Source organism: Mesorhizobium sp. M0106 (assembly GCF_040322715.1).
Taxonomy (GTDB): Bacteria; Pseudomonadota; Alphaproteobacteria; order Rhizobiales; family Rhizobiaceae; genus Mesorhizobium.
The window spans coordinates 1-51672 of record NZ_JAMYUA010000042.1 but is presented as its reverse complement, the minus strand read 5'-3'; the positions used below and the strand labels follow the sequence as shown (position 1 = coordinate 51672).

Here is a 51672-nt window from a genome sequence, read left to right as displayed (position 1 = left end):
ATCTGAAATCGTTGCTCACGATGGCCTGAAATCGTTGCTCATGATCCCGTGAAATCCGTGCTCACGATCGTCTGAAATACGCATGGACACCAAGGGCGAGGAAGACGACACCCGCATCCTCAGTGCCGTGAAGAGGATCGCCCCCACGTCGCTTATCCCTGACATAGCCAGGGAGCGCCCCATGGAGGCCCAGGAAGACTCACCGGAACCATACCAGCCGGGTCCATTACCTTTCTGGGAAGCTGCGGAGGAGGCCCTGAGCGAGCGGGAACAGGCCATTGCTGAATACGATCCCATGGAGGCGATGCGAAGGGACCATCTGGGCCTAACCGACGAGACGGGGGGCCTCTTGCCATGACCTCCAGGAACCGACGCATAACGCAGGCGGTGGACGTGAAGCGCCGCGCGAAGGAAGCTCCCCAGGACCCCGGCGAGCACTGCCTTGTCGCTGGTTGCGGGAGGCTGACCGGGCGGGCCAGTCAACGAGGCTTGTCCATCAACTACTGCCGGACCCACAGCGAGGCCCTTCGGGCGCATGGCCACCTCACCGCCAAGAGCTACGACAGGGGCGCACTCTTGCCGTACCGAATTGCGGCCCGGAAGTGGTTGCTCCTCCATGGGGAGAAGAGAGCTGTGAAGGACGCCGTGATCGAGATGGATTGGCTCATCGAGACGGCAGGAAGGGCCGCTTCCGCGAACGTCATGAGGAGCAGCCCCCCGAAGGAGAAGGCCCGCATCGTGCTTGCCCGGATACGTGATGCCAACAAGACCGGCAGGCAGCTCCTTGAGGTCGTGCTGGTCTCCCTCGCCATCGTCCAGGACAAGGGACCTAGGGGAGCCCCCGAGTTCCGCTATGTCCAGACGGCCAAGCTCGCCAAGAGACTGCGGGGAGCCAGCGGGACCCACATCAAGTCCGCCGTATGGGGCGACACGTCACGCTACCCGAAGGCACAGGGGGCCTACCTCAGGATACTAGGGCAGCGTCTGGAGGACACCGTGCGGACCCTCCTGGAGAATGGTGCGGTGGAGGAGGTTCTGGCCCTGGTCAACACCAGGAGCAGAGCTTGAAGCATTTTAGCGAGTCATCTGGTGCAGGGGGAAAGGGCCTGACAGAAGATGAGGACCAGGAGGACCAGGAGGACCCCAACGAGCCAGGCCGGACACCCTCACCATGCCCCGCCATACAGCATGACCCCTGGCTAACACCGCTTCCCGGCTCCCCGCTAGACATCCTCGCCGCCGCCATATGGTCCAAGCTGGAGGCCATCGCCCCGCGCACCTCCACCAGGCGGCCCCGCAAGGACGCCACCGAGCGCCGCAAGGCCATCGTGGGTAATATCCTCGCAAACCTCACGGTCCTGGCCTTCAGCCATCCCCCAGGCCACCGCCTCGCCATCTCCGCAACTAATGACGCCGTGACCCGCTACGACCGCAAGGACATCCCCACTGTCCCGCTCATCAAGGCGGTTGGCGTCATGGCCACCATGGGGCTGGTGACGCGATCCCCTGGGGTCTCCAGAAGGCTACGGACGACCGTGGAGGCATCGGCGGCACTCCGCTCCGCAATGGTCCTGGCAGGGGTGAGCCTGGCGGACGTGGCCAACGCACCTGGCTGCGAGACCATAATCCTCAAAGCGGACATGGGGAGACGGATACCCAAACGCCTCATCTCCTACCAGGACTGCCCCGAGGCCGACCGGCTCCGGGCCGAGATGGACACAATCAACCGGGCACTTAATGGTGCGGACATTAGGCTCGACGGGATGAGGCTGCCGTCAATCACCATGGTCCGCATCTTCCAGCTCCCCAGTCCCGAGACGGCCCAGTCGTTCAACCAATATGGCCGGGCGTACAGAGGACCGTGGCTGGATTTGAAGCGAGAGCGAAGGCGGCACCTGACCATCAATGGCGAGCATCTCTGCGATCTCGACTACCAGGCGGCCTTCCTCTCCATCGCCTACGCCTGGCATGGGGTCGCACTGCCTCACGGAGACCCGTACAGCATCGCCGGCCTAGAGCGGCACCGAGCGGGGGCCAAGCAGGCAATCTCGTCCATGTTCTTCCGGGAGGGCGGCATCAAGCGCATATCGCCAGAGCTGCGAGCGTTGCTGCCCGAGGGCTGGACAGGGGAGCGGCTCACGGATGCAATCATGGCGCACCATCAAGCCATCGGCCCGTTGCTCGGGACCAATTGCGGGCCAGACCTCACGTTCGCAGAGTCCAACATTCTCGTGGCAGTCCTCCTCCGGCTCATCTCGCTGGGCGTGGTGGCGCTAGGCTGCCACGATGGCATTCTATGTGCGGAACGGCACAAGGCCGCTGCCGTGCGGGCGATGCGCGAAGTCTCCGCCGACTTGCTTGGAGTGGCGCTCAATGTGGTCGAAAAGCCCTTGTGATGCGGCAGCGCATTAAGTGCCCGCTAATGGTACTCCGGGGGTGGCCTTAGGTAGAGGAAGGCTGGCCTCTGCCTCATCGTCATCATCGGCCTGGCTTAATGGTTGGACGCATCGCCTTGCTGTAGTGCTCAAAGTGACTGCCTTGAGTACCGGAAAGACTGGCGGTAGCTCCACCCGGTAGAGGAGGGAGGGGAAGCTAATCCCCAATCAGGCCCTCCACCCAGTCACTCCCCAAACGGAACCTCCTCTGCTCCCGCACCATGACCTCCTCATGCAGCCCACCATGACCCCCTCATGCCCTCCGCTCTCGCACCTGAGGTCGTACCTCTCAGGATACCAAGGAGGTCTAGAGGCGCGGCATGAGGCAGCGTCACCCGGAGGATGGAGAGGAAGACAGCAGCCCCAGGGGACAGCCTACCTGAGGGCCACGCAGCCCCGCGCATACGCCCCACAACGCGAGACCACACCCGTCCACCGGTCTTGCATTAGGTAGCTCTCACCGCTCATCCCTGAGGGCCGCATCTCAACCCGGAACGTGGTGGCGATGATGATGGACGCCACGATGATGGCACCCGGCACTAGAAACTTGTCCATGCGTAGTCTCCCCTCAATTGGCACTTTTGGTAGGCAGCGGAAGCAAGGGCGGTATGGAGTTCACCAGCTTGCCCAGGGCAGGGATGATCGCATCGCTCTGGCCATAGCCCTTGGCGGAGCCCTTGATGCTCCTCCCCGTCACGTAATCCTGAGATCGCTCCGAGTCCCAATCCATAATCAGCGCCTCGAACAGATGCCGAAGGCCGTGCACCGGATCGACCTTGCCTAGCCCCTTGGGGAAGACACTGTGCACCCACTCCCTTAGCCGCTGGTCACCGTGCTTGCGCGTGAAGAGCCGCCCGTCTGGCCTCGCCTTCACCCACTCCACAAAGCCCTCAGCAATCAGGGCATCATGCAGGGGGATGCGGCGTGTTCGCTTGCCCTTCTGGACCCGATCCTCCTCTAGCGTTGCGCCCATCTTCCACCGGACTACGCAGAACCAGCAGCCCTCATATTCCCGGATGTCGGCCTTCTCCAGGCCAGCCGCCTCGTTGTGGCGCATCCCGGTATAGACCAGGAGCCACGGCAACCAGCGAAACTCAGGACGCTCCTCCAGCCGCGCCGCCTCCAAGAGCCTCCGGGCCATGTGCTTGGGGTAGGTACGCTCGCTGGGGTCGCCTTGCTCCACTCTGGGCAGCGCCATAGCCACGAGGGGATTGCCATCCGGGAAGATGATGCCGACGCAGGTATCCCTAGCCCTGGCCTCCCGGTTGTGCGCGATGGCCCATCCGATAACGGCTCTGGGTATGCCCGCCTTGATCCTGGCATCCTTCCGGCTGATTTCCTCCTTGTCGGCCATCCCGACCAGGGCATCCCGCCATCTTTCGGCCTCTGCCAGTGTGGTCGTGGTGGCATTGCCGGAAGCCCGCCATGTGGCAAACTGCTTGCAGACCGTGCGGTACTTCCTGAGGGTACTGAGTGCCTTGTCATGGCCTTCCAGCCGCAGCCTTGCCAGCCGCTCCTCCTCGTCAATGATGCCATCGAAGGTGAGCACAGCGCCGCCGCCAGCCCCTGTCAGCGCCTTCCGTTGCGTCTCGATCCGTTCGGCGTCCGTGACCCATTGCGGAACGCTGAGATCGCCCAAGGCCCGCCGCCCGAGGCTCTCCCGCAATTGCTCCTCAGCGCCGATGCCTTCCAGGTTCACCAAGAGGCGAGACCACTCATCCGCCGCCCTTATGCCCGCCGCCTCCAAGTCCGCGCTGGTGGCCTCGCCCCGCCGTTCCTCAGCCATCGTCAAGCCGATCTGTCGAAACTCAGGGAAACACCATGGGTAACCCCTGGCGTCCCGCACCTCCCTCAACAAGTGCATCCGCTCCAATGGGCTGGCATCCATGAGCCGCTTTAGGTTTGCAATGCCCTCCCGCTTCGCCGCCTCCCGGTCTTCTAAGGACATGGCCCTGAGGGCACTTTGGGCCGCTTCCGATGGGGTGAATGGAGGGCGAGGGAAGGCCTGAGACTTGAACGGGGCATCAAGCGGGCTGCTCTTGTGTTGCTCCCAGCGCCGAGCAGCGCCCAGCCTGGCCAACTCCAGGGCCTCCATCTCACTCAGGCTGGCAGGGCCGTCCCGCAGAAGCCCCCGCCACAGTTGCTCCTCCCGCCGCCATTCTGCCTCAAGGCCGGCCTTCCGCAAGGATGCTTCATCCCTGTCGGCGGTGCCAAGCGATTGCTGCCATTGCTGGGACTTCCGGTTGAGCGTCGAGACCCCCATAGCGACCAGCTTGTGCCGTGCCTGCCAGATATCCGGGGGTATTCGTCGCCAGGCCTGCTCGTTGGCCGTACCCTTGCGCTTGGCCATGCCGCGAGGCCTCCACTTCCTGCCCGCCATTTCTTAGCACCTTTTCTCAGCAGTCCACTAGACGGAAGCCTATGAAAACTCTAAGGTATTGACGCTAAAGGGAAGCGAAATGGTCGGAGTGGAGAGATTCGAACTCCCGACCCTCTGGTCCCAAACCAGATGCGCTACCAGGCTGCGCTACACTCCGAACGGTCTGTTGCCTAGTGATTTCAGCCCGCCAAAGCAAGCGTAAAAAGCCATCGGCCTTGCTGCCGGCGGCATTGCGCAGTAATGACGGGCTAGTGCATGGCCAGAGAACAGTAATCTGGTCTCGGGGTCGTGTGCTTGCAACCAGCAATGAGGTGGTCATGTCAGCCCGCATTTTCAGCCCAGCCAAAACCGCGATGCAGTCCGGCAAGGCCAAGACCGGCTATTGGGTGCTGGAATTCGATCCGGAGCAGCGCAAGAAGATCGATCCGCTGATGGGCTACACCACGTCCGGCGACATGCGCAGCCAGATCAGGCTGACCTTCGACACAAGAGAAGAGGCGGTCGCCTATGCCGAGAAGGAAGGGCTCGCTTTCCGCGTCGAGGAGCCGAAGGAAATCAAGCGCCGCCAGATTTCCTATGCGGAGAATTTCCGCTATGACCGCAGGACGCCCTGGACGCATTGATCCTATGCCGGCCCCGCCGGCGCCCAACAAATCAGCCGGTCATGCGGCCGGCCAGCGGTCCCGTAGCTCAGCTGGATAGAGCACCGGCCTTCTAAGCCGATGGTCACAGGTTCGAATCCTGTCGGGATCGCCAATATTTTCAGTGTCCATTCCGGACAGGTTCACTCGCCAGTCGCACAGGATTTCCAACATATGACAGCGATGGGCGCGGCGGCATTGCTGATCCTTGTCCTGACCTATGCCGGCGTCGCAATCGGCAGGATACCCGGGCTGCGCCTCGACCGGGCAGGCATCGCGCTGCTCGGCGGTGCGGCGATGATCGCCATCGGCGCGCTCGACATGGAGGACGCCTACCGCGCCATCAGCTTCGACACCATCACGCTTCTGCTCGGCATGATGATCGTCGTGGCGCATCTGAAAGTGTCGGGTGCCTTTCGCGCGCTCGGCGGGTTCGCCATCGAGCATGCGCATGCGCCGTTCATGCTGCTGGTGATGGTGACGCTGTTGACCGGCGTCCTGTCGGCGTTCCTGGTCAACGACGCCATCTGCCTGGTCATGGCGCCGATCGTCGTCCATGTCACCCGCGTCATCAACCGCAACCCGGTTCCCTATCTGATCGCCACCGCCACGGCCTCGAATTGCGGCAGCGTCGCCACCATCACCGGCAATCCGCAGAACATGGTCATCGGCGCGCTGTCGGGGATTTCCTATCCGGCCTTCTCGGCGGCGCTGGCGCCGGTCGCGGCGTTCGGCCTCGTCGCCGTCATCGTCATCATCCGCATCGTCTACCGAGCTGAATTTTCGCGCAAGGCCGAGCTCAGCCCCGAAGTCTATCGCGGCCGCATGCTGCCGGGGCAGGTGGTGAAGGCGGTGGTCGTCTGTGTCGGTTTGGCGGTCGCCTTCTTTGCCGGCGTTCCCGTTGCCAAGGCAGCGCTGATCGGCGGCGCCATTCTTCTTTTGACCCGCGCCATCAAACCTGAGCGCATCTATCGCGAGATCGATGGCCCGCTGCTGTTCATGTTCGCCGGGCTGTTCATCGTCGTCGCCGGGGCGGAGAAGACGCTGCTGACGCCCGACATCGTCGCCTCGGCAAAGGACCTCGGGCTGAATGATGTCTGGCGGCTGTCCGGCTTCACTGCAGTGCTGTCCAACATCATGAGCAATGTCCCGGCCGTGCTGGCGCTGAAGCCGTTCGTGCCCGGACTGGAAGATCCCAAGCGGGCCTGGCTGGTCGTCGCCATGAGCTCGACGCTGGCCGGCAATTTCACGCTGCTCGGCTCGGTCGCCAATCTGATCGTTGCCGAGCACGCGCGGGTCTCCGGCAAACCGCTTGGTTTCATAGCCTTCTTCAAGGTCGGCCTGCCGTTGACGCTGGTCACGCTTCTTGTGGGGACGGCATGGCTGGCGGCCTAAAAGCGGCCGCATTAGACCGGCCTCATGCGGCGCGCTTTAGGCTCTTGTTTTATGCATGTCGTTATCGCAAAACCGCTGCACACTTTTGCGCGGCATGCATCAGCCAGTCAGGGCGACGTCACCGTCAGATGGCCTTTCATGTTGGGATGGAAGCGGCAGAAATAATCTACCGATTCCGCCTTCTTCACCGTCAGGCTCGATGCCTTCTTCGGCGGGATCATCACTTCCCAGGCGCCGTTGACGGTTGCCGTGTGGGCGAACACGTCCTTGTTCACCCACTTGATCGTGTCGCCGACCTTCGCCTCGATCTTTGCCGGCGAAAACACAAGGTTCTCGATCGTCACCTCGATGGTTTCGGCCTTGGCCGGCGCGGCACCCATGGCCAATGCCAGCGCAACCCACAGATGCCGCCTCGACATCATTGGCCCTATCCTCACTTCAGCATGCCGGCGACGTGTTCGGCGTGCTGTTCGTGGCCCTGGAATATTTTCAGGCCGGTTTCCAGCAGGCTCTTCAACTCGGCATTGCTGGCCGACGGAATCAGCAGTGTTTCGAGCGCGCCATTGACCTGCTTGTGGTAGGCCACTTCGCTGGCGACATAGGCCTTGTCGAACGCCGCACCCTTGAGCTTGGCAAGCTTGGCACGTTCCTCTGCCGCTGCCTTGGTCAGCGCCTTGCTGGTCGGATTGTCCTCAGGCGTGACCTTGAGCTTCTTGACCAGGTCGAGAGCCTGTTTGTTGACAGCCTCGTGATCTCGCACCATGTCCTTGGCGAAATCCACGACCTCCTTGTTCTTCGATTTCTTCAGCGCCTGCTTGGCCGCCTCGACGTCAAGCACGCCCGCTGTGTAGGCGATATGTGCGATCTGCGGATCGGTCGGTTTGTCGGCAGCTTGCGACAAGGGCGCTGTGCTAAGCAGGAAAACTGCGGCCAGTGCCGTGGTCGATCGAATAAACATGATGCTCTCCTTCGCCCCGACGCGGAACTGCATCGGGCTTCGTTTCAGTGATGCTCATTGGATGCAGGTCGCCGCCAAACGTTCCCGCGAAAATCGGCGCGGCCTATCCGGAAAGACCAAGCCGCTGCATCACGGCATTGGTCAGCCGTTCGCAGCGCCGGCCCGCGAAGGGAAAGGCGTCGAGCAGCACCGGGCCGATCTGGTCGTCCAGCGCCTTGCGCACCAGCGCGCGGGCGCGGTGCAGCCGGGTCTTGATGGTTTCTGGCCGCACGCCAAGCAGTTCGGCGGTCTCCTCGATGCTCAATCCCTCGATGACGCGCGCCACGAACACCATCCGGTAGACATCGGGAAGACTGTCGGTTGCCCGTTCGACAAGCTCAAGGATCTGCCGTTGCGCCATCGTCCGCTCCGGATCGTCGCTCGGGTTGAGGGGAAACCGGATGATTTCGGCTTGCGGGTTTTCAGGCATCGCTACCATTCGCCGCCTTTTGCGCAAGCGGCCGAGCGCTTCGTTGATGACGATACGCGACAGCCACGTGGCGAGCGAGGCATCGCCGCGAAAGGCCTCGAGATGGGCAAAGGCGCTGACATAGGCCTCCTGGACGATGTCCTCGGCCTCGCTGTCGTTACGCACGACGCCTCGGGCGATGCGGTAGAGCCTTTGGTTGTGCGTCTTGATGATGGTGCGGAATGCATCGCCATCATGTGCCAGCGCGCGGCCGACAAGCTGCATGTCGCCGGAAGCGGCGGGCGTTGCCGTCAACGCAGCAGGCATGGCCGATCTCCTGATAGGCTTCTCATCGCGCCATTGGATGCATCGGCCGACAAAAGGTTCCCGACCGATCCCGCCGGCCAGCCTCAATCCGTGTCAAGGACTGGCAGAGGCTATTCTACCGCCTTCACCACACCGCCGCCTCTATTTTGTAGACCGTTTCATCGGCCGATCGGTCGCCATGATATCGCTCAGGATCGCAATTTTTCCAGGCTGTTACGCCGATTTTCTGACCTCAGTATGAAAAGGTGCTGGCTCAGGCCTCAGCGGCCGCCGCCAGCCCGCGCGCCAGGTCGGCCTTCAAATCCCCTACATCCTCGAGCCCGATCTGCAAGCGCACCAGCGGCCCGTCATACGGGCCCTTGGCGATGGTGCGGTCGCCAAGGAATACCGGCACGGCAAGGCTCTCATAGCCGCCCCAGGAATAGCCGAGGCCGAAAAATTTCAACGCGTCGAGGAAGGCGTGCTGCTGCTTTTGTCCACCGCCCGCAAGAACGATCGAGAAGATGCCGCTCGATCCGCAAAAGTCGCGCTTCCAAAGATCATGGTCGGGATGGCTGGGCAGCGCCGGATGCAGCACCTGCGCCACGCCCGGCTGGCCCTCCAGCCAGCCGGCGAGGGCAAGCGCGCTCTTTTGATGGTGCTCCAGCCGCACGCCCATGGTGCGCAGGCCGCGCAGCACCTGGTAGACGTCGTCCGGCCCCGCGCAGCAGCCCATCGTGTTGAACGTCTCGCAAAGCTGCTTCCAGCAGTCCGCATTGGCCGACACGGTGCCGAGCAGCACGTCGGAATGGCCGGCCGGGTATTTCGTCGCCGCGTGGATCGAGATGTCGACGCCATGGTCGAGCGGGCGAAAGTAGAGCGGCGTCGCCCAGGTGTTGTCCATCATGACGATGGCGCCGACGGCGTGTGCTGCCTTGGCGATGGCCGGTATGTCCTGCACCTCGAAGGTGTTGGAGGCCGGCGATTCGGTGAGTACCACCTTGGTGTTGGGCCTGAGCAGCGCCGCAATGCCGGCGCCGATGCGGGGCTCGTAATATTCGACCTCGATGCCCAGCCGCTTCAGCATCGTGTCGGCGAAATTGCGGGTCGGATGATACACGGAATCGACGATCAGCAGATGATCGCCGACCGACAGGAAGGCGAGCAGCGGCAGCACCACGGCCGCCAGGCCGGACGGCACCGCGACCGTGCCGGCGGAGCCTTCCAGCGCATCGATGGCGCTGGTCAGCGCATCGGTGGTCGGGGTGCCGCGCGTGCCGTAGGTGTATTTCTGGCTGCGCGCCGCCATTGTCGCGGCATTGGGATAGAGCACGGTCGAGGCATGCACGACCGGCGGATTGACGAAGCCGAAATAGTCATGCGGGTTGTTGCCGGAATGGGCGAGCCGCGTGTTGATGCCCATCTCGCTGCCGTCTTTTGCCATTGCTTTTTATCCCATGAGTAGGTCGTTAGCCATAGTGCGGCGGCATTGGCCGCGCAACCGCACCGCACTCGCCAGGCCAAGGTCTTGAATATGCCAATTCAGCAATGCGCCGTAGATCCTCTGGACGGCTGCCAGGTGCGCTTGGCAAGTCACGGTCCGACTTTGCCGGCTTTATTGGCGCGCTGACCAATTTGCGAGCGCGTTTGTCTGCAATTTCAGGCATTTCAGGCGGTTGGTTTTCAAAGTCTTTCGGATTTGGTCATTTCCCTTGACCTCACAGGAATAATCGCCTTCGATGTTGTTCGTGAATGGGAGGCAGCGCGTCGGTTACGATGCGGGATTCCGGTAATGGGCCGGGATACATAGCTGCGTTCACACGGGAAAAAGTCAGGTTCGCCTGGAAAAAACAGAAAAGGGTCTGTGGGTCATGAAACACATTGCAATCGGCGTTTTGGGCGCCGCCGCGTTTGGATTCGCGGCTTCGGCGGCTTCGGCGGCCACGCTCGACGATGTCAAAGCGAAGGGCTTCATCCAATGCGGCGTCTCGACCGGTCTGGCCGGCTTCTCGGCGCCGGACGACAAGGGTGAGTGGCAAGGCATCGACGCGGACTTCTGTCGCGCTGTGGCAGCCGCCGTGTTCGGCGATGGCACCAAGGTGAAATTTACGCCGCTCAGCGCCAAGGAGCGGTTTACCGCTCTGCAGTCGGGCGAGATCGACATCCTGTCGCGCAATACCACCTGGACCATCAATCGCGACACCGCACTCGGCCTGAACTTCATCGGCACGACTTATTATGACGGCCAGGGCTTCATGATCAACGCCAAGAAGCTACCGGGCGTGAATTCGGCGCTGCAACTTTCGGGCGCGGCGGTCTGCGTGCAGAGCGGCACCACGACCGAGCTCAACCTTGCCGACTATTTCAAGTCGAACAAGATGGAGTACAATCCTGTCGTCTTCGAAAAGCTGGAAGAGGTTAACGCCGCCTATGACGCCGGCCGCTGCGACGTATACACCACCGACCAATCGGGCCTCTATGGCATCCGCCTGACGCTCGGTGCGCCGGCCGACCACGTCGTGTTGCCCGAGATCATCTCCAAGGAACCGCTTGGGCCGGCTGTACGCCAGGGCGACGACCAATGGTACCACATCGTCAAGTGGACCTATTTCGCGTTGCTCGACGCCGAGGAACTCGGCATCACCAAGGCCAATGTCGACGAGATGAAGAACTCGGACAGTCCCGAGATCAAGCGCGTGCTCGGCCAGGAAGCCGACACCAAGATCGGCACCGATCTCGGCGTCTCTAACGACTGGGTCGTCAACATCGTCAAGGCCGTCGGCAATTACGGCGAGATGTTCGAGCGCAATGTCGGCTCGGGCAGCCCGCTGAAGATCGCGCGCGGCATCAACGCGCTGTGGACCAAGGGTGGTCTGCAATACGCTCCGCCGATCCGCTGATTGAAAATGGATCCGGAAGGCAGATCGTCTGCCTTCCGGTCTCTCTTTCCAGGGGACTGTCGAATGGCATCGCAGGAAGTTCTTCGCGAGGAGCCAAGCCGCGGTTCCTTCATCAATGATCCTCGCGTCCGCGGCATATTCTTTCAAGCACTGGTCCTCGTCCTGCTGGTGGCGGGGGTCTGGTGGGTTACCCACAACGTCATCGTCAATCTGACGCGCTTGCACATCGCCTCCGGCTTCGGCTTCCTCAAGGGCCGCGCCGGTTTCGACATCAGCGAAAGCGCCATCGCTTATTCGTCGGATTCGACTTATTTCCGAGCCATCCTGGTCGGCTTCATCAACACCGTGATCGTGGCCGTCGTCGGCATCATCACCGCCACCATTATCGGTTTCATCGTCGGCATCGGCCGACTGTCGCGCAACTGGCTGATCAGGAAGATCTGCACGGTCTATGTCGAGGTCTTCCGCAACATCCCGCCGCTGCTGGTCATCTTCTTCTGGTATTCCGGCGTACTCGCCGTGCTGCCGCCGCCGCGCGAGAGCATCAATTTGCCGTTCGGCTCCTTTCTCAACCAGCGCGGCTTTTATTTTCCGCGCGCTGTCTGGGGCGAGGGCTCCTGGCTGATCCTGGTCGCCCTGCTCCTCGGCATTGCCATGGCCTGGTTCGTCGCCCGCAAGGCGCGGCAGCGGCAGATGGCGACGGGTCAGCCGTTCCCGGTGCTCTGGACATCCATAGCGTTGATCGTCGGCCTGCCGCTGCTGGCCTACGCGCTGAGCGGCTTTCCTCTGAGCTTCGAATTCCCGAAACAATCGACTTTCAACCTGGTCGGTGGCTTTCAGGTCAGACCGGAGTTCCTGTCACTCTATCTGGCGTTGTCCTGCTATACGGCCGCCTTCATCGCCGAGATCGTGCGCGCCGGCATCAGGGGCGTCAGCACGGGCCAGACCGAGGCGGCCGCGGCACTCGGGCTGCGCTCGGGATCGATCCTCAGGCTTGTCGTCGTGCCGCAGGCGATGCGCATCGTTATTCCGCCGCTGACCAGCCAGTATCTGAACCTGACCAAGAACTCTTCGCTCGCCATCGCCATCGGCTATCCGGACCTGACGGCGACTGCCGGCACTGTCTTGAACCAGACCGGGCAGGCGGTCGAAGGCGTGGTGATCATGATGGCTGTCTATCTCGCGCTCAGCCTGATCACGTCGGCGATCATGAACGTCGTCAATGCCAGGATGGCGCTGGTGGAGAGGTAGGGCCATGCAGGAACACGACATGTCCTGGGTGCGGACGGAGATGACGCTGGCGCAGCCGGCGCCGTCGAGCGAGCGTGGCCTCACCGCCTGGATCCGCAAGAACCTGATTGCCACCACGGGCGACACCATCTTGACCATCGTCGGCATCGCGCTGGTTGCCATGATCCTGCCGCAGATCGTCAATTGGGCTTTCATCAACGCCCAGTGGACGGGACCGGACCGCACGGTCTGCGCCACCGTGGCGCAGGGCGGCATCCAGTCGGACGGCTGGACCGGCGCCTGCTGGGCTTTCGTCAACGCCAAGTTCGGCCAGTTCATGTTCGGCACCTATCCTGTCGAGGAGCGTTGGCGGCCGATCGTGGTGGCCATCCTGTTCGTGGCACTGCTGGTGCCTTTGCTCATACCGCGCGTACCGCGCAAAGGGCTGAACGCCATTCTTCTCTTCCTGGCGCTGCCGGTCGTCGCCTTCGTTCTGCTGGTCGGCGGCATGTTCGGCCTGCCGCATGTCGAGACGTCGCGTTGGGGTGGGCTGCTGGTGACGCTCAGCCTGTCCTTCGTCGGCATTGCCGTGTCGCTGCCGATCGGCATCGTGCTGGCGCTCGGCCGGCGCTCGAACATGCCGATCGTCAAGCTGCTGTGCGTGATCTTCATCGAGACGGTACGCGGCATCCCGCTGATTACGGTGCTGTTCTTTGCCAGCGTGATGCTGCCGCTGTTCCTGCCGGCCGGCGTCAGCTTCGACAAGTTCCTGCGCGCGCTGATCGGCGTGTCGCTGTTTGCCGCCGCCTACATGGCCGAAGTGGTGCGCGGCGGCCTGCAGGCGATCCCCAAAGGCCAGTATGAGGGCGCCGATTCGCTCGGCCTCAGCTACTGGCAGAAGATGGGTCTGGTCGTCATGCCGCAGGCGCTGAAGCTGGTCATTCCCGGCATCGTCAACACCTTCATCGGCATGTTCAAGGACACCAGCCTGGTCATCGTCATCTCGATGTTCGACCTCCTCGGCATCGTCAAGCAGAACTTCTCCGACGCCAATTGGGCGACGCCGCAGACGGCCAGATCCGGCCTGGTGTTCGCGGCCTTCATCTTCTGGCTGTTCTGTTTCGGCATGTCGCGCTATTCAATGTACACGGAACGCCGTCTCGACACCGGCCACAAACGCTAAAAAAGGGGACCTTGTCATGGCCATAGAAAACGCCGTCAGCGCGGAAGAGATCAAGGTCAATGCCGCCAAGATGCACATTTCCACCACCGATGTCGCCATCGACATCATTGCCATGCACAAATGGTACGGCGAATTCCATGTGCTGAAGGACATCAATCTAAAGGTGATGCGCGGCGAGCGCATCGTCATCTGCGGCCCGTCGGGCTCCGGCAAATCGACGATGATCCGCTGCATCAACCGACTGGAGGAACACCAGAAGGGCAAGATCATAGTCGACGGCAAGGAACTGACCAACGATCTGAAGAAGATCGACGAGGTGCGCCGCGAGGTCGGCATGGTGTTCCAGCACTTCAACCTGTTCCCGCATCTGACCATTCTGGAAAATTGCACGCTGGCGCCGATCTGGGTGCGCAAGATGCCGCGGAAACAGGCCGAGGAAATCGCCATGCATTTCCTCAAGCGCGTCAAGATCCCGGAACAGGCCAACAAATATCCCGGCCAGCTTTCCGGCGGCCAGCAGCAGCGCGTGGCGATCGCCCGCTCGCTGTGCATGAACCCGCGCATCATGCTGTTCGATGAGCCGACCTCGGCTCTCGATCCGGAAATGATCAAGGAAGTGCTGGAGACGATGGTCGGGCTGGCCGAGGAGGGCATGACCATGCTCTGCGTCACCCACGAGATGGGCTTTGCGCGCAAAGTCGCCAACCGGGTGATCTTTATGGATCAGGGTCAGATCGTCGAGCAGAACACGCCGGCCGAGTTCTTCGACCACCCGCGCCATGAGCGCACGAAGCTGTTCCTGTCGCAGATCCTGCACTGATCCTGTACGCCGGTTCGGGACAAGACCGGCGGACCGGCCCTCTGCCTTGCTCGGGCCTTACGCGTATTCGACGAGCGGTGATGCTCGGGAGGATCTGCCCTTTGTTCGATGGCGAGCATCGGCAATTATTTTAGCACCCACAATCCTGCGACGATTGCCGCATATCGTGCAGCCTTGCCCAATGCGACAAGCATCACGAATACGCCGAGATGCATGCGGGCCGCGCCTGCCGCGACAGTGAAGGCGTCCCCGACGACCGGCAGCCAGGCGAATAGGAGCAGCCACGCGCCAAAGCGGCGAAAGCTCCGGCTGGCCCGCTGGTATCGTTCACGGGTGATGGGAAACCATCGCCTAGATTGCAGCGTATCGATGCCACGCCCCAGCGTCCAGTTCACCACCGAGCCGAGCGTGTTGCCGATTGTGGCGACCGCAAGCAGTAGCACCGGATCGCCACGGCCGCCGGCGATCAAGCCGGCGAGCACAACTTCCGACGAGACCGGCAAGATGGTTGCGGCTAGGAATGCGCTGGTGAACAGGGCGCCATAGATTGCCAGTGCAGCCACGTCGAGCGACCGGCTAGGCCTGCACGTCGACGACGCCCATCATGCCGAGCTGCTCGTGCTCCAGGATGTGGCAATGATACATTCTCCGCCCGGGGCGATCCTGGCGCAGCAAAAGCCGCATCGTTTCGCCGCGCGCCACGTTGACCGTGTCCTTCCAGGCGAGATAGGCCGGTTTCGAGACCTGCCCACCACGTTCGTGCTCGACCACTTGGAACTGCGTCCCATGAACATGGAACGGATGGTCCATGTCGGCCTTGTTGACGATTTCCCAGAGCTCGACCTGTCCTGTTTTCGACACCACGTCGATGCGGCCCATGTCGAACGCCGCGCCGTTGATCAGGAAGCCCATCTGCATATCCGTCGCGCTCATCGTCGTCGTTTCGGTGAACACGAAACGCCGGCTGACGGCAGGGGTGCCAAGTTGCGCAATTGGTCGAAGCTTTTCCGGCAGCGGAGGAAACGTCTCTGCAGGCGTGTCCAAAACATTGACCGTAAGCAATGTCAGGCCTGCATCGGCGGGGCGGCCTGCGCCCATCCAGCCGCGATCGTAGTCGAGCGTGCTCAGGGTGACGGGGCCGCGCTTCTCAAACGAGACGATCAGTTCAAGGCGTTCCGCCGGGCTGAGCAGGACATCCTTGGCTGCCACCGGCGCCTCCAGCAGACCGCCATCGGTGCCGATGATCGTCATGGGTGCGCCGTCGAAGGAGAGCCGCAAAAAGCGCGCGTTAGTCGCGTTGTAGAACCGAAATCGCCGCTTTGTTCCAAACGGGACGGATAGCGCGGGATTTTTTTGTCCATTGACCAGCACGTGATCGCCGACGCGCCCGTTCATCAAATCGACCATGGTGTTGTCCGGCATGGTGCCGTCGGCGGCAAGGCGAAGGTCTGTGAACATCAGCACAGTGTCGCCATACTCGGCCGGGATCGGGTCCGCCTTCGGCTTGACCACGAACGCGCCGGCAAGTCCGCGATAGACCTGCTCGGCCGTCTTGCCGTGCGGATGCGGATGATACCAGTACGACCCCGCGCTTCCTTCGGGCAGTTCGAAGCTGTAGGTGCGCTCCGTGCCCGTCGCAACGGGGTCCATAGGATTGCCATCCTGGTCAGCTGGAACCGGCATGCCATGCCAATGGATGGTGCTCGTCTCTTCAGGAATTCGGTTCGTGAATGCAATCTCGACACGGTCGCCTTCAGTCACCTCGATCAATGGCCCCGGGCTCATACCATTGTATCCAAGGATTGGCGTGTCGAGCCCTTCTGCAAAGCGAACCATGGCGGGTTCAGCCGTGAGGTTTGCTCTGAACAGGCGGGGCGCATTGGCTTCATTGGCTAGCAGCGGCAACTCGCGCAACGCCTGGCCCTCAGGCAGCATGGTCGCGCTTTTTGGTGCCGCGCCCATGTCGTGGCCCGCGTGCCCCATATCCATGCCGGGCATCTCGTCCATCTTCATCTGGGCGATGGCGCGCGGGCTGGCGAGAACCGTGGCAACGCCTGCCGCCAGAAAACAGCGTCGATCCATGTGTTGTCTCCGAGATTAAGGTCACGCGCGTCGGCACGCGGTGTAACTCACGTGGCACGCTCCGTAGCCAGGTTGACACTAGCCTCGGTCACGTCATGCCGCCGTCTTCAGCGCCTTTCAAGCGGGCGACACAGGAGGCGGAGGTCATGCCCTCGATCCCAATCTGAATCGCGGGAGCGGAAACAGGCTCGGCTGGGGTTATGAGCGACGGCGTTCATGGGTTTGCAGCTCCAACTGGGTAACTGCGACACGATAAAGGTTCCCATCACGGGAAGGTCAAGGGGCAAATTTCGAGCGCTGCTTCGGCACCACAGCGATGATTTGAGCTGGCTCAAAAGCCCTTGACCTTCCTGTGATGGGAAGCCCCATGACAACCCCACTAGAGGAGAGCCGCAATGATAAGACTGACAGTTCCGGAAATGAACTGCGGGCAGGCGTCATCAGATCAGTCGGTTACAACGAAAATTGGCCTGCCTGAACAGCGTACGGTCGGCGCGGATCATAAGCGCGCCAGCCGCGTTTGTTGCCATTAGGAGTTGTATAACAAGCCGAGTGGGCGAGTGCGGCGATAGGTCAAGGGTTCATCCTGATGCTCATCCAACCGATCGATTATTTCCTCGTCGTCTGGTTCGCGCTGGCGCTGGCTTCGACGCTTTATGTCGGCTTCGACCAATATCGCAACAATCCCGAGCCGGTGGTGATGAAATGGGGCTTCATCCTGGTCACCCTCTATATGGGTCCGCTCGGCTTGCTGCTTTATGTGCTCGCGGACAAGGAGCCACGGCCGGGCGAGCATGATGTGTTCACCCGGCCGCTCTGGAAGCAGGGCGTCGGCTCCACCATCCACTGCGTCGCCGGCGATGCCACCGGCATCATTCTTGCCGCCGCCGTCACGGCGGCGCTCGGCCTGCCGATGTGGATCGACCTGATCGTCGAATATCTCGCCGGCTTTGCCTTCGGCCTGTTCATCTTCCAGTCGCTGTTCATGAAATCGATGATGGGCGGCACCTATTGGAAAAACGTACGCAAGAGCTTCCTGCCCGAGTTCATCTCCATGAACTTCATGATGGCCGGCATGGCGCCGGTCATGAGCTTCCTGATGATGGGCCGCGACATGCGCGCGATGGAACCGACGGAGCTGTTGTTCTGGGGCGTGATGTCGATCGGCGTCATCGCCGGCTTTGCGCTTGCCTACCCGGCCAATGTCTGGCTGGTCGCCCGGGGGCTGAAGCATGGGCTGATGACACAGCGCGCGCAGGCAGCCGGCATCGATGGTCGAGAGCAGCCTGCAACGAGGCAACATGCGCAGATGCAAATGCAGCAGGCCGACGCCAGTGGCCATCGCGGACAGCGCCACGATATAGCTTCCCACAAAGGCAAAGGCGGCGGCCATCACATGGAGACAGATGCCACAACGCCGCAGGTGGCTGCCCTGGGTGCCGTCTCCCTGCTGGCGCTCGCCATCGGCATGATCGCGCCGGCGAACTGGCTGAACCTGACGCTGTCGGCACGCGACGTCGGCGGGGTGATCATGCCGCGAGGCATGATCATGGATCGCGACACGCCGGCTGATACGATGCGCGACATGGCCGCTACCGATCCACGCCTCGTGGCCGCCTCTTATGGCCTGACGGCAAGGGGCGACCAGGAACTGCCGTTTCGGATAGAGAATGGCATCAAGGTGTTCGAGCTCAGGCCTTCAGTGGTCCGCTGGCAGATCCTGCCGGACGTCGCGGTCGACGCCTATGCCTATAATGGCCAGATTCCCGGCCCGCGAATTCACATTCGCCAGGGCGATCGGGTCAGGATCAACGTCACCAACGGCCTGCCTGAGGAAACGACGGTGCATTGGCATGGCTTGATCCTGCCGAACCAGATGGATGGGCCGGCCGAGATCACCCAGGCGCCGATCGAGCCCGGCCAATCCTATTCATACGAATTCACCGCAACCCAGCACGGAACCTATTTCTACCACCCCCATGCCAAGCCGGACCGGACCCAGGCGCTCGGCCTCTACGGTGCGCTGATCATCGATCCCGCCAATCCCGCCGACGAGGTCGCGGCCGACCATGATTACGTCATCCAGCTTCAGGAATGGCTGGTGCGGGAAGGGCTGACCTACCCGTCGATGCCGATGGACGGCGGCATGCCGAATTTCTTCACCATCAACGGCAAGGCCTATCCCTCGACCGAGACGATCCCGATGAAGGTCGGCGACACGCTCAAGGTGCGGTTCATCGGCACCAACAACGGCTTCATCCATCCGATGCATATCCATGGCGGACCGTTCGAGGTCGTTGCCCGCGACGGCGAGACGGTCCCCGCTTCGGGTCGTTTCCTTGCCGATACGATCAACGTCGGGCCGGGTCAGCGCTACGACGTGATCTGGAAGGCGCAGCGTCCGGGCAAATGGCTGATCCATTGCCACATCCCGCATCACACCACGAACAACAATGTCGAGGAGAAGGGCGGCGGCGGGCTGATGGTCGTGATCGATGTGACATGACCGGCGTCGCCTTGGCGCGTTCCATCCGCTGCACCGGACCGGACACCATGCAGTGGCTGAAACCATATTTTCTCTTAAGCTGATGTGATCTGCCAGACAGCGACGCCGGCAAGGGCGAGACCGGCGGCGCCCTCGATGGCCCGGGAGATGGTTTCGAACAGCCGTGGCTGGCGCGCGAAAAACTGTACAAGCCGTTCCCGAAACACGATCGACAACACGGCGACGCAGGACAGCGTCAGCGCCACGCCGACCATCATGGTGATGGCAAACAGGACGCCCGCTGCCGGAACACCCCTGGACATCGCGAAAGTCATAGCGAAAAGCGTAAGCGGACATGGGATCAGGCCTGCCATGACGCCGACAGCCTCGCCCTCGTGCCTGTGGTGATGGCTGTGGCTCAAAGCGCGCCAGAGCATCCAGACGCCAATGAGGCCGAGCAGCCCGCGACTGATGTGCTCCAGAAGCGGAGCGCGGCCGACGCTGCCCAATGCTATTGAGACCAGTGGCAGCGAGAGAGCCGCAATCAGAACGGCAATCGTCACATGCGTGAACGATAGCGTGATAGATACGAGCAGACCACGCGAGACCTTCGCATCCGAACCGGCAAGATACGTCGCCAGGACGGCCTTGCTGTGCCCCGGCGTCAGCGCATGGGCAGCCCCGAACACGACGCCCATCGGCAGGAAGGCCATGAACGCCAGCCAATTGCCTCCGGCCGCAAGCAGCTTGATCTGTTCGCCGAGCGTCAGATAGATCGTGCGCTGAAATTCGACGAGCGTCTGGAACATCGGACGAGACTAGCAGAAAATCGGCGAGCGTCAGTGCATGTGGCCGTGGTGATGCGTGTGCTCGTGAGGATGGTCGTTCTCTCCACGTTCCGTTGAAAACTGCACATTCGCCTCAGCCAGGGCCGGCATATGCTGGGATAGTTCGTCCTTCAGCGCTGCGGCGATCTTGTTCGCCGCCGACAGCGGCAGGGTTTCGTCCGCGGCAATTGCGATGTCGGCGTGCAATCTATGACCGATCCAGCGCGCCTTGGCATCGACAATGCGCGCGCCCGGAACATGCTCGGCGGCATGTCGGATTTCGTCTATCACACCGGGTTCGATTCCATCCAGCATGCGGGTCAGCACCGAGCGGGCCGATTGCCAGACGATACCGAAGATCGCAATCGTGATCAGCAGGCCGACGATCGGATCGGCCAAGGAAAAGCCGAACCAAACGCCGATGGCTCCGATGACCACGGCAAGGCTGGTAAGTCCATCTGTGCGGGCGTGGTAGCCGTCGGCAATCAGTGCCGCGCTGTTGATTTCGCGACCGACGCGGATACGGAACACGGCAACCGCCTCGTTGCCGAGGAAGCCGACAATGCCCGCCGCAGTCAGCCAGCCCAGGTGTGTCACCACTTGTGGATTGATCAGCCTGTCGATGGCTTGGTAGGCAGCGACTACAGCGCTGAACAGGATGATGAGCACGATGATGATGCCGGCCAGATCCTCGCCCCGGCCCAAGCCATACATGAAGATCCGCGACGGCTTGCGCCGCGCCAGAACGAACGCAATCCATAGCGGGATCGCCGTGGTCGCATCGCCGATGTTATGGATCGTGTCGGCCAGCAATGCCACGCTCCCCGACAACGCAACCACGACCATCTGCAATGCCGCGGTGATGGCCAGGATCACGAACGACCATTTGATTGCCCAGATGCCCCGGTCGGTGGTGGCAATTGTCGCGTCGATGACGCCATGGCTGTGACCGTGCGGACCGTGATCGCCGTGATGATGTGCGGCGTGCGAGCCGAACCCGAGCCAGTCCAGAATGCGGGCTACGATGGCATTCATAGATACTTCGCCAGCTGCTTGAGTTCCGCCAGCGAGTTGCCGCCGGTTTCCACGCTGTCCGTCAGGCAATGCTCGATGTGATCGTTGATCAGCTCGCGCTTGGCGCTGCTGATCGCTTTTTCGACTGCATGAAGCTGCTGCGCCAGGTCAACGCAAGGGCGATGCGCCTCGATCATCGCCAGCACCGCCGCAAGGTGGCCTTGCGCGCGCTTCAGGCGCTTTATGATGGAAGGATGCGAGGCGTGGAGGTGATCTGACATGCTTGAGCATATCCTCCCGGGGAGGATATGCGTCAAGCTCTAAGTCAGCTGTGCAACGTTCGGAGGGGCTTCACCTTGAGCATTGCTTGTTCTATGCCTTTCCCATGAAGAAGCTTGCCCGTTTTCTTGGCCTGCTGGTCGTTGCAGCAGTCCTTGCGGTGGCGCTGGGCACGCTGCTGCCGCGCCCGCTCTGGCCGGCGGCCGTTGCCGATCCGATCGGCACAAGCCACCGTATCCTGGTGCTGCAAAATCCGATCCACACCGACATCGCCATCCCGGTCGACGACGATGTGCGCCGGCGCTTCCATTTCCTGGTCGATGCCGGCATTCCAGCAGACATGGCGGAGGTCCGCTACATCGTCTTCGGCTGGGGCGGCCGCGCCTTCTATCTGGAGACGCCGACCTGGTCGGAGCTGAAGGCGGTGCCGGTGATGAAGGCGCTATCGGTCGATGCCTCGGCAATGCATGTCGACATTTCCGTCGACATCGCCGAGCCGCATCGCGACGTCGCTGCCTTCGACATCGGCGAGGAGCGGTTTACGGCGCTGCTCGATTACATTGCGGCAAGCTTCCGGCAGGGGCCGAACGGGGCCATCCCGATCGAGAGTGCGGCCTATTCCCGCTTCGATCGGTTCTTCGAAGCCAATGGTCATTTCAACGCGCTGATCGGCTGCAACACCTGGACGGCGGCGGCACTGCGCACGGCCGGGCTGCGCACCGGCTGGTGGGATCCGCTGCCGGCCTCGCTCGGCCTGTCGATGCGGCTTTACAATTGAAGAGGGTTCCGGCTGATCAACGCCGCGATCCTTCGCGCCCCCCTCTGTCCTGCCGGACATCTCCCCACGAGGGGGGAGATTAGCGGCTTCGGCGCCTTGCTAGGTCATGCAACCTTGAAGATTGGCGAAAGCCAATGTGATGGCCAATCTCCCCCCAAGTGGGAGAGATGTCCGGCAGGACAGAGAGGGGTGCTGTCCAGGGCGCTGTCCCTCCAGCCTGTCGTGCGTATCATCGCGCGCCATCGTCCAACGCCCGCCAGCCATAGAGCCAGTCGAGATCGGCGGCGAGTTTTTCGGGCGAGCGCATCGCCAGGAACAGGTTGCGGGCCATCGCCACCGGCCCGGCCGCATGCCAGGCGAGGCGGTTGACGACGCCGCGGCGGGCGACCTGGGCGACGCGCGGCCGCCGCGCCTGTTCCCAGGCGACAAGCGCGCTGCTGAGATCGGCAGGCGAGGTGGCAACCAAACCGGCAAGGGTTACCGCGTCCTCGATCGCCATCGCCGCGCCCTGTGCGGCAAACGGCGTCATCGCATGCGCCGCATCGCCGATCAGCGCGATGCCTTCCGGCGTCGTCCACCGCCGCTGCTCGACGGTGTGGATCGGCCATGCCGTCCATGGCGCGGCCTCGCTCGCCAGACGGACCAGCGCCGGCGCGGTACCGCGCATGGCGCTGGCGAGGATGGCGGGGTCGGCATGCCCCGACCAGCCCTCGGCGATGCGCTCGCCCTTTGTGAAGGCAGCGAGGTTGAAGGCAGTGCCACGGCTGACCGGATAGGCGACCATATGGAAGCCGGAATAGAGGAATGCAGTAACACAATCGGGCTCACCGATCGCCGCAAAGGTTTGTCCAGCGGGGCTGTCGGCGGCCACCGTGGCGCGCCAGGCAAGCTCGCCCGAAAACCGGCTTCTCCGGAAATCGGCTGCGTTGCGGGCAAGCGTTTCTCGCACCGACGACCAGACGCCATCGGCGCCGATCAAAAGACAGCCAGCCTCGACCGTGTCGCCATCAGCCGATGCAGTGACGGTAACACCTTTCGATCCGGCTGCGATGTCGGTCACCCGCGCGCCGGCGATCAGATCGATACCGGGCTGCTCCGAAACTCGCTGCATCAGCGCTGACTGCAGATCCGCGCGGTGGGCAACGAGATAGGGCGCTCCCCAGCGCGTTTCGGCCGCCTGGCCAAGCGGTACGCGCGCCAGCTTGCGCAGCGTGGCGGCATCCTTGAGCACGACCGCCTCCGGCCGCACCGCCGTCGCCAGCAGCCGATCGAGTACGCCGAGCTGCCGTAGGATGCGCGTCGCGTTGGGCGAAAGCTGGATACCGGCGCCGGCAGCCTCGAGGTGCTGCGCCTGTTCGAACAGTTTTGTCCGATAGCCGCGCTCGGCGAAGGCCAGTGCCGCGGTCAGCCCGGCGACGCCCGCCCCGGCGATGACCACCTGCCGGGACTGCGTTTCCTGCATCAGGGTTGTCGCGAAAGAATCAGGCGGCCTGGTCGAGATAGAGGCAGCCCGGCGGCTGCGTTTCCAACGCCTTCAGCTTCGGCGAATAGCGATAGAGCGTCGAGCAATAGGGGCAGACTTTTTCATTGTCGTCGCCCATGTCGAGAAATACATGCGGGTGGTCGAAAGGCGGATTGGCGCCGGTGCACATGAATTCCTTGACGCCGATGTCAATTGCCGGATAGCCCGCATCGTTCTGGAAATGGGGAATGGAACCGCCTGCCATCGTCGTCTCCTGATCTTGTCGATTGCATCTGGATCATAACCCGTCTCTTTGCAAGATCGATGAAATGAAACTGTCGCAAAAGCCTGTCAGAGGATAAGTTAAGCCGGTTAAGGCTATGGTCGTCGAACGGTGTGGGAAGAGCGGAAACCATGAACGAACTGAAGCCGGTGCAGAACGAATTCATCACCGTCGAGGCGGCGAGCCGCGAAGGCGGCAATCCTGACCGCTTCGTCAACCGCGAGTTTTCCTGGCTCCAATTCAACCGGCGCGTGCTCGAAGAGTCGCTGAACGCCAATCATCCGCTGCTCGAGCGTGTTCGCTTCCTGTCGATATCGGCCGCCAACCTCGACGAGTTCTTCATGGTCCGCGTTGCGGGTCTTGCCGGCCAGGTGCGCGAGGGCATCGTGCTGAAGAGCCCGGACGGACGCACGCCCGAGCAGCAGCTCGAACAATTGCTGCGCGAGGTCGAGCGCCTGCAGGAGGACCAGCAGAAAAGCCTTTCGGCGCTGATGCTGCTCCTCGACAAGGAAGGCATCGAGAGCATCACCCGCGATGCGCTGAGCAAGGACGAGAAGATCTGGCTCGAGGACCATTTCCAGGAGCAGGTATTTCCGGTGCTGACGCCGCTGTCGATCGACCCGGCGCATCCGTTCCCGTTCATTCCCAATCTCGGTTTCTCGATGGCGTTGCAATTGCGCCACCGTAAGAACGGCGAGGAAATGAGCGCGCTTTTGCGCCTGCCGGTGGCACTGAGGCGCTTCATCCGCTTGCCGGATCGCAAGCGCCATGTTCGCTTCATCCCGCTCGAGGAGGCGGTCGGTCTTTATATCGGCAAGCTGTTCCCGGGCTACGAGGTCAAGGGTTCCGGCACGTTCCGCATCATCCGCGACAGCGATATCGAGGTCGAGGAAGAATCAGAGGATCTGGTGCGCCTGTTCGAGACGGCGCTGAAGCGGCGGCGCCGCGGCTCGGTTATCCGGATCGAATTCGACCGGCTGATGCCGCCCGAACTGCGCGACTTCGTCGCCGGGGAGCTTGGCGTTTCGGCAAGCCGCATCAGCGTGCTCACCGGTCCGCTGGCGCTCAGCCAGATCTCGGAGATCGTCGCCGTCGCCCGCGACGATCTGAAGTTCACGCCCTACAATCCGCGCTTCCCCGAGCGCATCCGCGAGCATGGCGGCGATTGTTTTGCCGCGATCCGCGAGAAGGACATCATCGTCCACCACCCCTACGAATCCTTCGACGTCGTGGTGCAGTTCCTGCGCCAGGCAATGGCCGATCCGGAAGTGGTGGCGATCAAGCAGACGCTCTATCGCACCTCCAACGACAGCCCGATCGTACGCGCTTTGGTCGACGCCGCCGAGGCCGGCAAGTCGGTGACCGCGCTAGTCGAGCTCAAGGCGCGTTTCGACGAGGAAGCCAACATCCGCTGGGCGCGCGACCTCGAGCGCGCCGGCGTTCAGGTCGTCTTCGGCTTTCTCGAACTGAAGACCCACGCAAAGATGTCGCTGGTGGTGCGCCGCGAGGATGGCAGGCTGCGCAATTACGTGCATCTGGGCACCGGCAACTACCACCCGGTCACGGCACGCATCTACACCGACCTGTCCTTCTTCACCACCGATCCGACGATCGCGCGCGATGTCGCCCAGCTGTTCAACTTCATCACCGGCTATGCCGAGCCGGCCGAGCAGATGCGGCTGGCCATCTCGCCGTTTACGCTGCGCGACCGCATCCTCCAGCACATTTCGGATGAGATCAGCCACGCGCTGGAGGGCAGGCCGGCCCGCATCTGGATGAAGATGAACGCCTTGGTCGACCCGATCGTCATCGATGCCCTCTACGATGCCAGCCGCGCCGGCGTCGAGATCGATCTCGTCGTGCGCGGCATCTGCTGCCTGAGACCGCAGGTGCCCGGCCTGTCGGAGAACATTAGGGTGAAGTCGATCGTCGGCCGTTTCCTCGAGCACAGCCGCATCTATTGCTTCGGCAACGGCCACGGCCTGCCATCGGACGGGGCGATCGTCTACATCTCCTCGGCCGATCTGATGCCACGCAATCTCGACCGCCGCGTCGAGACCATGGTGCCGATCACCAATCCAACTGTGCACGAACAGGTGCTCGGCCAGATCATGCTTGGCAACATCATGGACAACCAGCAAAGTTTCGACGTATTGGCTGACGGAACCTCCCGGCGCGTTGTGCTGGAGGAGGGCGAGGAACCGTTCAACGCGCAGGAATATTTCATGACCAATCCGAGCCTGTCCGGACGGGGCGATGCGTTGAAGTCGCATGCGCCCAAGCGCATCGCGCAGTTCAAGCGCCGCAAGAAACAGAACGCAGCGACGGGCTGATGATTTCAGCGTCCCAGGGCCGGCTTCAGGACCGCCGACCGCTGTCCATCATCGATATCGGATCGAACTCGATCCGTCTTGTCATCTATGAGGGGCTGGCGCGCTCGCCGACCTTGCTGTTCAACGAAAAGATGCTGGCCGGCCTCGGCCGCGGCATCGTTTCGACCGGAAAGCTCGATCCCGAGGCGGTGACGCGCTCGATGGAAGAGTTCCGCCGTTTCCGCGCACTCTCCGACCAGGCCGGCGCCGAGCGCATGTATGTGCTGGCGACCGCCGCCGCTCGCGAGGCGGTCAACGGCCCCGACTTCATCCACCGCGCCGAGGATGTGCTCAAGACCGAGATCCAGGTGCTGAGCGGCCGCGAGGAAGCCCATTATTCGGCGCTCGGCGTCATTTCCGGTTTCCATCCGGCCAACGGCATCGCCGGCGATCTTGGCGGCGGCAGCCTCGAGCTGATCGATATTGACGGTGAGACGATCGGTGACGGCATCACGCTGCCGTTGGGCGGCTTGCGCCTGCAGGACATGGCGAAGAACTCGCTGACCCAGGCGGCAAGGATCACGCGCGAGCAACTGGCGCGGGCGAAATTGCTAAAGGGCGGGCAGGGCAGGACCTTCTACACGGTCGGCGGCACCTGGCGAAATCTCGCCCGGCTACACATGGAAATGACCAACTATCCGCTCGGCGTCATGCACCATTACGAGATCGGCATCGAAAGCGCCGCGAACTTCCTCCGGCAGGTCGCCAAGGCCGAGATCGACAAGATCAAAGGCATCGAGGGTATCTCCAAGAACCGCCGTTCGCTGCTGCCCTATGGCGCAATCGTGCTGCAGGAGATCATGGCGGCGATGCAGCCCTCGAAGATCATCGTGTCGGCGCTGGGCGTGCGTGAGGGCTTTCTCTATTCGCTGCTCGACAAGGCCGAGCAGAAAGCCGATCCGCTGATCTCGGCGGCGGAAGAGCTTGCCCGCCTGCGCTCGCGCTCGGTCGACCACGCGCATGAGCTTGTCGAGTGGACCGGCAAGGCGTTCGCCGCCTTCGGCATCGACGAGACCAGGGATGAGGCGCGCTACCGCCACGCCGCCTGCCTGCTCGCCGATATCGGCTGGCGTGCCCATCCCGAATATCGCGGCAAGCAATCGCTCAACATCATCGCCCACGCCTCGTTCATCGGCGTCGATCATCCCGGCCGCGCCTTCCTGGCGCTTGTCAGCCTGTTTCGCCACGAGGGCGTGTTCAATGAAGCCGCTCCGGAAATCCGCGGGCTGGCGACACCGCGCTATCTCGAACGGGCCCGCGTGCTGGCCGCGCTGCTGCGCGTCGTCTATTTGCTGAGCGCGGCAATGCCCGGCGTCATGCCGCGACTGAAATGGGAAAACCGCGGCAATGGCGTGCTGGCGCTGGTGCTGCCGGCAGCGCTGGCCGATCTTTACGGCGAGCGGCCCGCCGGCCGGCTGGCACAGCTGGCAAGGGTCACCAACCGCCGGCTGGTGCTGGCGGTCGAGGGCGGGCCCAGTGTTTCGGTGAAGTAGCTTCAGGCGCGGCACTGAAATGGATGCCAATCGCGACGACTGCACGCTGAGGGGAAGAAGATCGTGAAATCCAGTCAAATCCTGCCGCTGCTGCTTTCCGTCCTGTCATTGTTGATTGTCGACGCGGCCAGAGCTCAGACGGTTTCCAAGGTTTCCGTTGCTGCAAAAGGCGCGCTTGAGTTTGAGAAGAGTTATCCAAAAGGCGCAGACGGCAAAACACCATTCAATCTGCTCAAAGGTTTTTTAAAACCTAAAAGTGGGCAAAAGATAAATTACTTTGTATTTAGAATAAGCGACGAAATGATCAAATTTCAAAGATCGATTTCGATGAACACGTTTTTTGCGGACGTTAATCTCTGTCCTGGCGCTGTCGATCGAACTCTGTCCGTTCATCAGCCCCTCGGCAACTTTCTTGACCCTGTCGTGGGCCGAACCGACCTGTTGCCATACCTGAAGAGGGCAAGCCTGATCCAATTGCGTAACTACCTGTATGTCGCGATTGACAGCAATCTTCGGAGCTACTCCCCCAAGGGCGCAGATCAATATGGATATGAATGGCTGCCGATCGCGGTGGAAAGCAGACTGGTTTGCCTGACCATCAGCGTCGGTCAAATGGGGCATGGCGCCTTTCTCTCTCAGCCCATAAACATAACCAGGCTTGCGGAGTTCGTCTTTCTCGACAGCAAATGAGCCGAGCCGGGCGGCAGCTTAGCCAGTCCCTGCAGCCATCCGGCCGTCGGCCGACCATGCACCCGCGCCAGCCATCGCCAGCGCCAGAAAACCGCCTGATATCGCGATGTCCTTCATCAGCATCTGCGAATGCATGAAGGTCAGCGTCGGATCGCCGCCGCCCTGGCCATAGTGGCCGATGAACGCTGTCGCGACGCAAAAGGCGGCGAGCAGCAGCGCCACGATCGGCGTCTTGAGGCCGACGAGGATGAGCAGCCCGGCGATCAGTTCGAACAGCCCGGTGCCCCAGGCAGCCAGCGTCGGCAGCGGCAGGCCGAGGCCGGCGAAATAGCCGGTCGTGCCGGCAATGTCGGCAAGCGCATGGAAGCCGGACGGCACGAACAGTGCGGCGAACATTAGTCGGGAAAGCAAAAGCAGCGCATTGCGGGGCATGGCAACCTCCGTTGTCGGCCGGGTGGCCAAGAGCCCGATCCTAGCAGAATTCCGGTCAGCGGACCGACAGGCACAAACGACAACGAAAAAGGGGCGCGGAAAATTCCGCGCCCCTTTGTTCAGGAAATGCTTGGCTGCTTCAGCCGCGCTTGGCGTCGATTGAATACGCGCCTGGGCCCGAGGAGGCGAGCACGACGAAGCCGCCGGCAATGCCGAGGTTCTTCATGAAATTGATCATCTGCATCTGATCGGCCCAGCCGGTGTGGGCGACCAGCGCGGTGGCGACGGTGAAGATCGCCATTACCCAACCGACGATCCGGGTCTGGAAGCCGACGAGGATGGCCAGGCCGCCAAGCAGTTCGATAAGGCCGACGACAATGGCGGTCACCATCGGCAGCGGCAGGCCGAGGCTGCCGAAATAGCCGGCCGTGCCGGCAATCGCCGTCAGCTTGCCGAAACCGGAAAGCAGGAAGATGACCGAAAGCAGGATGCGGCCGAGCAGGATCGTGCCCGAGGCGCCGGAGGCGGTGCCGGAACCGGCAAACGAAGTGTTGGTGGACGTGTTGGTGGACATGCGTAACTCTCCAGAAGGGTTTGGCCAAACGGCTTGGGATACCCGTCTAGTTAGCGCAGGCCGACTGTTCACCAAAGATGCCAGATTGGTTACGGATTGTTCACCCAGGTAACGTTTTCGCGATCAACTTACCCTGGGTGCGTCATGTCCTCCGGCCGCACCAGCCGCTCATAATCGGCTTCGCTGACCAGCCCGGTGGCCAGCGCTTCCTCGCGCAGCGTTGTGCCGTTCTTGTGCGCCGCCTTGGCGATCTTGGCGGCGTTGTCATAGCCGATCGTCGGCGCCAGCGCCGTCACCAGCATCAGCGAACGGTCGAGCGCTGCCTTGATGTTGTCTTCGCGGGCCTCGATGCCGACGACGCAATTGTCAGTGAACGACACCGAAGCGTCGGCCAGCAGCTGCACCGACTGCAGGAAACAATAGGCCATCAGCGGATTGTAGACGTTGAGTTCGAAATGGCCCTGGCTGCCGGCGAAGCTGATCGCCGCATTGTTGCCGAAGACCTGCACGCAAACCTGCGTCATCGCTTCGCACTGGGTCGGGTTGACCTTGCCCGGCATGATCGACGAGCCCGGTTCGTTTTCCGGCAGCGACAATTCACCGAGGCCCGAACGCGGGCCGGAACCGAGCAGACGGATGTCGTTGGCGATCTTGAACAGCGCCGCCGCGCAGGCATTGATGGCGCCGTGCGAGAAGACCATGGAATCATGGGCGGCAAGCGCCTCGAACTTGTTCGGCGCGGTGACGAAATCGATGCCGGTGATTGCGGCGATGCGCGCCGCCACCTTTTCGGCAAAGCCGACCGGTGCATTGAGGCCGGTGCCGACCGCGGTGCCGCCCTGTGCCAATTCCTGCAGGCCGGGCAGCGTCATCTCGATGCGCTTGATCGAGGAGGCGACCTGCGCCGCATAGCCTGAGAATTCCTGGCCGAGCGTCAGCGGCGTCGCGTCCTGTGTATGGGTGCGGCCGATCTTGACAATATGGGCGAAAGCCTTGGTCTTGGCGTCGAGTGCCGCATGCAAATGTCTTAGCGCCGGCAGCAGGTCGTGAATGATGCGCTCGGCGCAGGCGATGTGCATTGCCGTCGGATAGGTGTCGTTCGACGACTGGCTCATATTGACGTGGTCGTTGGGATGCACCGGCTTCTTTGATCCCATGACACCGCCCAGAAGCTCGATTGCCCGGTTGGAGATCACCTCATTGGCGTTCATGTTGGACTGCGTGCCCGAACCGGTCTGCCAGACGACCAGCGGGAAATGCTCGTTGAGCTTGCCGTCGATGACCTCCTGGGAGGCCTCGATAATGGCCTTGCCGATTGCCGGATCGAGCCGCTTCAGCTCCATATTGGCCTCCGCTGCCGCCCGCTTGACGATGCCCAGCGCCCGCACGATCGAGGCAGGTTGTTTCTCCCAGCCGATCTTGAAATTGGCCAGCGAACGCTGCGCCTGCGCGCCCCAATAGCGGTCGGCGGCGACCTCGATGGGACCGAACGTGTCGGTTTCGGTTCTGGTCTCTGGCGCGCTCACGTGTCTCTCCGGTTTGCAATTTGCAATCGGCGTATCGCGTTGCACAAATGCCTTCAAGCGGAGATTGCGGGTGACGGGAATGCAAATCGGTTGAAGGTGCTGGCAATCTCCCCACTTGAGGGGGAGATGTCGCCGAAGGCGACAGAGGGGGTCGGTAGGTCTTGACGCAACTCCCATAGCGGACGGAACAGGCTGGTGTTCCACGCGAGACGACCCCCCTCTGTCCTGCCGGACATCTCCCCCTCGAGGGGGGAGATCGCAACCTCATCCCGCCGTGTATCCTCCATCCACGGCGAAGATTCCGCCGCTGGTCCATGCCGCTTCGTCGCTGCCGAGATAGACCGCGATGCCGGCAAGGTCGCTGGTCCGGCCGATGCGGCCGAGCGGGTAGCTGCGCTCGACATAGGCCTTGAGCTCGGCTTGCGCGGCCTCAGGCAGGTTTTCGATCGACCTGCGCCGCATCGCTGTGTCGACCGTGCCGGGCGCGATGGCGTTGACTCTTATGCCGCGCGCCCCGAGCTCGAAGGCGAGCGACTTGGTCAGCGAATTGAGCGCGCCCTTCGACAGCGAATAGAGGCTGGACGGCCGCTTCGGGATCATCTTGTGCGCGAAATAGGACGAGATGTTGATCACCGAGGCCGCGCCCGGCGCGAGATGCGGCAACAGCCGCTGGGTGAGGAAGAATACCGCCGTGACGTTGAGTGCGAAGGACTGCTGGAACTGATCCTCACTGACGGTTTCGAACGGCACAAGGAACGCCACGCCGGCATTGTTGACGAGGATATCGACAGGTGGGCCGCGCCTGGCATGCTCGACCACGGCATCGATCCCGGCGCTGGCCGACAAATCGGCCGACAGCGTTTCGACATTATCCCCGAGCTGCTTGCGGGCGGCGTCGAGTTTTTTGCCGTCGCGGCCGACGATCAGCACGTCCGCGCCTTCGCGCAAAAACGCCTCGGCGATTGCCAGCCCGATCCCGTCCGAGCCGCCGGTGACCAGTGCCCGTTTGCCGCCTAGTCTCATCCAACACTCCCGCGCACTGCCGTCTTGTCTGGTAAAGGAGAGCAGCGCCGTTGCCGATTGTGGTCAAGCCGCCGGCCTATCCTACAATATGAACTTTCGGCTGATGCGCCTGGCTATTCGGCAGCGGCTGCACCGCGCCGAACAGCCAGCCGGGTAGCGACGAAATTCTTGACCTGATGAATGGCCTGTTCACGCGTAACGCTGCCTGGCTGCAGGCCAAGCCGCAACCACAGCCCGTCGATCAGGGCGGTGACGCCGAAAGCGATCTCGTCAGCATCGCGTGCCGGCGCCAGACCGCGCAGGCCGGACAGCAGGTTGGAGCGCATGCGCGCATGGATCACCTTCTGGATGCGGGCAAGCTTTTCGTCGCGCGGAACCTCCGCGCAAAGTGAAAGCCAGGCGTGGCAGAGGGACGGCTGGAAGAGATGCGGCTCGAAATTGCCTTCGATGATGGCCTCTATCCGTTGCATTGGCGTGCGCGCCTGTCTCAGCCGCTCGACCACCGCATGCCGCAGCACCAGGTTCGATTCGCGCATGGCATGCTCGAACAGCTCCCGCTTGCTGTTGAAATAGTGCAGCACGATGCCTTTCGACGCGCCGGCCTGTGCCGCCACTTTTTCTATGGTCGCGCCAGCTATGCCTTCGCGCTGAAGCACGGCAAAGGCGGCTTGCCGCAGCTCCTTGCGGCGTATGTCGCTGAGACGCTTGAGTTTCACGGGCCGGGATCCTGCATCGAAAACCGACGTTGACATTTTTGTCCGCCGAGATCAATGATTGACCACTGGGACAATATAAAAACCGAATGGTCAACATCGTTGGTGAAATGAGGAGAACCGAAATGCTTCGTAGCCTTGGAATAGGCGCCTCGCTCTGCGTCCTGCTGGCGATCCAGCCGGCCTTTGCGGCTGAACCTGAGCAATGCAAGGTCGTGCGCATGGCCGAGCCTGGATGGAACGACCTTGCCTTCACCACCGGCGTCACCAGCGTCTTGCTCGATGCGCTCGGCTACAAGCCGGCAAGCTCGCTTCTGGGCATCAACGTCATCTATGAATCCTTGAAGAACAATGATTTGGACGTGTTCCTTGGCTATTGGGATCCGGCGATGATCACCTACTACGAGCCCTATAAGAAGGACGGCTCGGTAGACGATGTGCGCGTCAATCTCGTCGGCGCCAAATACACCTTTGCCGTGCCGACTTACGTGTGGGAGGCCGGCGTCAAGGATTTTGCCGACCTGCAAAAGTTCGCCGACAAGTTCGGCAGGAAGATGTACGGCATCGAGCCGGGCTCGAACCAGCTGATGATGGACGCCATCGCCGATAAGTCGCTCGGCCTCGATGGCTGGCAGGTCGTCGAATCGAGTGAAGCCGGCATGCTTTCCGAGGTCGGCTACGAGATCAAGGAAAAGCGCTTCATCGTCTTCCAGGGCTGGGCGCCGCATCCAATGAACACGATGTACGACTTCAAATATCTGAGCGGCGGCGACAAGTTCTACGGCCCGAACTTCGGCGCCGCGACGGTGACGACGCAGGTGCGCAAGGGCTATCTGCAGCAATGCCCGAATGTCGGGCAGTTGCTGAAGAACCTCGCCTTCGATATCGATTTCGAAAATCTCGGCATGGGCTATCTCATCAATGACGGCATGAAGCCGGAGGAAGCCGGCCTGAAGGCCCTCAACGAGAATCCGGATAGGCTCGGCGCCTGGCTTGCCGGTGTCACCACATTCGATGGCAAGCCCGCGCTCGATGCAGTCAAGCAGCAGCTCGGCCTGTGATATCGGCCGATCAGGCGGGCTGGAACGGCCGCAAGCGCAAGGTCGGTGCCGGCTGCACTGAAACGGCCTTCGTCGAAATCGCCGGGCAGGAGCCCGCGCTGGTGCTGGTGCACGGCTTCTCCGACACGAGCCGCAGCTTCTCCTTGCTGGCGCCGCATCTCGCCGGGCGCCGGCTTGTCATTCCAGACCTGCGCGGGCATGGCGCCTCGCCGGCCGGGACACGTGGCTTCGCCCCGGCGGATTTCGCGGAAGATGTGGCGAGTTTGATCGAGCGATTGCGGCTCGAGCGGCCGGTTCTGGTCGGGCATTCCCTGGGCAGTATGGTGGCGATCGAGGCAGCCGCGCGCTATGCCGAGATGATCGGCGGCCTGGTGCTGATGGCCGGAACGCTACGGCCGCAGATCGGTGAGGATCACCCGATGACCATTGGTGTGCGGGCGCTTCGAGACCCGATATCGCCGGCCGATCCGTTCTATGACTATTGGCATGCCTGCGAGGCCGAGGTTCCAGCGGAATTCCTGACCATGACTGCGGAGGAGGCGTCAGCCATGCCGGCGGCACTCTGGCGCGCAATCCTGGAGCAGGTTCGGCGCATCGATCTGACCGACAAGGCGCGCATGCTGCGCCTGCCGGCGCTTGTCATTGCTGGCGCGCACGACCTGCTCTTCGACGAAACGCACCAACGGCGGCTCCTCGAAGAAATCCCTAGCGCCGCGTTCGTGAGCGCGGTGCGATGCGGACACAACCCGCACTGGGAGGATCCGGCATTGGTCGCGGCAGCCATCGGCCGGTATTTCAAGCTCGGTACCAAAGCTGGACCCCAGCCGACAGCCGAAGCGACCGGTAGTCCGGGCTGAGAGCAGTCATGAATCTTTCCGAATACGTGGCGTTGGATGCCGTCGCCCTGGCCGGGCATGTTCGCTCGGGCGAATTGTCGGCCGTCGAGGTCGTCGAGGCGGCTATCGAAGCGATCGAAAGCATCAATCCCGCCCTCAATGCCGTGACGCTGATCGATGCGGACCGGGCGCTTTCCGTTGCGGCAAGCTGCAACCGGCAGGCGGCACTCGCCGGCATTCCTTTTCTGGTCAAGGACACCGGCGTCAATGTACGGGAGTGGCCGACGACGCACTCGTCGCTCTACTTCAAGGATGCCGCGCCGAAGCCCGACAGCGAGATCGTCCGGCGCTGGCGGGCCGCCGGTCTGATCTTGCTGGGCAAGACAAACACGCCTGAATTTGCCAACGACTTCGTCACCGAACCCAGCTTTCGCGGCCCCACCTCGAACCCCTGGGATCCTTCGCTGACGGCGGGCGGCTCAAGCGGCGGAGCTGCTGCCGCGGTGGCGAGCGGCATGGTGCCGGTCGCCCACGGTTCCGATATCGGCGGATCGATCCGGGTGCCGGCTGCCTGTTGCGGCGTGTTCGGCATGAAGCCGTCGCGCGGGCTCATGCCTGTCGGGCCTGGTCGAGGTCAGGTCGGCGCCGGGCTCTACGCCGAGAACGTGCTGTCCCGCACCGTTCGCGACAGCGCCGCCATGCTGGACATGACTGCCGGTCCAGAACAAGGAGCGCCTTACTCCGTGTCCAAATCGGTGCCGTCCTACCTGGACTGGCTGTCTTCGCCCGGCGAGCGTCTGCGCATCGCATGCCTGGCGCGCCGGCCGGACGGCACGCCCGTCGCGTCCGAGATCGGGGCAAGATTCCAGGAAGCCATGATCCTCCTCGAGGACAGGGGGCACGAGGTCACAGAGGCGCGTTTCCCGCGGGAAGCCAGCGCCGAAGCGGACTGGAACATCTTCTGGATGTCGGAGGTCGCGCGGCTGGTTGACGAGCGCGCCGACGAGATCGGGCGGATGCCGGGGGCCGGCGAAATCGAAAGCCTGACTCGTCACGCGCTCGACTGTTTTCGGCGATCCTCGGCCGCCGATTATCTCAGGGCGCAGGACCATGTGCACAGCGCTTCGCTGGCGATGGCGATGGCGTTCGATGGGTTCGACCTGATCATGACGCCGACGACGGCCGAGCCTACGCCCCGGCTTGGCGCCATCCATGGCGATGGTGCTCTCTTCGATTACGAGGCTTGGGCGAGCCGGGCCTACGGCTTTGCGCCTTTCACAGAAATCTTCAACGTCACCGGCCAACCGGCCGCCAGCCTGCCGCTTTTCCAGTCGAAAGACGGCCTGCCGATTGGCATCCAGCTCATTGGCCGCAAGAACGAGGATCACCGGCTGCTGCGCGTTTGCCTTGATCTGGAGCAGGCAACCGCATGGACCACGCGTTACCAGGTGATCCACGGCAGGCATTTTCAGGCGTGAACCAGACAGGGGTTCAGTGCACATAGGTGGCTTTCAACGGCGTTGGTCACGCCGGCGTTGGCTGTCCGAGCAGCGACCGCGCCGTGGGCGCCAGGCGCAGAACCTCCACGGGCCTGGCCAAATCCCGCTGCGCGGCCTGCTCGAACACTTGCCACTCCGGGGATGCGGCCAAGGCTGCCTCGCGGCGGGCATGTGCATCGGCGCTGGCGAAACCGGTGATGCTGATGAAGACGTTTTCGCTGGCCCGCACCGGCAACCGCGGAAAGCTGTTTTCGGCATGCTCGGTAACGAAGGCGGCGAGCGGCGACGCGCCAAATGCGGCGAGCACTGGAAGGGCCGCGGTCTGGAAGTCATTGGCGAAACGGGCTTCCAGGCCCGGTTGCAAATGATGAATCCTGATGACAACAATTGCCTGCAAATCACTGCTTGCGCTCGGTTTTTCGAGGTCCGCCTGGGGTAATCGTTGCAATCCCGAGAGGTCTAGGCCGGCGCCTGGCCAGGCCGGCTTCAGCAGCAGCACGTCGTCAGAATCGATCATCGTGGCGTTGGCGGCGTCGCGCCAGGCAGCCCAGACCGGCCCGTCATAGAAGGCGGTCAGAGCGTTTTTCCGCGCTTCCATACCGCCGAAGCCGCGCAGCCAGACGAACATATCCGGCCGGTCGAGATCGCGGAACTGGCCGATGATGGTCATCCCCGCGGTTTCCTGGCCCTCGATCAGGTGATTGTCGAAGATGCCGATCAGCGTCTCGCGCCTGCCGGGTTTCAGCGTGTATCGCCTGAGTTCGACAACGGGCGAGGCGAGCATATCGGGATTAGGTATGGCGTTCAAAGGCAGGTTCATTGCGCGATCTCCAAAACAGGACAGTCATCCTGTTTTACAAAACAGACCGGTTGTCCTGTTTTGTCAATCTGCTATCGTGTGAAGATGTCAGCAGAGATATCCGCTCGCCCAAGTTCGCGTGCTCAAAAGCGCACCAACGACCCCGAGGGCATGCGCAAAAAGGTGCTCGATGTGAAGCAGCCAGAAGCGCCAAGGGACCCCGAAAGAGAATACGTTGAGGCTGCCATATTGCACCGTCAACTACTTGAAATGGGGGATGTCAAAGGATCGAATGCGGCTCACGACCGCTTAATCCGCGCAATAAGAGAGATCAGGAACCGACCTGATCTTGGCCGATCTTTTCTGTTGGGAACCCTGAGGCATACAGACGAAAATGTCAGGTTCTGGAGTGCCGGGCACCTTTTGCCACTCGAAGAAAAAATGGCTCTTGCCGATTTGAAGAGCCTCGCAAGAGACGCGAAATCGTCGGTGGTTAGTTTAAGTGCCGATGTGACCGCAACGGAGTGGCGAAGAGGCACGCTGGATATTGATTGGTTCATGAAAGAGTAGAAGCAGCGCCTCGTCCGAATCGATCACTGGGCGTTGGCGGCGTCGCGCCAAGCAAACCCTACCGGCTGTTTTACAAAACAGACCGGTTGTCCTGTTTTGTCAATCTGCTATCGTGTGAAGATGTCAGCAGAGATATCCGCTCGCCCAAGTTCGCGTGCTCAAAAACGCACCAACGACCCCGAAGGCATGCGCAAAAAGGTGCTCGATGTCGCCGAGGAGGCGTTTCAGGCACGCGGCTATCATGCGTCCAGCATGGGCGACCTGATGGCGACGGCGGGCGTCACCGGCGGCGCGCTGCACCACCATTTCCCAACCAAGAAGGCGCTCGCGCTCGCAGTGATCGAGGAGCGGGTCGCCGCCGCCGTAGAAGAGACATGGATCGCGCCGGTGCGGATGGCTCCCTCAGCGCGCGAGGGCGTGCGCTCCGTGTTCGCGGCCGTCGCGGCGGAGCTGGAGCGGCAGGGTTTCGTGCGCGGCTGCCCGCTCAACAACCTGGCGCATGAACTGGCGCTTGCCGATCCGGATTTCCGCATTGCCCTTGCCGGCATTTTTTCTACCTGGCGTCAGGCGATCGCCGACAAGATCAGCGCCGACCAGCAGTCGGGCCGGGAGCTGGGCACCGATCCGCAGCGCTTCGCAGCGCTCGCCGTCGCCAGCTATTCGGGCGCCATGTCGATGGCCAAGACAGCACAGGACGCAGGCGTGCTGCGTGACTGCCTGATGGCGTTGGAGCAGGGAGTTATGTCGTCCAAAACAGGAACGAGGCGACGTAGCAGGATACTGCACAGAGCCCTCTGACGCCGGCAGGACAGTCGCTCACTATGACCGAGGCGGGGAGGCCGAGCTCTCCTAATTCGGCAGCGGCTTGATCAGCTCGTAGCCGACCACGCTTTCGGCACTGGTGCCCTCGTCATAGCGCCTGGCCACAACTGCCTGCAGGTCGGGTGCGTAAAGCGCGATGAATTCGTCCCGCGTCTCGCCGGCCTCGCTCCTGATCGTCTGCTTGACTGCGAGCACGGAGTATTTGCAATCACCCAGGCTGAACGTCTCCTTGCCCTTGACGTTGATCTCCAGCGTCTCGGTGCCCTTCGGCGGCTTGTTCGGTGCGAGACGGGCAAATACGATCTTGCTCTTGGCACCCGCCTTCAGCGGGAACACCTTCCTGAGATCGGAAAACGGGATCATCGCCAGCTGCCCCGTGCTGCTGTCGCGAAACACTTCGATCAGCCCGCCGAACAGGTACTGCGACTGCGGCGATTGCGACTGGTATTTGTTGGCAACCGCCACCATTCCGCCCGCCGCCGGACGAAATTCGCTGTGGATGCCGGGCCTTTCGAGAATGAAGCCGGCCTTGGCCGATTTGGCGTCGATGCACCCGGCGCCATGCGCTGCGCTCGTCACCGCCAGAATCGCCATTGTCATGCCGATGGATGTAGCTTTCATGGCGTCCTCCTTTGCCCGCGCAAGTTGAATGCCGAAAGCAATGCCAGACCTGGGAGAACGTGTCGACATACTTTGCGAGCAACTGGACTGCCGGTCCGCGTCGTGCTGAATTTTAGCGCATGATGCATCGTATCTCCGCCCGGCCGGTTTCCCGGCGCAGGTTCCTGATGAAGGCAGCGGCCGTTGCCGCGGCCGGCGCCGTTTCGCGCCCGGCCTTCGGCCAGACCGGCCAGCGTATCCCGCCGATCGACGCCACCTTCTTGTTTATCGCTGATGTCCATGCCTGCCGCACGGCGAACGGATTGAGCCCGCATTGCGAGCAGGAGGGCAAGACCGACGCTGCCTTGCTGCGCAACGTCGCCGCACTCAACGGCGTCGGCGACAGGCAATGGCCGGCTGAAATCGATGGCGTTGCCACCGCCCTGCGCTCGACGGGCAAAATCGGCACGCCGCTCGGCCTCGTCGTTGGCGGCGACATCACCGATGATGGCGGCGGCCAGATCACCCAGCCCAGCGAGGGCACGCAACTGCTTCAGTTCAGCCAGCGCTACCAGCAAGGCGTCGGCCCCGACCGCGTGCACATGCCGGTCTATGTCGGCCTCGGCAACCACGACCTCGACCAGAACGGCCCGCGCCCGCATGTCGACTGGTACCGCCGCGAAATGCGCGACTACGTCGAGGTCAACCACCGCCCCGGCGTGTTCTTCAAGCCGCCTGCGCCGGCGACCGACTACGATGTCGCGACCGATTGCTACTCATGGGATTGGGGCGGCCTGCATCTTGTCCAGACTCACCGTTTCGCCGGCGATACCGGCCATGGCGCCGTCAGCAGCCTGCCATGGCTGAAGCAGGACCTGGCGACTTATGCCGGCGACAGCCGCCCGGTCATCCTGTTCCAGCATTATGGCTGGGATACTTTTTCGATCGAAAGATGGGACGCCGCCGAGAAAACCTTCGACGACGGCGGCAAGGGTCCGCCCCACTGGTGGAGCGAAGCCGACAGGCAGGCGCTGCTGGCTGTGCTGAAGGGTTACAACGTCGTCGGCATCTTCCATGGCCACCAGCACGCGACGCCGATGATCTACCACCGTGACGGGCTCGACTTGTTCAAGCCGAAGGCCGCCTTCATGGGCGGCTTTGCGTTGGCGCGGGTGATGGGAAACAGCATGGATGTGGTGCTGGGCGAAGCCGCCGGAGATCATGGCGAGGTCACCTTCACCAATGCATACAGCAAAAGCCTGACTTTCTGACGGGCAGGAGAGGGCCAAAAAAGGCGGCCGAGCCGCCTTTTCCTCGTTTGCGAAGGGCCACCCTCAAAGCGCCTTCTTCACCTTGTCCTTCACGTCGCCGTAAGCCTTCTGCATCTTGCCGGTCGCCTTGTCGACGTCGCCTTCGGCCTCGGTGCGCCTGTTGCCGGTGGCCTTGCCGGCGGTCTGCTTGACCGAGCCCTTGGCTTGCTTGGCAACGCCGGCAACCTGATCCTTGTTCACCATCTCGCATCTCCTGAACCGTTCGCCTGGAGAAACGGTCGCGGATCGCTTAGGTTCCGGGTTCTGCCCGTCGATTGGGATAGCTTCCGGCCGCGAAGCCGACAGGATAGGGTGCACCAGAACGCCCGAACAGACAGGGCCGGAGGGACAATGGCTGAATTCACGCTCTTCATCGGCAACAAGTGTTTTTCGTCGTGGTCACTGCGGCCATGGCTGGCGATGAAGCACCTGGAGATCCCGTTCGAGGAAGGTCTTGTGCGCCTGCGCACGCCCGAGACCGCGGCGAATCTGGCCAGGATATCGCCGACCGGCCAGGTGCCGGTGCTGAACCATCGGCTGCCGACTGGCGAGGTCCGGATCGTCTGGGAAACCCTTGCCATCCTTGAATATCTTGCTGAGCTGTTTCCCGAGAAAAAGCTCTGGCCGGCCGACATCGGCGCCCGCGCGCTGGCCCGCTCGGCGACGACAGAGATGCATTCCGGCTTTCGCGAGGTCCGCTATGGCTGGCCGATGAATTTGCGCCGGCCGAAAGGCTACAAGCCGCTCGACGCCGAAGGTGAGGCGCAACGGGCGCGCATCGAAGGGCTATGGCGCGAATGCCGCGAAAAATACGGCAAAGGCGGGCCGTTTCTGTTTGGCCGTTTCACCGCGGCCGATGCCATGTACGCACCGGTCGTCACCCGCTTCGACACCTACGGTGGCACGCTGGCTGCCGACACCCGCGCCTATGTCGACGCCGTGCTTTCGATGCCGGCGATGCGGCACTGGTATGCCGAGGCGGCGAAAGAGCCTTGGCCGGAGCCCGGCCCAGACGAGTAGAGCCGAGCAACCGGCAAGCTGGTCTTCCACTTCGCGGCCCGCGGCCTATCTGAAGATCGGGCAGGGGCCTTGGAGACTTCACAATGACTTCTGTTTCTTCCGCACTGGCCGGCAAGGTCGCACTCGTCACCGGCGCCTCCTCGGGCATCGGCGAGGCAACGGCTGTGGCGCTCGCAGCTGCCGGGGCCAAGGTGGCGATTGCCGCACGCCGCGCCGATCGCCTCGAAGCGCTGGCCGCGCGTATCGAAAAGGCCGGCGGCGCTGCGCTCCGCATCGAGGCCGACGTCACCAGCAACGACGATGTCAGCGCCATGGTCGACAAGGTCGTCGCCGAATGGGGCCGCCTCGACATCCTCGTCAACAATGCCGGGGTGATGCTTCTGTCGCCGGCCGCCGAGGCGTTGCTCGACGACTGGCGCCGCATGATCGAGCTCAACCTGCTGGCGCTGATGGGCGTCACCAAAGCGGCGCTGCCGCATCTGAGGGCCGCCAAGGGTCACATCGTCAATGTCTCGTCGGTCGCCGGACGCGTCGCCAATCCCGGCGCCAGCGGCTACGCAGCAACCAAGTTCGGTGTCGTCGGCTTTTCCGAATCGCTGCGCCGCGAAGTCTATGCCGATAAGGTTCGCGTCACTGTCATCGAGCCCGGCCTGGTGCGCACCGAGCTCGGCGACCACATCACCAACCCGGCGGCGAAGGCCGGGCTCGACCAGCGGCTCGCCACCATGGAGGCGCTGACCGCCGAGGACATCGCCGCGGCCATTCTCTACGCCGTGTGCCAGCCGGCACACGTCAACGTCAACGAGATCGTCATCCGCCCGACCGACCAGGAACGGTGAAGTCAGATATTTTCGCTACGCCTCAAATCCCGCCCGCAGGAAATCGCCACACTCCTCGACCAGCCGCGACGGGTCCCTCGCGAGATAGACGCCGAAATCCGCTGTCGGCGCCGGCGGCAGGTTGAAGCGTCCGTTGAGGCTTTGGCAGTCGGGCGGTAGTCCTTCCTGCAGCAGAAGGCCGATGCCAAGCCCGGCCCTCAGCGCCGAGATCAGCGTCGCGAAAGTCGACACGCGGCAGCCGATCTTCCAGCCGATCCCGGCCTCGGCGAGCGAGGCCAGCATTCTGTCCTGCCAGGAGCAGGCGCCTTCGAAGATGATCAGCGGAAGCTCGACCTCGTCATCGATCTCGATCATGCGGCTTGCCGCCCAGACCAACTGTCGTGACAGATGGCCTCGCGGCGCCTTTGTGAAGCGCGCCGGATCGGCCATGACGATGTCGCATTTTCCTTCGCCCAGCGACTTGCTGAGATCGCTGCTGCTGGCTGATGTCAGCTCGATCTCCACGGAAGGATGCCGGCGGCGGAAGTCGGCGATGATCAACGGCAGCCGTGTCACCGCCAAATCCTCGACGATGCCCAGCCGGACACGGCCGACCAGCCTGCGGCCTTCTATCTCGCGCCTGGCATCGTCGCCGATCGCGATGGCCTTGCGGGCGAAGGCGAGCAGGATCTCGCCGGCCTCGGTCAGCGTCACGCCGCGCGGCGAGCGGCGCAGCAGCTCGGCGCCGACTTCACCCTCGAGGCGCTGAAGCTGCATGCTTACCGCTGCCTGGGTGCGGGCAAGCCGATCGGCCGCCCGGCTCACCGTTCCCGTATCGGCCACGGTGACGAAGGCGCGCAGCAGCCTGACGTCGATATCTCGGGTCATAAGAATTCCTGATAGCTGTGTCAGCACTATCAGGCTACCCGAAAGCCCGATCTGAATTCAAGGTCCGCTCGCACCAACGAAAACAGGAGCCGCCACCTTGTCCTACAGACGAAGATTTGAGGAGTTCGGTGTCGCCTGGCCGTCGCTCGATCGGCCCGCTTTGCCGTTCTCGCCGACGGTTCGGGTCGCAGACATCGTCTATGTCTCCGGTCAGATCCCCGAGATCGGGCAGGAGATCGCTGCGATCGGCCAGGTCGGCGCAGAGATCGATCTGGCCACGGCGCGGAACGCCGCCCGGCTCTGCGCGGCCAACATCGTCTATTGGCTGGACAAGGAATTGGACGGCAATCTCGACCGCGTCGTGAAATTCGCCAAGCTGACCGTCTATGTGAACGCGGCGGCCGGCTTTGCGGCCTATTCGGAGGTCGGCAACGGAGCATCCGAATTTCTGCTCCATGTTTTCGGCGAGCGTGGCGAGCATGCCCGCTGCTCGCTCGGCATGGCCGGCTTGCCGGCCAATGTTCCGGTCGAAGCCGACGCCATTGTGCATGTCCGCTGATGCACGCCCGGAACATGCACTCGGGCCTGATCCGAGAGTGCGCAGCGAAACCGGGGGAGGCTTGGCTTGATAAGTACAAATCTTGAGAGGCGGAAGGCGCTGGTTCTCGGCGGAGGCAAGGGCCTGGGTTTCGGCGTCGCCGAAGCGCTCGCGGCGAAAGGCGCCGAGATCATCCTGGTCGGACGCGGGAAGGAGACCCTGGACGCGGCGCGGCGCGCGATCGAGTCCGCCGGCCACATCTGCTCGACCTTCGGCGCCGATCTTTCCGATAACGACAGCGTCTCCCGGCTGATCCGTACCATCGAGGACGAGCTTCAGCGGATCGACATCGTCCTGCTCAATGGCGGCGGCCCGCCGCCCTTCGCGGCCAGCGTCTTCGATGCGAGCGTCTGGGAGAAGCAGTTCACCAGCATGGTGCTGAGCCAGATGCGCATCGCCATTTCTTTCCTGCCAGGCATGCGGGCGCGGCGCTGGGGGCGCATCATCGCCGTTTCCTCCACGTCCGTTCCGCGAGCCGATCCCCGGCCTCACCGCTTCGAAATGCGTTGCGCGCGTCGCTTGCCGGCTGGGCCAAGACCCTGGCCGGCGAAGTGGCGGCGGACGGCGTCACCGTCAACCTGTTGCTGCCTGGCCGTTTTGCGACGGACCGGACGAAACAGTTCGACGCGATGGACGCCGCCGACAGGGGTGTGGACGCTGCTGTGATCGCCGCCGAGAGTCAGGCCGAAATCCCGGCAAAGCGCTATGGAGCCCCCGCGGAATTCGGCGCGGTTGCCGCATTCCTGGCCAGCGACGACGCCGCCTATATCACCGGCGTGGCTTTGCCGGTGGATGGCGGGCTCAGCCGCGGCATGCTGTGAGGGCAGGCGGCGCGAATGCTCGCATCACACAGGAACGCCCCTCGTGCCTTTTATCTGCGCGGGGGGCGTCCTGTTTGTCGTCCGCCTCTCTCAAGATCGCTCTTTCAAGAACGGCTTTCGACACCGAAAAAAATGCCCCGGCGCCAAAATGGTTCCCGGCTGATTGGTTCTTTCGGCGGGCAATAGCCCGGCTTTCGCCGTCCGATGTGCTGGCGCGGGCCGCCGCCGCGCGTCTCCGCGAGTGTGGCAAATCAAAAAATTGACACAACGCGCAAAGAAGTCTATAAGAATTTTGTCGATATTTGTTTGACCGACTTTTGTTATCCGCGTGCTTAGGCGCGCCTTTGGCGAACTTCCCCCATCAAAATCGAGACAAACGTTGTTGTGCATCCGCATGACGGCGAACGAATATTTGCCATGGAAAGGGTTCGTTATGAGCACAGGCACAGTTAAATGGTTCAACGCCACCAAAGGTTTTGGTTTTATTCAGCCTGACGACGGTTCTGCCGACGTTTTTGTCCATATCTCAGCCGTCGAGCGCGCCGGAATGCGCGACATCGTCGAGGGCCAGAAGCTTGGCTACGAGATGGTCCGCGACAACAAGTCGGGCAAGATGTCCGCCGACCAGTTGAAGGCGGCCTAAAACGGAATTCAGCCTCACCGGTGACCACGGATGTACTGGCACCGGTGAATGGCAAATTCCAGCGCATGATCGCGGGGATGTTAAGTCCCCGCTCATGCGCATGAGAAGAACGTTTCCTTGCGCGTCTCTCGGGATGCGCAGGCGCACTCATGGAAGGTCAGGCGGTGCCTGGCCTTTTTCGTTTTTGCGCTTCGATCGCCGAAAGAGCGCCGCTTGACGGCCCGGACGTGCTAAGGACGTTCCAGCAATTTGAAACCGGCTGCCGTATTGCTTTGTGCGGGATCCTGGCCGAAAGACCAGTCTCGCCACTTTCGGCGGCGTGCTCCGAACCGGGAGAAAGACCTTGACCGCAACTTCAAAAAAACCCCGCGACCAGGCCGAATCCATTTTCAGCAAGACGCGGACCCAGTCGATGTCGCTCGACCGCATCAATTCCGAACGGGATGCCGTCAGCCAGGCCCGCGAAGCCAAGACCGCGCGGCTGCGCGAATTGCGCCTGGAGAAGGAAGCCGACGACATGGCGGCGGCGGTTGCGCTCGCGGCCTCGCCGAAACGCGCAGGCAAACGCTGATGGCCACCAAACGCGTGCCTCAAAAGGCGATCGCCGCAGATTCGACCATCGCCGATGTCGTGGGCGAACTAGACAAGCCGGTCGAATATGTCCGGCGCGTGCTCGAAAAGCTCGAGCGCTGCAGGCGTGTCCACGGCGATGCCCAGGTTCGGCTCGGCGTGCGCGGTCGTGCCGAATGCCCCAATTATCTGATCGAATACGTCCGGGAAAACGCCAAGACCCGCGAGCGCGTGACCTTTCAGGATGCCGCCTACAGCGGCAGCACGCATCGCGAGCTGGCGCCCCGGCACATCGAGGAAGCCAGGAACTGGTCGCCCGAAGAAATGAACATCACGGCCGTTTCGGCGCTCATCGGCCGCCTTCGCAATCCGAATGCGCCATCATCGCGTTTCTCTGACGAGGATTGATATGGCAATCAAGTTTTCCGCCAAGGGCCAGCCGGCAGCGCCTGCTGCCGCCGTGAAGCCGGCCAAGCCGGCGGCCGCGCCAAAAACCGGCGAAGCCGCCGAAGCGGGCACCGATCTGTTCAGGTCGCCGGCGGAAGCACCGCCGCGCAAGCCCAAGAAGAAATAGCGCCCTTGCAGCAAAATGCCGACCGGAAATCTGCGCCAAGGCTGCTTGCCCTGGCGGTCGCAGAGGAGTTTTCGTCGCCACAAGAGGGCGCCGGTCCGATTGCCTTCGATTGCCAGACCTGTGGCGCCTGCTGCGCCTACTCGTCCAGATGGCCGCGCTTCTCCACCGAGGATGACGCGCAGCTCGACCTTATCCCGCAAAAATACGTGGCTGCCGACGAAGCCGGTATGCGCTGCGAAGGCGCGCGCTGTTCGGCACTGTGCGGCGAGGTCGGCAAGTCAACGGCCTGCGGCATCTACGACATCCGCCCCGACGTCTGCCGCGCCTGCATGCCGGGCGATGACGACTGCCTGATCGCGCGTCGGGCTCACGGTCTGCCGACGCTGAAATGACGGCCCTCGGGCTGGCGTCTCAGTTTGAATTTCGTCAATCAGATGGGCGAAAGTCGCTGCGGTAGAGGCCGGGCGATCGTCCGGTCAATCGTTTGAATGCCTGCGAGAACGACGGCACCGATTCATATCCGACGGCGCGCCCGATCTCGCCAATGTTCTGGTTCGTTTCCCGCAGAGCCTTGGCGGCAAGGTTCATCCGCCACCGGGTCACATAGGACAGCGGCGGCTGTCCTACCAGTTGAGCGAAGCGACGCGCGAAGGTGGCCCGGGACTGTGCTGCGCCGCTGGCAAGGGAAGCGATGGTCCAGGGATTGCCCGGCCGCTCGTGGATCAGGCGCAAAGCCTGCGCAATGCCTTTGTCGCGCAAGGCGCCAAACCATCCCCCTGTTCCGAGTGGCTGATGTTCGATCCAGGCACGCAACAAGAAGATCAACGTGCTGTCGAGAAGGCGTGGGGCGACAATGTCGTGGCCGCCGAGATCGCCTTTCGCTTCGACCTGCAGAAGTTCCAGGGCAAGCCGCAGCGGCTCGCTGGTGCCAATCTGATTTCGGGTCAAATGGATCAGCGGAGGAAGCAGCGAAACCATCGGGTATGGCCCGACGCCGTCGAGTGAATATCTCGCACAAAGAAGAGTTGTCGCGCCGCTTTCGCTTTTCGGTTCCGCTCCGCTCCGATTCGCGGAAAGGACGGCGGATATCGATGCCGTCGGTGCATCCGCCGGATTGCAAAGGGCATGCCCGATACCGCTCGCGACAAGGACGACATCTCCCTCGCCTAAGCGGATCGGCTCCTTTTCACCGGCTAACCGCAGCCAGCATTCGCCGTTCTGTATGACGTGGATGGCGGCATTCCTTGTCGGATCCACCGAAATACCCCATGGCCGATGCAGGGTCGCGCTGCCGATCATGGCGCTGCCAAATCTCAGCGAAGCAAGAACTTCGGACAAGGCGTCCATGAGAACCATCCTCCAACGATGAATAGGACGACGCTATTAGACGATTGGATAAGAATCTAGTGGAATAGCGTATCGACCATCTCACAATCGCAACAGATCATGTTGGCAATGTCGGCGTGCGGACGCTCCTGTCCACACCGGGCAGAAGCAGGCACCTGACGGAGCAAAACATGCGTGACGAACCATCAAATCCACTTCCAGCCAAGATTCATAGTTCGCTCGAGACCAACAAGATGATCGTCCTGGACTTCATCGACAAAGCGGTAAACCAGGGCAACATCGAAGCTGCTTCGATGCATTTTGGCGAACGCTACATCCAGCACAATCCGAACATTGCGGACGGCGCGGACGGCTTCAAAGCCTATCTGCAGCAGCTCAAACAGTCATTTCCCCTCGTGAGGGGAGAGGTGAAGCGGATTTTTGCCGAAGGGGATTTCGTCATCGTGCACATGCAGGCAAAGCGCGAACCGGAGGAGGAAGGCTTGGCCATCGTCGACATTTTCAGGCTGAAGGACAGCAAACTCGTCGAACACTGGGAAGTTCGGCAGCCTATCGCCGATAGCAAGCTGCACGCCAACAGCATGATCTGAATGCGGATAGGCTCTTGAGGGTGGCTTGTGCCCGGACGTTTCGCTGATTACGCTGCCCGCGGCAGGGCCAGCACCGGGAGACCATCCGTGAGCATCGAATTTCTGTTGACGTCGCTGATTGTCGTGGCTTCGCCCGGTACCGGCGTTCTCTATACGCTGAGCGCCGGGCTTTCGCGTGGTGCGCGCGCCAGCATCATTGCCGCTTTCGGCTGCACGCTCGGCATCATTCCGCACATGGCGGCCGCCATCACCGGCCTCGCGGCACTGCTGCATACCAGTGCCGTCGCCTTCGAGACGCTGAAATATCTCGGCGTCGCCTACCTGCTCTACATGGCCTGGAACACGCTGAAGGAGAAGGGCGGCCTGAGCGTCGAAGAAAATGTCGCGCCGCGCTCGGCCGGCAAAGTGATCACTTCGGGCATCCTCATCAACATCCTCAATCCGAAGCTGTCGATCTTCTTCTTTGCCTTCCTGCCGCAATTCGTCAGCACCACCGAACCGCATGCGCTGTCGAAAATGCTGGAGCTCAGCAGCATCTTCATGCTGCTCACCTTCGTGGTCTTTGTCGGCTATGGCATTTTTGCCGCGTCGATCCGCAGCCATGTCGTGTCGCGGCCAAAGGTGCTGACCTGGATGCGCCGTACCTTCGCCGGAGCCTTTGTCATGCTCGGCGCCAAACTGGCGCTGGCGGACCGGTAGACAGGAAGGCCGCGGGCAGCGCAAATCTATCCCTTCACATAGCCCATGGCCTCGACGATCTGCCCGTCCGCCACGCGCATCAGGTTGACGCCGCGCAGCGAATTGCCGTCGGCCATGCAGTAGCGCCAGCGGATCGTCGCCCGGTCGCCGGCGACGAAAGTTTCTTCGATGTCGAAGCGCGTGCCGGGTCCGGTCGCGATCGCCGACCACAGTTCGACGCAGGCGCCCTTGCCGATGCGGCGGGCGCCGTCCGGGGCCGGCGTGGTGTTCTCGATCACGCAATCTTCCGCCACCAGATCGTCGAGCGCCGACGGGTCGTGGCGCTGGAAGACGTCGTTGTAGCGCCGCATGATCTCGGCCGTTTCGGCGGAGCGTTTGGCCGCCGCGATGTCGATGATGAGTTCCTGTGTCATTGGATATTCCTTCCCTTCAGTGATCGGTAGCGGTTTCGACGAGGCGGGCCTTGAGCGTGATCACGGCGACGCCGGCCAGCGCCCGCGACACGAGGCAGCTCTCCTTGGCCGTCTGCGCCAGCCGCTCGAACTCCCCCGCCGCCAGCCCGGCGACGCTTGCCTCGGTCTCCAGCTCGATACGGGTCAGCGTCGGTCCGGCCGCGGTGGCGCTGAGATGCGCTTTCGCGATCGTGTGGATGCGTGCGGGAGTGTAACCTTCGCGGCCGAGGATGGCGCTCAGCGCCATCGAGAAGCAGCCGGCATGCGCCGCCGCAATCAATTCCTCGGGGTTGGTGCCGGGACCGTTCTCGAAACGCGACGGGAACGAGTAGGCGCCTTCGAAGACGCCGCTGCCGAGCTTCAGCCGGCCCGAACCCTCCTTCAACGATCCCTGCCATTGGGCCTCTGCTTCACGAATGGTCATTGTGTCTCTCCTTTGACTTGAGGGGTCGATCAGATTTTGGGGCGGACCAGTCAGGCGCTGTCGACGACCACTTTCCCGAAGACGTCGCCTTGCTGGAAATAGCGATAGGCGTCGTTGGCCTCGTCGAAGGCGAACACCTTGTCGATGACAGGCTTAAGCCGATGCACCGAGATGGCGCGCAGCATGGCTTCGAGGTTGGTGCGATTGCCGACGAACAGGCGGCTGATGGTGGCGAGGCTGCGCTGGTAGACCGGGCCGGGGATCTGCACCGTCCCGCCTTTCGCATCCTGTATGGTGAGAAGCACGATGCGCCCGTAAAGCGCGCAGGCGATCATCGATTGCGCGAAGGTCGGCGGGCCGCCGGTCTCGACGACGAGGTCGATGCCGCCGGTCTGCTCTCGCACCGCAGCACCCCATTCCGGCATGTCGGCGGTCGAGACGACGAGGTCGGCGCCTAGCGCCTGCAGCCGGTCCAGCTTCTCGTTGCGCGAGGTAACCGCCACGACACGGCAGCCGAGCAGCTTGGCGAATTGCAGCGCAAATAGCGCGACGCCACCTGAACCGATGACAAGAACCCATTGGCCGGGCTTCGGCATTTCGGCCGCCGTCACGGCATTCCAGGCGGTCAGGCCGGCGCAGGTTAGTGTCGCCGCTTGATGCCGGTCGAGATGATCGGGAAGCCGCACCGCCCATTGCTCGTCGAGCACGGCGTATTCGGCCAGCATCCCGTCCAGCGTGCAGCCAAGCTGGTCGATCAGACCGGCATTGATGCGGCCATCGATCCAGCGCGCAAAATAACTGCCGGTGACGCGGTCGCCGACGGCAAAGCGGGTGACGGCATCGCCGACCGCAACGACTTCACCGGCGCCGTCGCTCAGCGGAACGACCCCTTGGCGCGGCGCCAGCGGATAGCTGCCGTTGAGGATCATCGTGTCGCGGCGGTTGAGCGAAGCGGCGCGGACACGCACGACGATCTCGTGCGGCTTCGGCGTCGGCTGCGCCTCGTCGCGCATCACCAGGCACTTGGTCCCGCAGGTTCCTTCAAGACGATAACTGCGCATTTGCCTCTCGATATGTAGACTGATCTACATATTATGTAGACCGATTGTCATATTCGAGGCAAGGCCTATAATGCTCACTCCTGACAGAGGTTGACATGGCGAACGACACCCGTACCCGCATACTCGAGACCACGGGACGCCTGCTTCGGCAGCGCGGCTATCACGGCACTTCGCTCAACGACATATTGAGCGCCTCAGGCGCGCCGAGAGGCTCGCTCTATTTTCATTTTCCGGGCGGCAAGGACCAGCTGGTCATCGAGGTGACGCGCGACAGCGTCGCCGATGTGACGCAGAGGCTGGACGCCGCACTCGCTGCCGAAAAGGATCCGGCGGTGGCCGTCCACCACATTTACCAGTCGGTCGCCCGCATGTTGGAGGACAATCGGTTCACGCTCGGTTGCCCGATCGCGCCCGTGGTGTTGGACTCGCCGACAGACGTGCCGGAACTGGCCGAATTGTGCCGGTCCGCCTTCGAGCAGTGGATAGGCTTGCTCAGGGCGGCCTTCGTCAGGGCAGGGGTGCCCGAGCGCCGCGCGTACGCGCTCGCATTGCTGGTCGAATCATCGCTGGAAGGGCTGATGGTGATCGCACGCGCCACCCACGACCGCGCCCCGGTGCTGGCGGTAGCCGATGAGGTCGCGGCGCTGATTGAGGGGGCATTGCCGGCCAAGAGTGCCGCTGCCGCGGTGCATTGATATCGCCGCTTGAGCCGGGGCAGCCCGCTATGAAGCAAACAAAAAGGGCGGCATCGCTGCCGCCCTTTCCGTAAGCTTGCGAGATTGGCTGGATTAGAAATCCATGCCACCCATGCCGCCCATGCCGCCGCCGCCCATGCCGCCAGGCATGCCGCCGCCAGCCGACTCCTTCTTCGGAGCCTCCGCGATCATGGCTTCGGTGGTGACCAGCAGGCCGGCGACCGAGGCCGCGTCCTGCAGAGCCGT

56 protein-coding genes, 2 tRNA genes and 1 pseudogene are annotated in these 51672 nt (G+C 62.6%); 33 read left to right on the top strand and 26 right to left on the bottom strand.

Features of this window, described 5'->3' with window-relative positions; genetic code table 11:
- Nucleotides 1–82: 82 nt before the first annotated feature.
- Genes NKJ55_RS28595 through NKJ55_RS28585 form a run of 3 tightly spaced genes read left to right on the top strand, consistent with a single transcriptional unit; the run spans nt 83 to nt 2396 of the window.
- Nucleotides 83–358, top strand: a complete 276-nt coding sequence (locus NKJ55_RS28595; RefSeq protein WP_352452791.1) for a hypothetical protein — start codon at nt 83–85, stop codon at nt 356–358.
- Nucleotides 355–1068 (top strand): hypothetical protein, encoded by a 714-nt coding sequence (locus NKJ55_RS28590; protein WP_352452790.1) that lies wholly within the window; start codon nt 355–357, stop codon nt 1066–1068. The genes NKJ55_RS28595 and NKJ55_RS28590 overlap by 4 nt, the downstream gene beginning before the upstream one ends.
- On the top strand, nt 1065–2396 hold the full coding sequence (locus NKJ55_RS28585; RefSeq protein ID WP_352452789.1) for a hypothetical protein: 1332 nt from the start codon (nt 1065–1067) through the stop codon (nt 2394–2396). The genes NKJ55_RS28590 and NKJ55_RS28585 overlap by 4 nt, the downstream gene beginning before the upstream one ends.
- Nucleotides 2397–3003: 607 nt before the next feature.
- Here the strand turns inward: NKJ55_RS28585 and NKJ55_RS28580 are convergent.
- Nucleotides 3004–4785, bottom strand: coding sequence for a site-specific integrase (locus NKJ55_RS28580; RefSeq protein WP_352452788.1), 1782 nt, complete (start codon nt 4783–4785; stop codon nt 3004–3006).
- Nucleotides 4786–4895: 110 nt separating this feature from the next.
- Nucleotides 4896–4972, bottom strand: a tRNA-Pro gene (locus tag NKJ55_RS28575).
- Between the two features lie 160 nt (nt 4973–5132).
- Between NKJ55_RS28575 and NKJ55_RS28570 the strand changes: the two genes are divergently transcribed.
- From NKJ55_RS28570 to NKJ55_RS28560, 3 genes are all read left to right on the top strand, one after another.
- Complete coding sequence (locus tag NKJ55_RS28570; protein WP_023677641.1) at nt 5133–5438, top strand: ETC complex I subunit; 306 nt, start codon at nt 5133–5135, stop codon at nt 5436–5438.
- A 56-nt stretch (nt 5439–5494) separates the two neighbouring features.
- Nucleotides 5495–5571, top strand: a tRNA-Arg gene (locus NKJ55_RS28565).
- Nucleotides 5572–5630: 59 nt separating this feature from the next.
- Nucleotides 5631–6851 (top strand): anion transporter, encoded by a 1221-nt coding sequence (locus tag NKJ55_RS28560; protein ID WP_352452787.1) that lies wholly within the window; start codon nt 5631–5633, stop codon nt 6849–6851.
- A 107-nt stretch (nt 6852–6958) separates the two neighbouring features.
- On the opposite strand, the gene NKJ55_RS28555 is transcribed toward NKJ55_RS28560, so the two are convergent.
- The 4 genes from NKJ55_RS28555 to NKJ55_RS28540 all read right to left on the bottom strand — a co-directional run bounded on the left by NKJ55_RS28555 (nt 6959) and on the right by NKJ55_RS28540 (nt 10007).
- Nucleotides 6959–7270 (bottom strand): cupredoxin domain-containing protein, encoded by a 312-nt coding sequence (locus NKJ55_RS28555; protein WP_352452794.1) that lies wholly within the window; start codon nt 7268–7270, stop codon nt 6959–6961.
- 14 nt (nt 7271–7284) lie between these two features.
- Nucleotides 7285–7809, bottom strand: a complete 525-nt coding sequence (locus NKJ55_RS28550) for a DUF4142 domain-containing protein (protein WP_352452786.1) — start codon at nt 7807–7809, stop codon at nt 7285–7287.
- A 103-nt stretch (nt 7810–7912) separates the two neighbouring features.
- Nucleotides 7913–8584, bottom strand: a complete 672-nt coding sequence (locus NKJ55_RS28545) for an RNA polymerase sigma factor (RefSeq protein WP_352452785.1) — start codon at nt 8582–8584, stop codon at nt 7913–7915.
- 253 nt (nt 8585–8837) lie between these two features.
- Nucleotides 8838–10007 (bottom strand): cystathionine beta-lyase, encoded by a 1170-nt coding sequence (locus NKJ55_RS28540; RefSeq protein ID WP_352452784.1) that lies wholly within the window; start codon nt 10005–10007, stop codon nt 8838–8840.
- A gap of 427 nt (nt 10008–10434) precedes the next feature.
- Between NKJ55_RS28540 and NKJ55_RS28535 the strand changes: the two genes are divergently transcribed.
- The 4 genes from NKJ55_RS28535 to NKJ55_RS28520 all read left to right on the top strand — a co-directional run bounded on the left by NKJ55_RS28535 (nt 10435) and on the right by NKJ55_RS28520 (nt 14696).
- On the top strand, nt 10435–11463 hold the full coding sequence (locus NKJ55_RS28535) for an amino acid ABC transporter substrate-binding protein (protein WP_254820740.1): 1029 nt from the start codon (nt 10435–10437) through the stop codon (nt 11461–11463).
- Between the two features lie 63 nt (nt 11464–11526).
- On the top strand, nt 11527–12714 hold the full coding sequence (locus NKJ55_RS28530; protein ID WP_352452783.1) for an amino acid ABC transporter permease: 1188 nt from the start codon (nt 11527–11529) through the stop codon (nt 12712–12714).
- Between the two features lie 4 nt (nt 12715–12718).
- Nucleotides 12719–13876 carry an amino acid ABC transporter permease gene (locus NKJ55_RS28525; protein ID WP_352452782.1) on the top strand — a complete coding sequence of 386 codons (1158 nt, stop codon included), beginning with the start codon at nt 12719–12721 and terminating at the stop codon, nt 13874–13876.
- A gap of 70 nt (nt 13877–13946) precedes the next feature.
- Nucleotides 13947–14696: an amino acid ABC transporter ATP-binding protein gene (locus NKJ55_RS28520; protein WP_031212005.1), complete on the top strand. Its 750-nt coding sequence runs from the start codon at nt 13947–13949 to the stop codon at nt 14694–14696.
- A gap of 125 nt (nt 14697–14821) precedes the next feature.
- On the opposite strand, the gene NKJ55_RS28515 is transcribed toward NKJ55_RS28520, so the two are convergent.
- Entirely contained in the window at nt 14822–15259 is a 438-nt protein-coding gene (locus NKJ55_RS28515; protein WP_352452781.1) for a YqaA family protein, read from the bottom strand.
- Nucleotides 15260–15272: 13 nt separating this feature from the next.
- Complete coding sequence (locus tag NKJ55_RS28510; protein WP_352452780.1) at nt 15273–16778, bottom strand: multicopper oxidase family protein; 1506 nt, start codon at nt 16776–16778, stop codon at nt 15273–15275.
- A gap of 589 nt (nt 16779–17367) precedes the next feature.
- Between NKJ55_RS28510 and NKJ55_RS28505 the strand changes: the two genes are divergently transcribed.
- Nucleotides 17368–19284, top strand: a complete 1917-nt coding sequence (locus NKJ55_RS28505; RefSeq protein WP_352452779.1) for a multicopper oxidase domain-containing protein — start codon at nt 17368–17370, stop codon at nt 19282–19284.
- A 74-nt stretch (nt 19285–19358) separates the two neighbouring features.
- Here NKJ55_RS28505 and NKJ55_RS28500 read toward each other — a convergent pair whose 3' ends face one another.
- From NKJ55_RS28500 to NKJ55_RS28490, 3 genes are read right to left on the bottom strand one after another with little or no spacing between them, the layout of a single operon-like run.
- A complete protein-coding gene (locus NKJ55_RS28500; RefSeq protein ID WP_352452778.1) occupies nt 19359–20072 on the bottom strand; it encodes a HoxN/HupN/NixA family nickel/cobalt transporter in 714 nt (237 codons plus the stop codon).
- 30 nt (nt 20073–20102) lie between these two features.
- On the bottom strand, nt 20103–21125 hold the full coding sequence (locus NKJ55_RS28495) for a cation diffusion facilitator family transporter (protein ID WP_502904522.1): 1023 nt from the start codon (nt 21123–21125) through the stop codon (nt 20103–20105).
- On the bottom strand, nt 21122–21385 hold the full coding sequence (locus tag NKJ55_RS28490; protein ID WP_352452777.1) for a metal-sensing transcriptional repressor: 264 nt from the start codon (nt 21383–21385) through the stop codon (nt 21122–21124). Before NKJ55_RS28490 ends, NKJ55_RS28495 begins: the two co-directional genes overlap by 4 nt.
- Nucleotides 21386–21489: 104 nt before the next feature.
- On the opposite strand from NKJ55_RS28490, the gene NKJ55_RS28485 reads away from it, so the two are divergent.
- On the top strand, nt 21490–22161 hold the full coding sequence (locus NKJ55_RS28485; RefSeq protein WP_352452776.1) for a TIGR02117 family protein: 672 nt from the start codon (nt 21490–21492) through the stop codon (nt 22159–22161).
- 229 nt (nt 22162–22390) lie between these two features.
- On the opposite strand, the gene NKJ55_RS28480 is transcribed toward NKJ55_RS28485, so the two are convergent.
- Both NKJ55_RS28480 and NKJ55_RS28475 read right to left on the bottom strand, forming a co-directional pair.
- The gene (locus NKJ55_RS28480) at nt 22391–23623 is read right to left on the bottom strand and encodes an FAD-dependent monooxygenase (RefSeq protein ID WP_352452775.1); all 1233 of its coding nucleotides are present in this window, start codon (nt 23621–23623) and stop codon (nt 22391–22393) included.
- 19 nt (nt 23624–23642) lie between these two features.
- Nucleotides 23643–23888 carry a zinc-finger domain-containing protein gene (locus NKJ55_RS28475; RefSeq protein ID WP_023677627.1) on the bottom strand — a complete coding sequence of 82 codons (246 nt, stop codon included), beginning with the start codon at nt 23886–23888 and terminating at the stop codon, nt 23643–23645.
- 149 nt (nt 23889–24037) lie between these two features.
- Here NKJ55_RS28475 and NKJ55_RS28470 point away from each other — a divergent pair, with 149 nt between their 5' ends.
- From NKJ55_RS28470 to NKJ55_RS28460, 3 genes are all read left to right on the top strand, one after another.
- Nucleotides 24038–26239 (top strand): RNA degradosome polyphosphate kinase, encoded by a 2202-nt coding sequence (locus tag NKJ55_RS28470; protein ID WP_352452774.1) that lies wholly within the window; start codon nt 24038–24040, stop codon nt 26237–26239.
- A complete protein-coding gene (gene ppx / locus NKJ55_RS28465) occupies nt 26239–27771 on the top strand; it encodes an exopolyphosphatase (protein WP_352452773.1) in 1533 nt (510 codons plus the stop codon). The genes NKJ55_RS28470 and ppx overlap by 1 nt, the downstream gene beginning before the upstream one ends.
- Before the next feature lie 63 nt (nt 27772–27834).
- Nucleotides 27835–28461 (top strand): hypothetical protein, encoded by a 627-nt coding sequence (locus tag NKJ55_RS28460; RefSeq protein ID WP_352452772.1) that lies wholly within the window; start codon nt 27835–27837, stop codon nt 28459–28461.
- An 18-nt stretch (nt 28462–28479) separates the two neighbouring features.
- Here the strand turns inward: NKJ55_RS28460 and NKJ55_RS28455 are convergent, their stop codons facing one another.
- The 5 genes from NKJ55_RS28455 to betI all read right to left on the bottom strand — a co-directional run bounded on the left by NKJ55_RS28455 (nt 28480) and on the right by betI (nt 32768).
- On the bottom strand, nt 28480–28893 hold the full coding sequence (locus tag NKJ55_RS28455) for a DoxX family protein (protein ID WP_352452771.1): 414 nt from the start codon (nt 28891–28893) through the stop codon (nt 28480–28482).
- A gap of 139 nt (nt 28894–29032) precedes the next feature.
- Entirely contained in the window at nt 29033–29467 is a 435-nt protein-coding gene (locus NKJ55_RS28450) for a DoxX family protein (protein ID WP_352452770.1), read from the bottom strand.
- Nucleotides 29468–29595: 128 nt separating this feature from the next.
- Complete coding sequence (gene fumC, locus NKJ55_RS28445; protein ID WP_352452768.1) at nt 29596–30993, bottom strand: class II fumarate hydratase; 1398 nt, start codon at nt 30991–30993, stop codon at nt 29596–29598.
- 264 nt (nt 30994–31257) lie between these two features.
- On the bottom strand, nt 31258–32016 hold the full coding sequence (locus tag NKJ55_RS28440; protein ID WP_352452767.1) for an SDR family NAD(P)-dependent oxidoreductase: 759 nt from the start codon (nt 32014–32016) through the stop codon (nt 31258–31260).
- A 113-nt stretch (nt 32017–32129) separates the two neighbouring features.
- The gene (gene betI / locus NKJ55_RS28435; protein ID WP_352452766.1) at nt 32130–32768 is read right to left on the bottom strand and encodes a choline-binding transcriptional repressor BetI; all 639 of its coding nucleotides are present in this window, start codon (nt 32766–32768) and stop codon (nt 32130–32132) included.
- 86 nt (nt 32769–32854) lie between these two features.
- Between betI and choX the strand changes: the two genes are divergently transcribed.
- The 3 genes from choX to NKJ55_RS28420 are packed head-to-tail and all read left to right on the top strand — an operon-like array spanning nt 32855 to nt 36104.
- A complete protein-coding gene (choX, locus tag NKJ55_RS28430) occupies nt 32855–33790 on the top strand; it encodes a choline ABC transporter substrate-binding protein (protein WP_352452765.1) in 936 nt (311 codons plus the stop codon).
- Nucleotides 33787–34647 (top strand): alpha/beta fold hydrolase, encoded by an 861-nt coding sequence (locus tag NKJ55_RS28425; protein WP_352452764.1) that lies wholly within the window; start codon nt 33787–33789, stop codon nt 34645–34647. Before choX ends, NKJ55_RS28425 begins: the two co-directional genes overlap by 4 nt.
- An 8-nt stretch (nt 34648–34655) precedes the next feature.
- On the top strand, nt 34656–36104 hold the full coding sequence (locus NKJ55_RS28420; protein ID WP_352452763.1) for an amidase: 1449 nt from the start codon (nt 34656–34658) through the stop codon (nt 36102–36104).
- A gap of 46 nt (nt 36105–36150) precedes the next feature.
- Here NKJ55_RS28420 and NKJ55_RS28415 read toward each other — a convergent pair whose 3' ends face one another.
- Nucleotides 36151–36945 carry an NIPSNAP family protein gene (locus NKJ55_RS28415; RefSeq protein WP_352452762.1) on the bottom strand — a complete coding sequence of 265 codons (795 nt, stop codon included), beginning with the start codon at nt 36943–36945 and terminating at the stop codon, nt 36151–36153.
- Nucleotides 36946–37095: 150 nt separating this feature from the next.
- Here NKJ55_RS28415 and NKJ55_RS28410 point away from each other — a divergent pair, with 150 nt between their 5' ends.
- The gene (locus NKJ55_RS28410) at nt 37096–37494 is read left to right on the top strand and encodes a hypothetical protein (protein ID WP_352452761.1); all 399 of its coding nucleotides are present in this window, start codon (nt 37096–37098) and stop codon (nt 37492–37494) included.
- A gap of 186 nt (nt 37495–37680) precedes the next feature.
- Nucleotides 37681–38292, top strand: coding sequence for a TetR/AcrR family transcriptional regulator (locus NKJ55_RS28405; RefSeq protein WP_352452793.1), 612 nt, complete (start codon nt 37681–37683; stop codon nt 38290–38292).
- Nucleotides 38293–38343: 51 nt separating this feature from the next.
- Here NKJ55_RS28405 and NKJ55_RS28400 read toward each other — a convergent pair whose 3' ends face one another.
- Complete coding sequence (locus tag NKJ55_RS28400; protein WP_352452760.1) at nt 38344–38937, bottom strand: hypothetical protein; 594 nt, start codon at nt 38935–38937, stop codon at nt 38344–38346.
- Between the two features lie 119 nt (nt 38938–39056).
- Here NKJ55_RS28400 and NKJ55_RS28395 point away from each other — a divergent pair, with 119 nt between their 5' ends.
- Nucleotides 39057–40187, top strand: a complete 1131-nt coding sequence (locus NKJ55_RS28395; protein WP_352452759.1) for a metallophosphoesterase — start codon at nt 39057–39059, stop codon at nt 40185–40187.
- A 63-nt stretch (nt 40188–40250) separates the two neighbouring features.
- Here NKJ55_RS28395 and NKJ55_RS28390 read toward each other — a convergent pair whose 3' ends face one another.
- On the bottom strand, nt 40251–40430 hold the full coding sequence (locus NKJ55_RS28390; protein WP_254820647.1) for a CsbD family protein: 180 nt from the start codon (nt 40428–40430) through the stop codon (nt 40251–40253).
- Nucleotides 40431–40577: 147 nt separating this feature from the next.
- On the opposite strand from NKJ55_RS28390, the gene NKJ55_RS28385 reads away from it, so the two are divergent.
- The gene (locus NKJ55_RS28385) at nt 40578–41246 is read left to right on the top strand and encodes a glutathione S-transferase family protein (protein ID WP_352452758.1); all 669 of its coding nucleotides are present in this window, start codon (nt 40578–40580) and stop codon (nt 41244–41246) included.
- Between the two features lie 83 nt (nt 41247–41329).
- Nucleotides 41330–42085: an SDR family NAD(P)-dependent oxidoreductase gene (locus NKJ55_RS28380; RefSeq protein WP_352452757.1), complete on the top strand. Its 756-nt coding sequence runs from the start codon at nt 41330–41332 to the stop codon at nt 42083–42085.
- Nucleotides 42086–42100: 15 nt separating this feature from the next.
- On the opposite strand, the gene NKJ55_RS28375 is transcribed toward NKJ55_RS28380, so the two are convergent.
- Entirely contained in the window at nt 42101–42952 is an 852-nt protein-coding gene (locus NKJ55_RS28375) for a LysR family transcriptional regulator (protein WP_352452756.1), read from the bottom strand.
- 97 nt (nt 42953–43049) lie between these two features.
- Between NKJ55_RS28375 and NKJ55_RS28370 the strand changes: the two genes are divergently transcribed.
- From NKJ55_RS28370 to NKJ55_RS28335, 7 genes and pseudogenes are all read left to right on the top strand, one after another.
- Nucleotides 43050–43511 (top strand): RidA family protein, encoded by a 462-nt coding sequence (locus NKJ55_RS28370; RefSeq protein ID WP_352452755.1) that lies wholly within the window; start codon nt 43050–43052, stop codon nt 43509–43511.
- A gap of 69 nt (nt 43512–43580) precedes the next feature.
- Nucleotides 43581–44371 (top strand): annotated as a pseudogene (locus tag NKJ55_RS35685) (SDR family oxidoreductase).
- A gap of 433 nt (nt 44372–44804) precedes the next feature.
- Nucleotides 44805–45014, top strand: a complete 210-nt coding sequence (locus NKJ55_RS28355) for a cold-shock protein (RefSeq protein WP_010915421.1) — start codon at nt 44805–44807, stop codon at nt 45012–45014.
- A 343-nt stretch (nt 45015–45357) separates the two neighbouring features.
- Nucleotides 45358–45585 carry a hypothetical protein gene (locus tag NKJ55_RS28350; RefSeq protein WP_023677608.1) on the top strand — a complete coding sequence of 76 codons (228 nt, stop codon included), beginning with the start codon at nt 45358–45360 and terminating at the stop codon, nt 45583–45585.
- Nucleotides 45585–45992 carry a hypothetical protein gene (locus NKJ55_RS28345; RefSeq protein WP_292664441.1) on the top strand — a complete coding sequence of 136 codons (408 nt, stop codon included), beginning with the start codon at nt 45585–45587 and terminating at the stop codon, nt 45990–45992. The genes NKJ55_RS28350 and NKJ55_RS28345 overlap by 1 nt, the downstream gene beginning before the upstream one ends.
- Before the next feature lies 1 nt (nt 45993).
- Nucleotides 45994–46158: a hypothetical protein gene (locus tag NKJ55_RS28340; protein ID WP_023722752.1), complete on the top strand. Its 165-nt coding sequence runs from the start codon at nt 45994–45996 to the stop codon at nt 46156–46158.
- A 50-nt stretch (nt 46159–46208) separates the two neighbouring features.
- Nucleotides 46209–46550 (top strand): YkgJ family cysteine cluster protein, encoded by a 342-nt coding sequence (locus tag NKJ55_RS28335; RefSeq protein ID WP_352452792.1) that lies wholly within the window; start codon nt 46209–46211, stop codon nt 46548–46550.
- Nucleotides 46551–46584: 34 nt separating this feature from the next.
- Here NKJ55_RS28335 and NKJ55_RS28330 read toward each other — a convergent pair whose 3' ends face one another.
- On the bottom strand, nt 46585–47505 hold the full coding sequence (locus NKJ55_RS28330) for an AraC family transcriptional regulator (RefSeq protein ID WP_352452753.1): 921 nt from the start codon (nt 47503–47505) through the stop codon (nt 46585–46587).
- 116 nt (nt 47506–47621) lie between these two features.
- On the opposite strand from NKJ55_RS28330, the gene NKJ55_RS28325 reads away from it, so the two are divergent.
- Nucleotides 47622–48095 carry a nuclear transport factor 2 family protein gene (locus NKJ55_RS28325; protein WP_352452752.1) on the top strand — a complete coding sequence of 158 codons (474 nt, stop codon included), beginning with the start codon at nt 47622–47624 and terminating at the stop codon, nt 48093–48095.
- An 87-nt stretch (nt 48096–48182) separates the two neighbouring features.
- Nucleotides 48183–48794, top strand: coding sequence for a LysE family translocator (locus tag NKJ55_RS28320; protein WP_023677602.1), 612 nt, complete (start codon nt 48183–48185; stop codon nt 48792–48794).
- Between the two features lie 26 nt (nt 48795–48820).
- Here NKJ55_RS28320 and NKJ55_RS28315 read toward each other — a convergent pair whose 3' ends face one another.
- The 3 genes from NKJ55_RS28315 to NKJ55_RS28305 are packed head-to-tail and all read right to left on the bottom strand — an operon-like array spanning nt 48821 to nt 50731.
- Complete coding sequence (locus NKJ55_RS28315; protein WP_352452751.1) at nt 48821–49207, bottom strand: nuclear transport factor 2 family protein; 387 nt, start codon at nt 49205–49207, stop codon at nt 48821–48823.
- 16 nt (nt 49208–49223) lie between these two features.
- Entirely contained in the window at nt 49224–49670 is a 447-nt protein-coding gene (locus NKJ55_RS28310; protein ID WP_352452750.1) for an OsmC family protein, read from the bottom strand.
- Nucleotides 49671–49720: 50 nt separating this feature from the next.
- Nucleotides 49721–50731, bottom strand: a complete 1011-nt coding sequence (locus tag NKJ55_RS28305; RefSeq protein ID WP_352452749.1) for a zinc-dependent alcohol dehydrogenase family protein — start codon at nt 50729–50731, stop codon at nt 49721–49723.
- A 95-nt stretch (nt 50732–50826) separates the two neighbouring features.
- Between NKJ55_RS28305 and NKJ55_RS28300 the strand changes: the two genes are divergently transcribed.
- Nucleotides 50827–51426, top strand: a complete 600-nt coding sequence (locus NKJ55_RS28300; RefSeq protein ID WP_352452748.1) for a TetR/AcrR family transcriptional regulator — start codon at nt 50827–50829, stop codon at nt 51424–51426.
- Nucleotides 51427–51672 lie beyond the last annotated feature (246 nt).

Bases quoted from the DNA above. Each gene is read 5' to 3' on its own strand.
- choX (WP_352452765.1), top strand. From the start codon at position 32,855: ATGCTTCGTAGCCTTGGAATAGGCGCCTCGCTCTGCGTCCTGCTGGCG.
- NKJ55_RS28410 (WP_352452761.1), top strand. From the start codon at position 37,096: ATGCGCAAAAAGGTGCTCGATGTGAAGCAGCCAGAAGCGCCAAGGGAC.
- NKJ55_RS28415 (WP_352452762.1), bottom strand. From the start codon at position 36,945: ATGAACCTGCCTTTGAACGCCATACCTAATCCCGATATGCTCGCCTCG.
- NKJ55_RS28480 (WP_352452775.1), bottom strand. From the start codon at position 23,623: ATGCAGGAAACGCAGTCCCGGCAGGTGGTCATCGCCGGGGCGGGCGTC.
- NKJ55_RS28470 (WP_352452774.1), top strand. From the start codon at position 24,038: ATGAACGAACTGAAGCCGGTGCAGAACGAATTCATCACCGTCGAGGCG.
- NKJ55_RS28300 (WP_352452748.1), top strand. From the start codon at position 50,827: ATGGCGAACGACACCCGTACCCGCATACTCGAGACCACGGGACGCCTG.
- ppx (WP_352452773.1), top strand. From the start codon at position 26,239: ATGATTTCAGCGTCCCAGGGCCGGCTTCAGGACCGCCGACCGCTGTCC.
- NKJ55_RS28570 (WP_023677641.1), top strand. From the start codon at position 5,133: ATGTCAGCCCGCATTTTCAGCCCAGCCAAAACCGCGATGCAGTCCGGC.
- NKJ55_RS28520 (WP_031212005.1), top strand. From the start codon at position 13,947: ATGCACATTTCCACCACCGATGTCGCCATCGACATCATTGCCATGCAC.
- NKJ55_RS28355 (WP_010915421.1), top strand. From the start codon at position 44,805: ATGAGCACAGGCACAGTTAAATGGTTCAACGCCACCAAAGGTTTTGGT.
- NKJ55_RS28475 (WP_023677627.1), bottom strand. From the start codon at position 23,888: ATGGCAGGCGGTTCCATTCCCCATTTCCAGAACGATGCGGGCTATCCG.
- NKJ55_RS28510 (WP_352452780.1), bottom strand. From the start codon at position 16,778: ATGGATCGACGCTGTTTTCTGGCGGCAGGCGTTGCCACGGTTCTCGCC.
- NKJ55_RS28340 (WP_023722752.1), top strand. From the start codon at position 45,994: ATGGCAATCAAGTTTTCCGCCAAGGGCCAGCCGGCAGCGCCTGCTGCC.
- NKJ55_RS28505 (WP_352452779.1), top strand. From the start codon at position 17,368: ATGCTCATCCAACCGATCGATTATTTCCTCGTCGTCTGGTTCGCGCTG.
- NKJ55_RS28405 (WP_352452793.1), top strand. From the start codon at position 37,681: ATGCGCAAAAAGGTGCTCGATGTCGCCGAGGAGGCGTTTCAGGCACGC.
- NKJ55_RS28305 (WP_352452749.1), bottom strand. From the start codon at position 50,731: ATGCGCAGTTATCGTCTTGAAGGAACCTGCGGGACCAAGTGCCTGGTG.
- NKJ55_RS28550 (WP_352452786.1), bottom strand. From the start codon at position 7,809: ATGTTTATTCGATCGACCACGGCACTGGCCGCAGTTTTCCTGCTTAGC.
- NKJ55_RS28485 (WP_352452776.1), top strand. From the start codon at position 21,490: ATGAAGAAGCTTGCCCGTTTTCTTGGCCTGCTGGTCGTTGCAGCAGTC.
- NKJ55_RS28490 (WP_352452777.1), bottom strand. From the start codon at position 21,385: ATGTCAGATCACCTCCACGCCTCGCATCCTTCCATCATAAAGCGCCTG.
- NKJ55_RS28545 (WP_352452785.1), bottom strand. From the start codon at position 8,584: ATGCCTGCTGCGTTGACGGCAACGCCCGCCGCTTCCGGCGACATGCAG.
- NKJ55_RS28540 (WP_352452784.1), bottom strand. From the start codon at position 10,007: ATGGCAAAAGACGGCAGCGAGATGGGCATCAACACGCGGCTCGCCCAT.
- NKJ55_RS28440 (WP_352452767.1), bottom strand. From the start codon at position 32,016: ATGAGACTAGGCGGCAAACGGGCACTGGTCACCGGCGGCTCGGACGGG.
- NKJ55_RS28420 (WP_352452763.1), top strand. From the start codon at position 34,656: ATGAATCTTTCCGAATACGTGGCGTTGGATGCCGTCGCCCTGGCCGGG.
- NKJ55_RS28375 (WP_352452756.1), bottom strand. From the start codon at position 42,952: ATGACCCGAGATATCGACGTCAGGCTGCTGCGCGCCTTCGTCACCGTG.
- NKJ55_RS28580 (WP_352452788.1), bottom strand. From the start codon at position 4,785: ATGGCCAAGCGCAAGGGTACGGCCAACGAGCAGGCCTGGCGACGAATA.
- NKJ55_RS28500 (WP_352452778.1), bottom strand. From the start codon at position 20,072: ATGTTCCAGACGCTCGTCGAATTTCAGCGCACGATCTATCTGACGCTC.
- NKJ55_RS28400 (WP_352452760.1), bottom strand. From the start codon at position 38,937: ATGAAAGCTACATCCATCGGCATGACAATGGCGATTCTGGCGGTGACG.
- NKJ55_RS28455 (WP_352452771.1), bottom strand. From the start codon at position 28,893: ATGCCCCGCAATGCGCTGCTTTTGCTTTCCCGACTAATGTTCGCCGCA.
- NKJ55_RS28395 (WP_352452759.1), top strand. From the start codon at position 39,057: ATGATGCATCGTATCTCCGCCCGGCCGGTTTCCCGGCGCAGGTTCCTG.
- NKJ55_RS28560 (WP_352452787.1), top strand. From the start codon at position 5,631: ATGACAGCGATGGGCGCGGCGGCATTGCTGATCCTTGTCCTGACCTAT.
- NKJ55_RS28385 (WP_352452758.1), top strand. From the start codon at position 40,578: ATGGCTGAATTCACGCTCTTCATCGGCAACAAGTGTTTTTCGTCGTGG.
- NKJ55_RS28535 (WP_254820740.1), top strand. From the start codon at position 10,435: ATGAAACACATTGCAATCGGCGTTTTGGGCGCCGCCGCGTTTGGATTC.
- NKJ55_RS28525 (WP_352452782.1), top strand. From the start codon at position 12,719: ATGCAGGAACACGACATGTCCTGGGTGCGGACGGAGATGACGCTGGCG.
- NKJ55_RS28330 (WP_352452753.1), bottom strand. From the start codon at position 47,505: ATGGACGCCTTGTCCGAAGTTCTTGCTTCGCTGAGATTTGGCAGCGCC.
- NKJ55_RS28345 (WP_292664441.1), top strand. From the start codon at position 45,585: ATGGCCACCAAACGCGTGCCTCAAAAGGCGATCGCCGCAGATTCGACC.
- NKJ55_RS28590 (WP_352452790.1), top strand. From the start codon at position 355: ATGACCTCCAGGAACCGACGCATAACGCAGGCGGTGGACGTGAAGCGC.
- betI (WP_352452766.1), bottom strand. From the start codon at position 32,768: ATGTCAACGTCGGTTTTCGATGCAGGATCCCGGCCCGTGAAACTCAAG.
- NKJ55_RS28555 (WP_352452794.1), bottom strand. From the start codon at position 7,270: ATGTCGAGGCGGCATCTGTGGGTTGCGCTGGCATTGGCCATGGGTGCC.
- NKJ55_RS28315 (WP_352452751.1), bottom strand. From the start codon at position 49,207: ATGACACAGGAACTCATCATCGACATCGCGGCGGCCAAACGCTCCGCC.
- NKJ55_RS28495 (WP_502904522.1), bottom strand. From the start codon at position 21,125: ATGAATGCCATCGTAGCCCGCATTCTGGACTGGCTCGGGTTCGGCTCG.
- NKJ55_RS28595 (WP_352452791.1), top strand. From the start codon at position 83: ATGGACACCAAGGGCGAGGAAGACGACACCCGCATCCTCAGTGCCGTG.
- NKJ55_RS28530 (WP_352452783.1), top strand. From the start codon at position 11,527: ATGGCATCGCAGGAAGTTCTTCGCGAGGAGCCAAGCCGCGGTTCCTTC.
- NKJ55_RS28390 (WP_254820647.1), bottom strand. From the start codon at position 40,430: ATGGTGAACAAGGATCAGGTTGCCGGCGTTGCCAAGCAAGCCAAGGGC.
- NKJ55_RS28310 (WP_352452750.1), bottom strand. From the start codon at position 49,670: ATGACCATTCGTGAAGCAGAGGCCCAATGGCAGGGATCGTTGAAGGAG.
- NKJ55_RS28450 (WP_352452770.1), bottom strand. From the start codon at position 29,467: ATGTCCACCAACACGTCCACCAACACTTCGTTTGCCGGTTCCGGCACC.
- NKJ55_RS28380 (WP_352452757.1), top strand. From the start codon at position 41,330: ATGACTTCTGTTTCTTCCGCACTGGCCGGCAAGGTCGCACTCGTCACC.